Consider the following 56206-nt stretch of genomic DNA (forward strand, 5'->3'; position numbering starts at 1 on the left):
CCCTGGTGCTCGTACGGCCGGTACACGCCCATGCCGTCGCTGAACAGGCCGTGGCCCCGGATGTGCCGGAAGCCGATCTCGCGCTGGAGGAGGGCGAGGGAGTCCTGGTGGTCGCGGCGCAGGGCGAGTTCGGTCCGGCCGGTGCCGACGCAGTGCCGCCAGGCGTCGGAGAGCCGGCCGGTGGCCTCCGCGGGGACGCGGATCACCCGTTCTCCTTCGCGTAGCGTTCGCGCGCCTTGTTGTGCAGGGCGACGAGCTGGTCCATGTTCTTCGCCTTCAGCTCGCCGACGTAGGCGTCCCACTCGGACAGGGGGCGCTTGCCGAGGGCGAACTTGAGCGCGTTCTGGGTGACGTGGTCCCGCAGCGGGGTGTCCCACAGAGTGGCCTGCTCCTGTTCCACCGACTGGAGCGGGTGGGCGGGGCCGATCGGCAGCTGCCGCCGCTGGGCCATGGCGTCCTGGAACGTCTTCTCGTCGGCGCTGAAGGAGGAGGAGACCAGGGCCCAGCTGCCGCCGTAGGTGAAGACGCCGTTGAAGAAGCCGTAGTCCTTCTGGAGGTCCTTCGGGGCGTCGGGGTCGGAGCCCATGAGGCTGATGCCGTCCTCGAGCGTGTACCGGTCGCCGGAGCGGGTGTAGGTGACGCCCTCGACGCCCCACTTGGCGAACCGCTGGCCCTCGTCGGAGTACCACAGCCAGTCCGTGAACTGCATCATCGCGACGAAGCCGTCACTGTCGAGCGCCTTGCGGGAGACCATCACGCCGTTCTCCAGGCGGGCGCCGCCGATCACCACCGGCCCGGCCGGGCCGAGCGGTACCGGGACCATCTCGATGGTCGCGCCCGGGACCTGCTTCTCCAGGTTGTAGCGGTAGTTCTGCACCAGCTCCTGGGGGTTGGCGCTGATCGCGAAGGCCTTCTCGGACAGCAGTTTCTTCACCGCGTCGTCGTCGGTCTGGGTGAAGCTCTCGGGGTCCACGAGCTTCTCGGCGACCAGCTTCCCCAGGTACGCGAGCATCTCGCGCCAGGCGTCCGTCGCGCCGGTGAAGACGAACTCCCCCGCCGCGTCGTCCCAGCTGATGTTGTCGTAGCTCCAGCCCGCCCGGACTCCGTACGCCTGCCCGAGGTAGCTGAAGAGGGCGGCGGCGGGGTAGGGCGTGTTGGTGCTCCAGCGGTCGGTGAAGGGGTAGCGGTCGGGGTACTCCGCCTTGATTGCCCGGAGGGCGGTGTGCACCTCGTCCCAGGTGGTGGGCAGGGCCAGGCCGAGCCGGTCGAGGACGTCGGTGCGCAGGGACAGCGAGTAGCCGGACTTGACCTTCTCGTGCAGGCCGGGCAGGAGGTAGTACTTGCCGTCGGACTGGCGGATGGAGTCGAGCTCGGGCTCCAGGCCCCACTTCTTCACCTTGTCGAGGAAGTTCGGCATCAGGTGCGTGTAGTCGCTGACCGGGAGGATCGCGCCGGACGCCACGAACGCGACCTCCGACGGGTGGTACGTCTTCGGGATCAGGAAGGGGGCGTCGCCGGCGCCGATGAGCAGGCTGCGCTTCTTCTCGTAGTCGCTCAGCGGCACCGACACCGGCTTCAACGTGACGCCGGTGCGCCGGGTGAGCTCCTTCCAGAACAGCCAGTCCTTCTTCATCGGGTAGCCCGGGTTGTCGTTGTGCAGGACCGAGAAGGACAGCGCCCTGGCCGCCTTGAACTGCTGGCCGGCCCGGTATTCCTTCATCGCGCCGTTCCGCTTCTTGGAGAGGTCCTTGGAGCCCCCCGAGTCGTCGCCGCTGCCGCAGCCGGTCAGGCCGGCGAGGCCGATGAATCCTGCGGCGGCCAGGACCTGCCGCCGCGACAGCTGTCCGCGGTTCGCCCGCTCCGCCTTCTTCTGTGCCGCGTTCTTCACGGATACTCCCTTGGGTCCGTACGTCGGGTGCGGGACCGTCAGCCCTTGACCGCGCCGAGCATCACGCCCGAGACGAAGTAGCGCTGGACGAACGGGTACACGCAGAGGATGGGAAGCGAGGTCAGCACGATGGTGACCGCCTGGATGTTCGCCGCGACCTGGGTGCCCTGCTCGGTGGTGGCGCCGGCGCTGGTGGCGCCGGTGGCGCCCGCGATGAGGTTGCGCAGATAGACCGTGACCGGCATCAGGTCGGCGCTGTCCATGTAGAGGAAGGCGGAGAACCAGGAGTTCCAGAAGGACACCGAGTAGAACAGCACCATCGTCGCGATGACCGCCTTGGACAGCGGCAGCACGATCCTGAGCAGGATGCCGTACGTACTCAGGCCGTCGATCTCCGCGGCCTCCTCCAGCTCGGCCGGCAGGCTCTCGAAGAACGCCTTCATCACCAGCAGGTTGAAGACGCTGATCGCGTTGGGCAGGGCGATCGCCCACACGGAGTTCTTCAGTCCGAGGCTGGTGACCAGCACGTAGTGGGGGATCAGGCCGCCGGAGAAGAACATGGTGAACACGGCGACGCCGACGAGGACGCCGCGCCCCTTGAGGTTCTTCTTCGACAGGACGTAGGCGTAACAGGTCGTCAGGGTCATGGCGACGGCGGTGGAGACCACCGTGTAGAGCACCGTGTTGCCGTAGTTGCGCCAGAACATCGTGTCCCTGAGGACGATGTCGTAGGTGGTGAGGTCGAACCCCTTGGGCCACAGCGTCACCTCACCGGCCCGGATCTGCCGTTCGCCGCTGAAGGAGCGGGCGACGATGGTGGCGAAGGGGTAGAGGGTCACCAGCACGACGAGGCCGAGGACCACGCCGTTGACGCCCTGGAAGATCCGGTAGCCGCGGGTCGGCCGGTCGGGGCTCACCACAGGCTCGTCCCCACCGTGCGGCGCGACAGCTGGTTCGCGGAGGTGATCAGCACCAGCCCGATGACGGCCTCGAACAGGCCGATGGCGGCGGCGTAGCTGAAGCTGTTGGACTCCACGCCGGTCCGGTAGAGGTAGGTGGAGACCACGTCGGCCGTGGGATAGGTCAGCGGGTTGTACAGCAGCAGGATCTTCTCGAAGCCGACGGCCATGAAGGTGCCGATGTTCAGGATCAGCAGCGTGATCATGGTGGGGCGGATGCCGGGCAGGGTGACGTGCCAGATCTGCTGCCAGCGGTTGGCGCCGTCGATGCGGGCGGCCTCGTAGAGGTCGTCGTCGATCGTGGTGAGCGCCGCGAGGTAGAGGATCGTGCCCCAGCCCGCGGTCTGCCAGATCTCGGAGCCGACGTAGACCGTGCGGAACCACTCGGGTTCCTGGATGAACCGCACCGGGTCGTGGCCGAACCAGCCGAGGACGTGGTTGACCGGCCCGTCGGTGGCGAGCATCTGCATCGTGATGCCCGCGACGATCACGATCGACAGGAAGTGCGGCAGGTACGACACCGACTGCACGAACCGCTTGAGCGCCGTGCGGCGCACCTCGTTGAGCAGCAGCGCCAGCACGATCGGGACCGGGAAGCAGAACACCAGGGTCAGCGCGCCCAGCCAGAGGGTGTTGCGGAAGACCTGCCAGAAGGTCGGGTCGGACAGGAACATCTCCACGTACCGCAGGCCCACCCACTGCTCGCCGAGGATCGAGCCGCCCGGCTCGAAGCGGCGGAAGGCGATCACGTTGCCGATCATCGGCAGGTAGCGGAAGACGAGGAAGAACAGCAGGGGCAGGACGGCCAGCGAGTACAGCTGCCAGTCGCGGCGCAGCGCCCGCCGCAGGCCGGGGCGCGCGGTGGGGCGTGCGGGGCGGGGGGTCCGGTCGGGGGGTGGTGGGTCCTGGGTGCCGGGGGGTGGTGCCGGCGTGGTGGAGGTGCTCATGCTCGGGCCTCCCGTGGGGGACGCGGTACCGAAACTTTCGAGCTCTTACCGGTAACTTCGCGGCAACTTAGGGGCACCCAGAAAGCGCTGTCAATGGGCGTGCGGGGATCATCCGCGACACGGATGCGGCGTTGGAACGCCCGAACAGCGGGGTAGGACCCGGAAGTCCACGCCCGCCGTCTCCGCAAGTTTCCCCCTTGTCACCGACTCCTGCGAGGTGTCGCCGTGCCCGCGTTCGACCTGCCGCCCAGGGAGCTGGAGCAGTACCGTCCGGCGCTCGAAGAGCCCGTCGACTTCGACGCGTTCTGGGGCGACACGCTCCAGGAGGCGTCCCGGCACGAGCCGTTGGTGTCCGTGGCGCCCGTGGAGACCGGCCTGCGCCTGACCCGCACCTGGGACGTGACCTTCCGCGGCTTCGCCGGCGACCCGGTGCGCGCCTGGTTCAGCCGGCCGGCCGACACGGACGGCCCCCTGCCCGCCGTGGTGGAGTACGTCGGCTACGGCCGGGGCCGCGGCCTCCCCCACGAGCGGCTGACCTGGGTGAACGCCGGGTACGCGCATCTGCTGATGGACAACCGCGGCCAGGGCGACCAGTACGGCAACGGCGGCGCAACCGCCGATCCGCACGCCGTCGCGCCCGGCGGCCCCGGCCCGGCCGTCCGCGGCCTCCTCGCCCCGCACGACTACCACTACCGGCGTCTGATCACGGACGCGGTGCGGGCGGTGGCGGCGGTGCGGTCGCTGCCCGGCGTGGACGGGACGCGGATCGCCGCCGTCGGCAACAGCCAGGGCGGCGGTCTCGCCCTGGCCGTCGCGGGCCTGGTCCCCGGGCTGGCGGCCGCGCTGGTCACCGCCCCGCTGCTGTGCGGCATCCGCCGCGCCCTGGACCTCACCGACGCGGGCCCCTACGGCGAGATCGCCGCGTACCTCTCCGTCCACCGGGGCCGGGAACGGGCCGCGTACCGCACGCTCTCCTACGTCGAGGGCGTCTCCTTCGCCCGCCGCGCCCACGCCCCGGCCCACTTCGGCACCGGCCTGCGCGACACGGTCTGCCCGCCGAGCGGCACGTACGCGGCCTTCAACCGGTACGGGGAGACGGCCGGCGGCGGGGGCGACGGCGCGGGGGACGGCGTGCGCAAGGAGATGCACGCGTATCCGTACAACGGGCACGAGGGGGGCGAGGCCGAGCAGGTGCGGCGGCAACTGGGCTGGCTGGCGGGGGTGCTGGGGCGGGAGCCGGCGAGGTCCGTCTGATCCCTGCCGGGCCGTGTCGCCGTGGACGCGCGCCCCTGCCGACCGCGTCGCCGCCGTGGACGCGCACCCCTGCCGGACCGCGTCGCCGCCGTGGACGCGCACCCCTGCCGGGCCGTGTCCCCGCCGTACGCCGTCACCGGACCCGGTGGGCACGCGGCTCGTGCGCCCACCGGGTCCGTGCCGGCGGCGGTCGCCGGGGCTGTGCCGGGTGCGGCCACCCGATCCGTGCCGGCGGCGGTCGCCGGTCGGCCGTGCGGTCGCCGGTCAGCCGACCCGGCAGGGAAGGGTCGTGGTGCTGTCGCCGCCGGTGCCGGAGACGACGTACCCGAAGGTCGTGCTCTGGCCCGGACTGAGCGAGCCGTTCCAGTCGGCGTTGTGGACCATCACCGCCTGGCCGTCGTAGGTGGCGTTGCCGCTCCACAGGCTGGCGACCGTCTGGCCGTCCGGCAGGGTCCAGTCGACCATCCAGCCGAGCATCGGGATGTCGCCGGAGTTGGTGACGGTCACCTGGGACTGGTAGCCGCCGGTCCAGGTGCCCGTCGTCGTGCGGGTCGCCGTGCAGGTGCCGGGCACGGGGTCGGCCGGGTCGCCCGGCTCGTGGATGCCCGTGACCTCGCCGTCGCCGCCGTCGAAGACGACGTCGGAGCAGGAGTAGAAGGTCTCCTGGCTGTCGGAGCGCTGCCAGACCATGTAGATGATGTGGCGGCCCGACTTGTTCGCCGGGAGCTGCCCGCTCCAGGAGTAGTTGGCCTCGACCGTGCCCGGGGTGCCGTTGAGCGGCGGGTGGTCGACGGTGAGGAACGGCTGGTCCTCCATGTCGTCCCAGGTGAGGGTCTGGGTCGGGTCGAAGCCGTCCTTGGTGACGTAGACGTAGAACCAGCCCGGGTGCGCGGCCCAGGCGTTGTAGGAGAAGTCGACCGTCGCGCCCGAGGTGAGGTGGGTGAGCGGCCAGTCGTCGCGGGGGGCGTCGAAGCCGGTGAAGTTGGTGTTGCCGCCGCTGCACAGCTGCCCGTCGGGCACGAAGCCGCGGGTGCGGCCGGCGCCGTCGGAGCGCAGCACCGAGAACCAGTTGTAGAACGGCGTGGTGCCGCTGACCTGCTGGGCGTTGGCGCAGGCCGGGTTGACCGGTTTGATCTCACCGGTGTCGGTCAGCCCGTCCTGCCAGCACAGGAAGGTGCGGCTGGCGGGCTTCATGGGGGTGCCGTGGGCCTCGGCCTCGCCGCCGGTGGTGACGACGATCAGGCCGAGGGCGGGGACGACGGCGAGGAGGGAGACGAGGACGAGGAGGAGGGCTCTGGTGCGTGATCCCGAGCGGGTGGTACATGTCGTGATCATGACATGGCTCATGACGGAGTCCGTCCTTCCGTGTACGGACCGGCGTGCGGGTACAGGGGGTACGGCGGCGGGGGCACCGGTGTGGCGCGGAGAGGGGGCGCCCCGGACCGGCCGGGAGGATGGGCGGAGGGGGAGCGCTCCCGGGCGGGTTCCGGTCCACCGGGATGGGAGCGCTCCCACTCCACCTGAGGCGGAAGGTAGCGCGGAAAGACGGGCTTGTAAACGGGGTGGGACGCTGCCGTTTCGGCGGTGTCGCCCCGTGCGCCGCCGTTCGACGACGCACGTCCGACGGGCTCCGCCCTCTCCTCGCGCCGCTACGCGCCGCCGGCGTCCTCGGCGAGCGTGTGCGCCACGAGCGCGTCGGCGTGGCCGTGCCCCAGGCCGTGCTCGGCCTTCAGCCAGTTCACCAGCTCCATGTGCCGGGTCAGCGGCGAGGAGCGGATCAGCTCCTTCCACTCCGCCACGGGACGGCCGTACTTCTTCTCTATCGACGGGAAGTAGCTCGCGGGGCCCTTCACGGGTGCGGTCATGGCGGTCGGGTCCTTTTCCTGGGCTGGTCGACATCCTGGGCGTGTCGACGATGTCGTCCGCTACGACCGCCCCGGCGCGGGAAAGTGATCGCCCCATCGATGTGATCTACGACATTCTCTCCGGCCGTCCGAAGTGCGTGGACGTCCTCACGGGACCGACGCCTCCGCCTCCCGCGTCGTCGCCTCCGCCTCCGTCTCCGCCACGGCCGGCAGCTCGACGACGAACTCCGTGCGCCCCGGCTCGCTGCGGACGTCGATCCGCCCGCCGTGCGCCGCGGTGATCGCGGCGGCGATGGCGAGGCCGAGGCCCGCGCCGGTGGCCGCGGTGGTGCGGGCGCGGGAGGTGTCGGCCCGGGTGAAGCGGTCGAAGACGCTCGGCAGGAGGTCCGGCGGGATGCCGGGACCGTCGTCGCGGACCCGGACGGCGCACCGGCCGTCCCGCGCGGTCACCACCGTGGTCACCCTGGTGCCCGCCGGGGTGTGCACCCGCGCGTTGGCCAGCAGGTTGGCCACCACCTGGTGGAGGCGGGCCTCGTCCCCGAGGACCAGGGGCGGGGGGTCCAGGCTCAGCTCCAGCTGCCAGTCGTGGTCGCCGCCCGCGGCCCGCGCGTCCCACACCGCCTCCGCGACCAGCGCGGCCAGGTCCACCTCGGCGGACTCCAGCGGCCGGCCCTCGTCCAGCCGGGCCAGCAGCAGCAGGTCCTCCACCAGACCGGTCATCCGCGCGGACTCGGCGGTCACCCGGCGCCAGGCCACGCCCGGCTCGATGCGGTCCGTGCCGCGGTTCATGAGTTCCGCGTACCCGGCGATGGAGGCGAGCGGGGTGCGCAGTTCATGGCTGGCGTCGGCGAGGAAGCGGCGCATGCGCTCCTCGCTGCGGCGGACCCGCTCCTCGCTGCGCTGGCGGGCGGCGAGCGAGGACTCGACGTGGTCGATCATGCGGTTGAGGGCGGCGCCGACCTGCCCGGCCTCGCTGGTCGGGTCGGTGTCCCGCTCGGGCACCCGGGTGAGGACGGCGACCTCGCCGCGGCACAGCGGCATCCGGGACACCTCGACCGCGGTGGCGGCGACCCGGCCGAGGGGGCGCAGCTGTCGTCGTATGACGAAGGCGCACACGCATCCCGCGACGGCCAGCCCGGCGAGGGCGATGACGGCCTCGACCACCGCCAGCCCGCCGATGAGGCCCTCGACCTGGTCCCTCGGCAGGCCGACGATGACCCGTACGTCGTTGTTCTCGCGGGCGGTGAGACGGTAGGTGCCCAGGCCGGGCAGGGTGCGGTTGTACAGGGCGCCGTCGGCGTGGATGCCCTCCAGGGCGGCGACCTGGGCAGCGCTGAACATCATGGGCGGGGCGTCCTGGCGGACGACGGCCGCGGACAGGATGGTGCCGTCCTCGTCGTAGCGGGCGGCGATCATCCCGAACGGCTGCCCGCTCTCCCTCAGGAAGGTGAGATCGGCCGCCAGCTCGGGGTGGAGGCACGCGCCGCCGAGGGCGCGGGCGGCGGCGTTGTCCACCCTGCCGTCGAGGTTGCCGTAGAGGAAGGCGCGCTGGGTGAAGACGGTGGTGACGGCCATCGCCGCGCACACGCCGACCAGGGTGACGACGATGAGGACCAGCAGCCGGGTGCGCAGGGAGCGGCCCGCCAGCCGCAGGCCGCGACGGCGGGCGCGGGCGGTGCCGGTCCGCGGCGGGGTCACGAGCGGGCCCCCGCCGGTCTGATGGCGTATCCGACGCCGCGCACGGTGTGGATCATCGGCGCGCGGCCCCGGTCGATCTTGCGGCGCAGGCTGGAGATGTACACCTCGACCAGGTTGCCGCCGCCGTCGAAGGAGCTGGCCCAGACGTGGTCGAGGATCTGTGCCTTGCTCAGGACCTGCCGCGGATGGTCCATCAGCAGACCGAGCAGGTCGAACTCCTTGGCGGTGAGGGAGATCCGGTCGCCGTCGCGGTGCACCTCGCGCGACTCGACGGCCACCACGAGGTCGCCGAGGACCCGGACGGAGTTGTCGGTGCGGGTCCGTTCGGCGCCGGCGCGGCGCAGCAGCCCGCGCAGCCGCACCACGACCTCCTCCAGCGAGAAGGGCTTGGTGACGTAGTCGTCGGCGCCGTTCTCCAGCCCGTCGATGCGGTGCTCCAGGGTGTCCCGCGCGGTCAGCATGAGCACCGGCAGCCCCGGGTTCTCGTGGCGCAGCCGGCGCAGGACCTGGATGCCGTCCAGGTCGGGCAGCATGCCGTCGAGGACGACGGCGTGCGGGGCGCAGCCGCGGGCCATCCGCAGCGCGCTCTGCCCGTCGGGGGCGGGGTACGGGCGCCAGCCGGCCTCGGTCACGGCCACGGAGAGGACCTCGGTGAGCGCGGGCTCGTCGTCGACGATGAGCACGCGGACGCGGCCGGTTCGGGACGGGGAGGCGGCAGTCATGTCCCGATCCTGTCCCGGCCCGCTGAGGGAACCCTGTGTTCCACCTGAGGGTAGGTGATGACCGGGGGCGAACGCGGCGAACGCCTGGAACACGGCACAGGCCGAGGGCCGCACCCCCGTCACCGGGGATGCGGCCCTCGGCCGCCTGGGGCGGGCCGCCCCGCGGGGCGGCCCGCCCGACCGCCTAGCCGCGGATCAGGTTGCGCAGCACGTACTGCATGATGCCGCCGTTGCGGTAGTAGTCGGCCTCACCGGGGGTGTCGATCCGGACCACCGCGTCGAACTCGACGCCCGTGTCGGTGGTGACCTTGACCGTGCTCGGCGTGGTGCCGTTGTTGAGTTCCTCGACGCCCGCGATGGAGAAGGTCTCCTCGCCGGTCAGGCCGAGCGAGTCGGCCGACTGGCCGGCCGGGAACTGGAGCGGCAGGACGCCCATGCCGATGAGGTTCGAGCGGTGGATGCGCTCGTACGACTCGGTGATGACGGCCTTGACGCCGAGGAGGGCCGTGCCCTTGGCCGCCCAGTCGCGGGACGAGCCGGAGCCGTACTCCTTGCCGCCCAGGATGACCAGCGGGATGCCGGCGGCCTGGTAGTTCTGCGAGGCGTCGTAGATGAACGACACCGGCGCGCCGTCCTGGGTGAAGTCGCGGGTGTAGCCGCCCTCGGTGCCCGGCGCGATCTGGTTGCGCAGGCGGATGTTGGCGAACGTGCCGCGGATCATGACCTCGTGGTTGCCTCGGCGGGAGCCGTAGGAGTTGAAGTCACGACGCTCCACACCGTGCTCGGTGAGGTACTTGCCGGCCGGGGTGTCGGCCTTGATGGCGCCGGCCGGGGAGATGTGGTCGGTGGTGACCGAGTCGCCCAGCTTGGCGAGGACACGGGCGCCCGTGATGTCGGAGACCGGGGTGGTCTCCATCGTCATGCCCTCGAAGTACGGGGGCTTGCGGACGTAGGTCGACTCCGGGTCCCACTCGAAGGTGTCGCCGGTCGGGATCGACAGGGACTGCCACTGGGCGTCACCCGCGAAGACGTCCTGGTAGGACTTGCTGAACATGTCCTCGCCGATGGCGTTCGCCACGACGTCGTTGACCTCGGCCTCGGAGGGCCAGATGTCCTTCAGGTAGACCGGGTTGCCGTCGGTGTCGGTGCCCAGGGCGTCCTTGGTGATGTCCACCTTCATGGAGCCCGCGATGGCGTACGCGACGACCAGCGGCGGGGACGCCAGGTAGTTCATCTTGACGTCGGGGTTGATGCGGCCCTCGAAGTTCCGGTTGCCGGAGAGGACCGAGGTGACCGCGAGGTCGTGGTCGTTGACGGCCTTGGAGACCTCCTCCGGCAGCGGGCCGGAGTTGCCGATGCAGGTGGTGCAGCCGTAGCCGACGAGGTTGAAGCCGACCTTGTCGAGGTACGGGGTCAGGCCCGCCTTGTCGAAGTAGTCGGTGACGACCTTCGAACCCGGGGCGAGGGTGGTCTTGACCCACGGCTTGCGGGTCAGGCCCTTCTCCACGGCCTTCTTCGCGACGAGCGCGGCGGCGACCATGACGTACGGGTTGGAGGTGTTGGTGCAGGAGGTGATGGCCGCGACCGTGACCGCGCCGTGGTCGATCTCGTACGTCGAGCCGTCGGGGGCGGTGACGGTGACCGGGTTCGACGGGGCGCCGTTGGGCGCGACGGCCGGGGCGTCGGAGGCCGGGAAGGACTCCTGGCCCGCCTCGTCGACGACGTCGACGTAGTTGCGGACGTCCAGCTTGAACTGCTCGGCGGCGTTCGCGAGGACGATGCGGTCCTGCGGGCGCTTCGGGCCGGCGATCGACGGGACGACGGTGGACAGGTCCAGCTCGAGCTTCTCGGAGAAGTCCGGCTCGGCCTTCGGGTCCAGCCAGAGGCCCTGCTCCTTGGCGTACGCCTCGACGAGCGCGACCTGCTGCTCGGAGCGGCCGGTGAGCTTGAGGTAGTTCAGGGTCTCGTCGTCGATCGGGAAGATCGCGGCGGTGGAGCCGAACTCCGGCGACATGTTGCCGATGGTGGCGCGGTTGGCGAGCGAGGTGGCGGCCACGCCCTCGCCGTAGAACTCGACGAACTTGCCGACGACGCCGTGCTTGCGCAGCATCTCGGTGATCGTGAGCACCAGGTCGGTGGCGGTGGTGCCGGTGGGCAGCTCGCCGGTCAGCTTGAAGCCGACGACGCGCGGGATGAGCATGGAGACCGGCTGGCCGAGCATCGCGGCCTCGGCCTCGATGCCGCCGACGCCCCAGCCGAGGACGCCGAGGCCGTTGACCATGGTGGTGTGCGAGTCGGTGCCGACCAGGGTGTCGGGGTAGGCCTGGCCGTTGCGGACCATGACCGTGCGCGCCAGGTGCTCGATGTTCACCTGGTGGACGATGCCGGTGCCGGGCGGTACGACCTTGAAGTCGTCGAAGGCGGTCTGGCCCCAGCGCAGGAACTGGTAGCGCTCCTTGTTGCGGCCGTACTCCAGCTCGACGTTCTGCGCGAAGGCGTCGTGGGTGCCGAACTTGTCGGCGATGACGGAGTGGTCGATGACCATCTCGGCCGGCGAGAGCGGGTTGACCTTCGCCGGGTCGCCGCCGAGCGCCTTGACGGCCTCGCGCATGGTGGCGAGATCGACGACACAGGGCACGCCGGTGAAGTCCTGCATGATCACGCGGGCCGGGGTGAACTGGATCTCCTGGCTGGGCTGGGCCTGCGCGTCCCAGTTGCCGAGGGCGCGGATGTGGTCGGCGGTGATGTTCGCGCCGTCCTCCGTGCGGAGCAGGTTCTCCAGCAGGACCTTGAGGCTGTACGGCAGCCGGGCCGAGCCCTCCACCTTGTCCAGCCGGAAGATCTCGTACGACTCGTCGCCCACCTGCAGCGTGCTGCGGGCGTCGAAGCTGTTCGCCGACACGACAGTCTCCTTCATTGATGTGCGCGTACCACCGCACCCTGCCGCCACGCGGGCTTGGCCAATCCGCTAAGGTCAGGCTAAGTTAGGTAACCCTTACTGCGGTGGCGGCTGCGGTGCGCCTCGGCAGATATCTCGATGTCGAGATAACTCTAGTACATGGGGGCTGGTTGGTCATGCCCGGGTTCCCCGTGGCGCCGACCACAGACCCGTCGCGAGCAGGCGGCGAGGAGGCGGCTCGGGCACCGGCGTCGGGGCCGGTCGACCGCCGGGTGGTCACCGCGCTCGCGGGGCGGGCCGCGGGCGCACAGGCCACGCCCCCTGCGCCGGGCTCGTCGCCGACGACACCGAGGCCGGCCGAGTGATCACCCCGCGCACCCGGCACACCCGCGCACCCCGTGCGCCCCGCGCACCCCGCAGACGCCACCCGGCATCCCGCGACCCCCAGGAGAACGCCACGACCCCCTCCCCCCGGTCGGCGCGCTGCACCACACCCGGACACCCGGACATCCGGGCACCCCGGCATCCGGGCACCCGCTCAAGTGCCGTACCGCAAACGCCAGGTGAGGATCCGCCATGTCCCGCCATGGCCGGGGTAGACGAAGGGCGAGGCACGGTCCCACGGTCCACAGAAGGAGGTTCCGATGCCCCTCACCTTCCGCAAGAGCTTCCGCATCCTGCCGGGCGTGCGGCTGAACATCAACCGGCGGTCGTGGTCCATCACGACCGGTGGCGGCTCGCACGGCCCGCGCCACACCCACAGCAGCACCGGACGCCGTACGACGTCGGTGGATCTGCCCGGCCCCTTCGGGTGGCGTCGCACGCGGACGGCCAAGCGCCACTGACGGTCCGTCACCGTCGCCGCCGCCGTCACCCGAATGGCCCCCCGGAAGAGGCGTGATCTCATATCTGAGATAACCTCAGCCTCATGGCAGACGACTACCTCGTACGCATCGGCAGGCTCATCCGTGACGCCCGGCAACACCGTGGCTGGACACAGGCGCAGCTGGCCGAGGCGCTCGGAACCAGCCAGAGCGCCGTCAACCGCATCGAGCGCGGCAACCAGAACATCAGCCTTGAGATGATCGCGCGGATCGGTGAGGCCCTCGACAGCGAGATCGTCTCGCTCGGGTACGCGGGACCGATGCATCTGCGTGTCGTGGGCCGACGGCGGCTGTCCGGTGCCATCGACGTCAAGACCAGCAAGAACGCGTGCGTGGCCCTGCTGTGCGGCGCCCTGCTCAACCAGGGGCGCACGGTGCTGCGCCGGGTCGCCCGCATCGAGGAGGTCTACCGCCTGCTGGAGGTGCTGAACTCGATCGGCGTCCGGACGCGGTGGATCAACGACGGCGTCGACCTGGAGATCGTGCCGCCGGCCGAGCTGGACATGGGGGCGATCGACGCCGAGGCCGCCGTCCGCACCCGCTCCATCATCATGTTCTTCGGCCCGCTGCTGCACCGCATGGACGCCTTCAAGCTGCCGTACGCCGGCGGCTGCGACCTCGGGACGCGGACCATCGAGCCGCACATGATCGCGCTGCGCCGGTTCGGGCTGGAGATCGCCGCGACGGAGGGGCAGTACCACGCCCAGGTCGACCGTGCCGTCCGCCCGGAGCGCCCGATCGTGCTGACCGAGCGCGGCGACACGGTCACCGAGAACGCCCTGCTGGCCGCCGCCCGCCACGACGGCGTCACGGTCATCCGCAACGCCTCCTCCAACTACATGGTCCAGGACCTGTGCTTCTTCCTGGAGGCGCTCGGCGTCAAGGTCGAGGGCATCGGCACCACCACCCTCACCGTGCACGGCGTGCCGCACATCGACGTCGACGTCGACTACTCCCCCTCCGAGGACCCGGTCGAGGCGATGAGCCTGCTCGCCGCCGCCGTGGTCACCGAGTCCGAGCTGACCGTGCGCCGGGTGCCGATCGAGTTCCTGGAGATCGAGCTGGCCGTGCTGGAGGAGATGGGCCTCGACCACGACCGCACGCCCGAGTACGTCGCCGACAACGGCCGCACCCGCCTGGTGGACCTCACCGTCCGGCCCTCCAAGCTGGAGGCGCCCATCGACAAGATCCACCCGATGCCGTTCCCCGGCCTGAACATCGACAACGTCCCCTTCTTCGCGGCCATCGCCGCCGTCGCCCAGGGCAAGACCCTCATCCACGACTGGGTCTACGACAACCGCGCCATCTACCTGACGGACCTCAACCGCCTCGGCGGCCGCCTCCAGCTCCTCGACCCGCACCGCGTCCTGGTGGAGGGCCCGACCCGCTGGCGCGCCGCCGAGATGATGTGCCCGCCGGCCCTGCGCCCCGCGGTCGTCGTCCTGCTGGCGATGATGGCGGCGGAGGGCACGTCCGTGCTGCGCAACGTGTACGTCATCAACCGGGGCTACGAGGACCTGGCCGAGCGGCTGAACTCGGTGGGGGCGCAGATCGAGATCTTCCGGGACATCTGAAGGTTCTAAGAAAAAGTATCACGAAACCCCTCCTGGCCTGCAGAAATTCAAGTCAGGAGGGAACGTGTGGGCGCCTTCGGCACTTTCTGCGGCCCGGGCCTCGCTACGCGCCCCGGCTCACTCCTGCTGCAACCCGTCGACTTCCGCACGAGGGTGCCCTCGCCGCGCTGTCCGTCCTCATGTCACTCGGTCGCATCCGACTCGACGACGGTTGCGAGGTGTTGGGCTTCCAGCGCGACGCGTACGCCGCGGCCGCGGGAACCGACCTCACTCACCACGGTGACCGGCTTGCCCACTTGGCCATGAGCTGACACAACGAAAGGGCTCCCGCAGGTCACGTCCCTGCGGGAGCCCTTCGTTGTGCCGCCTGCAAGTGAAGGTTGAGAAGACGATCACGAGCAGGACGTCTGTGCCGACGCGGTCACAGCGTCACGGGGCGAGCAGCAGGCTGTCGCCGCGCTCCTTGGCGGCGGCGAAACGCCTGGCCACGTCCTGCCAGTTGACGACCGCCCACATGGCGTCGATGAAGTCGACCTTCTGGTTCTTGTACTGCAGATAGAAGGCGTGCTCCCAGGCGTCGAAGACCAGGATCGGGGTTGAGCCCTGGCCGACATTGCCCTGGTGGTCGTAGACCTGCTCGACGATCAGGCGCCCGCTGAGCGGCTCGTAGGCGAGGACGCCCCAGCCGGAACCCTGAGTGGTGGCGGACGCCTTCGTGAGCTGCGCCTTGAAACCCGCGAAGGAGCCGAAGGACTCGGTGATCGCGTCCGCCAGGTCGCCGACACCATCGGCGGCCAGGGGCTCGCCGCCGCCCTCGCCGGTCATGTTGTGCCAGTAGATCGAGTGCAGGATGTGCCCGGAGAGATGGAACGCCAGGTTCTTCTCCAGACCGTTGATCGAGCCCCACGACTCCTTGTCCCGCGCCTCCGCGAGCTGCTCCAGCGTGTCGTTCGCACCCTTCACGTACGCCGCGTGGTGCTTGTCGTGGTGCAGCTCGATGATCTCCGGGCTGATCACCGGGGCGAGCGCCGAGTAGTCGTACGGGAGCTCCGGGAGCGTGTAAACCGCCATGTCCAACGTCCTCCGACATAATTGCCACTCATGTGCAACTGCACGCTAGCAGCAAGAGATGCGCGCCGCCGATCAGGCGTTGGTCCTAGGACCGTGTGCCGTGTCGTGGCGGGTACGGGATGCGGCATTTCGCGTGGCGTGGGGAGGTGAGCGGGGTGGCGCGGGGGACGCGGGGCGTCATGGCGGCGTTGCCCGAGGCCCGTGCACTGTTGCAGCGGCACGGGCTGCGCTGCACGCCGGGCGGCTGCAGATCGTCGCGTTGTTCGCCGCTTCGGCGGCGCGCAAGCGTGGGAGACGGAGGAGGGGTGCGGCAGGACCTGCACGGCACCGGCGCCGAGGACCTCGGTGAGGGCGCGCCCGATGCCGTAGAACATGGGGTCTCCGCCGGCCAGTACGGCAATCCTGCGGCCGGTGTGCGCGGCGAGGAGGCCGGGAACCGCTGGCCGCAGGGGTGAGGGCCAGCAGATCCGTTCCCCCGTGCACGGCGGCGGGAGCAGGTCCAGTTGACGGGGGCCGCCGATGAGGACCTCGGCATCGAGCAGCGCGGTGCGGGAGGCGTCCGGGATGCCCCTCCAGCCGTCGGCTCCGATCCCGACGACGGTCACGGTGGCGGGAGGGACGGGTCGGACGGGGGCACTGCTCACTACCTCGGAGTTCGGGGGCCAACGGACACGCACTCCACGGGCAGTGACCTGCACACCCCTGAAGGGGTACACACGGCCGCCCAACCTATTGCACACTACTTGCAATAACTTTTTTAGTGCAGGAAGGGTGGGCGATGGGATCTCCGATCGTGCTCGGCATCGAGTCGTCCTGCGACGAGACCGGTGCCGGGCTGGTCCGCGACGGGCGGCTGCTGGGACGACATGCGGTGGCGTCGGGCATGGACGAACACGCACGGTTCGGCGGGGTCGTGCCCGAGATCGCCTCCCGGGCGCACCTGCACGCGCTGCGCCCGGTGATCCGGCAGGCGCTGGACCAGGCCGGTCTGGCACTGTCCGACGTCGGCGCCGTGGCCGTCACCACCGGGCCGGGACTGTCGGGTGCGCTCCAGGTCGGCCTGGCCGGGGCGAAGGGGATCGCCTACGCGCTGGGTGTGCCGCTGCACGGCGTCCACCACCTCGCCGGTCACGTGGCCGCCGACACCCTGGAGCACGGCCCGCTCCCGGATGCGTGCATGGTGCGGATCGTCTCCGGCGGACACACCTCCCTCCTCCTCGTCCGCGACCTGGCCCTCGATCCGATCACCCATCTCGGCGACACCCTCGACGACGCCGCCGGGAAGCGCTTCGACAAGGTCGCCCGGGTCTTCGGGCTGCCGTATCCCGGCGGTCCGGCCATCGACCGGGCAGCGCGCGCGGGGGATCCGCACGCTGTCTCCTTCCCGCGTCCCCTGCCGGGCTCGTACGACTTCTCCTTCTCCGGGCTGAAGACGGCAACCGCCCGCTGGGCCGAGGGCCACGCCGGCCGGGAGCTGCCCGTGGCCGACGGGGCGGCCTCGCTCCAGGAGGCGGTCGCCGACGTGCTGACCCGCAAGGCGGTCGCGGCCTGCGCCGAGTACGGCGTGGGGACCCTGGTCGTGGTGGGCGGGGTCGCCGCGAACTCCCGGGTGCGGTCGCTGGCCGAGGAGCGCTGCCGGGCCGCGGGCATCGAACCGCGGGTTCCGCCGCTCAAGCTGTGCACGGACAACGGCGCGATGATCGCCGCCGTCGGCGACCTCCTCGTACGGGCCGGAGCCGGACCCGCCCCCCTGGACGTGTCGATCGACCCGTCGGCGCCCCTGGAGTACGCGGCCCTGCATCCCGTCGCGGCGGCCGGGGCGGTGGCGGCCTGATGGACATCCAGATCTTCAAGGACGGCGGGATCCGCGCCCACGCCGTCGCCCTGCACGACGTCTACGTCGACGCCTTCTGCGCCCCGCCCTGGAACGAGGACGAGGAGAAGGCCATTGAGTTCCTCGGGCGGCTCCCGACGAACGTACAGCGTCCCGGCTTCACCGCCGCGCTCGCCTTCGATGGCCAGGACCTCCTCGGCTTCGCCACGGCCTGGACCACCCTCGCCCCCTTCCCCACCGACCGCTGCTATCCCCAGGCCGTCGCCGGTCTCGGCATCGACCGCACGATGAAATGGCTGTGCGGGGCCCGCGAGATCGACGAACTCGCCGTCCGGCCGAAGGCCCGAGGCACCGGCCTCGCCGCCGAACTCCTCGAAGCAGTCACCGAGGACGCCCCCGATGGCCGCTCCTGGCTGCTCACCTCCGTCCAGTCGGGCCGGGCGATGTCCTTCTACCGCCGTCAGGGGTGGACACAGGCCACCCACCCCTCCCCCGAAGGCAAGGGCATCGTCGTCTTCCTCGGACCGCGCCACCCCGCCCGCGCCCTGGCCCCCCAACCTCTGTAACCCGGAGCCGCACCTTGAGCACCGCCGAGCTCCGCCGCCACTTCCTCGCCGAGCGTGGCCGCCCCTTCTCCGCCGACGGGGCGCCGCCCGCACCCGCCGCCCTACCGGGAGAAGTCCGATCATGGCTGTTGAGAACGGCCCCGGGACCCGGCATTCCGACGTCGGGGCCCGGCATCCCGACTTCGGCCGTCCGATCCGGGACGAAGCGACCGACACCGTGGTCTGTCATGTGCGCGCGGGCCTTCCGATCGCTCGGGGCCCCTGTCCGTGTCCAGGACATGACGGCGGCGGAGTACCGCCGGGACTTCGGTCCGCTGCGCACCCGGGCGCTCAGCGCGCGCTCCCTCTCCCTGCAACAGTCCCGCACCCGCTCCGCCGGATAGCAGGCGTCGGCAGAGACCCGGACGCGCTTCGCGGCGGGCCGGGTGATGGCCCGCTCCGGCGAGCTGCCCCGCAGACGCTGGAACACCGCAGCACCGCGCCGACCGGACTCGGGGGAGCTACGGCGTGCGCGGCGGGAAAACCTGGACGCGGGCCGCCGCACCCAGACCCGCGCCGCGGGCGAACGCACGGCCGCCGCACTGCGGGCCCAGGGGTTCACCGACCTCGGGCAGGCGCTGCGGACCGTGTACGCCGACCAGCAGCACAGCGCCGAGGACACGGCCCGCATCCTCGCCCTCGGCAAGAACCGGGTGCGGCGGCTGCTGACCGAGTACGGCATCCCCATCCGCCCGAGCGGGCTGAACTCCGCCGCCGGCCGGCGCTCACGCGTGCAGCACAACGACCGTGCCGCCGCCGAACGCGTCGGCGCCCTGGACATCACGGCGTGGCTGCGCGAGCGGACGGCCGAGGGCGCCACGCTCCGGGAGCCGGCGGCGGCAGAAGAGGTCGGGGCGTTCAAGCCCGCGCGATGCCCCCGGAGGATCCCGGGCGAGAACCGGACTGACGCCCGACGACCTTGGGTAGCCCTGTTGTCGCAAACAAGTCGCAACAACTGCTGAATAGCAACAAGGGTGTGAGGCTGATGACGACCCGTCGGATACGAGGTGCCGCCGTCACGGCGGCGATGGTCACCGGGCTCGCCGCCTGCTCGGCGCCCAGCAGCGGCAATGACGACGGTGACAGCAAGGCCGCCGACTCCGTCGTGATCGGGGTCGCTTCCGAACCGGACACCCTCAGCCCGCTGCTCGGCTACGGCAAGGACGGCAACTCCAAGATCTTCGACGGACTCCTCGCCCGCGACGCCGCCCTGAAGCTGAGACCGGCCCTGGCGAAGGCCCTCCCCGAGGTGGCCGCCGACGGGCTCACCTACACCTACACCCTGCGCGACGACGTTCAGTTCAGCGACGGAGAGCCGCTCACCTCAGCCGACGTGGTCTTCACGTACGACACGATCCTCGACGCGAAGACCAACAACACCGCCCGCAGCGAGTTGGACGCCATCAAGGACGTGCGTGCGGACGGCGACGACAAGGTGGTCTTCACCCTCAAGTACCCCTACGCGCCGTTCGCCGGGCGCACGGTCCTGCCCATCGTCCCCGAGCACGTCGCCGGCAAGCAGGACCCCAACACCGGCTCCTTCAACACCAAGCCGGTCGGCACCGGCCCGTACATCCTCTCCGCCTGGAGCAAGGGCGAGAAGCTCACCTTCAAGGCCAACCCGCAGTACTGGGGCGGCGTACCGAAGGTGAAGACGTTCACCATGGCCGTCATCGCGGACGACAACGTACGCGCCACCCGGCTGCGCTCCGGCGACCTCGACGGCGCGATCCTCCCGCCCAACCTCGCCGCCACCTTCAAGAATGACAACGGGCTGAAGACGTACGACGCGAAGTCCTACGACTTCCGCACCGTCACCCTCCCCCAGGAGAACAAGGTCACCGCCGACCGCGCCATCCGGCAGGCGCTCGACGCCGCCGTGGACCGCAAGGCGATGGTCGCCAAGATCCTCGACGGGGCGGGACGGCCCGCGTACGGGCCGCTGCCTGTCGACGACCCGTGGTTCGCCCAGGGCATCGAGCGTGACCAGGACCTCGCCAAGGCCCGACGAATCCTCGACGAAGCGGGCTGGAAGGCCGAAGGGGGCGGCATCCGCGCCAAGGACGGCAGGCGGGCGGCCTTCACGCTCCTCTACCCCTCGGGCGACAAGGTCCGCCAGGACCACGCCCTCGCCTACGCCTCCGACGCCAAGAAGGCCGGCATCGACGTGAAGGTCGAGAGCGCCACCTGGGAGGTCATCGAGCCCCGCATGAAGAACGACGCCGTCCTCGCCGGCTTCGGCAGCACCGGCGACCCCGACTTCGGCCTCTACACACTGCTGCACTCCTCCCTCGCAGGCGACGGCTTCAACAACATGGCCCGCTACGACAACCCGAAGGTCGACCAGGCCCTCGACACCGGCCGCCGCAGCCGTGACCAGTCCGTCCGCAAGACCGCCTACGACACACTGCAGCGCGCCCTGGTCGAGGACCCCGGCTACACGTTCCTCACCCACATCGACCACCTCTACGTCCTCGCCGACCGCTGGGCCGGGCTGACCACCCAGCTCGAACCGCACGAGCACGGCTTCGCCAGCGGCCCCTGGTGGAACATCGAGGACTGGCAGCCCGAGAAGTGACCGCCGTATCCATGCCCTGGGGAGCGATGGCACGTCTGGCGGGGCGGCGGCTGCTGTTCGCCGCCCCCGTCCTCCTCGTCGTCACCTTCGGCGTGTTCGCCATCGCCGCCGCCTCCCCCTTCGACCCCGTCAGGGCGTACGCCGGCACGGCCGCACTCGGCGCCGACCAGCAGACCCTGGACCGGCTGCGCGACAACCTCGGCGTGGACCAGCCCGTCATCACCCGCTGGTGGCACTGGCTGACCTCCGCGCTCGGCGGAGACCTCGGCCAGTCCAGCGTGCTGCGCCAGCCGGTCTCGCAGGTGATCGGCGAGCGCCTGCTGTGGTCCTCGCTGCTGTGCGCGGTCGCGTTCGTGGTCGCCGTGCTGACCGGCACCCTGCTGGGAGTGCTGGCCGCCCGGCGGCCGGGCTCGTGGCTGGACCGGGGCGTCACCTCGCTCGCCTACGCTCTGGAAGCCGCACCGGTCTTCTGGATCGCGCTGCTCGCCGTCTGGCTCTTCGCCCTGCAGTTGGATCTGCTCCCCGCTGGCGGTCTGACGGACACCGCCAGCGAACAGGTCACGCCAGGGCAGGTGGCAAGCCACCTCGTCCTGCCCGCCGGAGTACTGGCCGTCTCCCAACTCCCCTGGTTCACCCTCTACGTACGCCAAGGGGTCACCGACGCACTGGCTGAGGACCCCGTGCGCGGCGCCCGCGCCCGGGGCCTGAGCGAGCGCACCGTCCTGTTCGGCCACGCGCTGCGCTCCGGACTGCTCCCGGTACTGACACTGATCGGCTCCCGCGTCCCCGAACTCATCACCGGCGCCCTGCTGGTGGAGACCGTCTTCAGCTGGCCGGGTATCGCGGCGGCCACGGTCGAGGCGGCCACCGCCGTCGACTTCCCCCTCCTCGCCGCCCTCACCACACTCGCCACCGCCGCCGTCCTGCTCGGCAACCTGCTCGCCGACCTGCTCTACGGCCTGTTCGACCCGAGGGTGAAGTTCAGTGACATGTGACTCCCCGGCGCCCGACCCGGCCGTCTGGCGGTCCTACGGGACGAAACGCCGCTCCACCCGGACCGTACGGGTGCGCACCTCCGCCGCCCTGGTCGCCGCGACCGTCCTCGCCGTACTCCTCGTGCCGCCCCTGGTCCAGCTCGACCAGCAGGCCGTCGATCTCGCCGCCGAACTCCAACCACCGTCCTGGACCCACCCGTTCGGCACCGACGACGTCGGCCGGGACCTGCTCCTGCGCTGCGTCTACGGACTGCGGGTCTCCCTCCTCGTCGGCGCGGCCGCGGCCCTCACCGCGACCGTGATCGGCACGGCCGTCGGAGCCGCCGCCGGAGCCTTGGGCGGCTGGGCCGACCGCGCCCTCATGCGGGTGGTCGACACCGTCTCCTCAGTCCCCCACCTGCTGCTCGGCATCTTCATCGTGGCGATGTTCCGGCCAGGTGTCTGGCCGGTGGTCGTCTCGGTCGCCCTCACCCACTGGCTGTCGACCGCCCGGATCGTCCGCGCCGAGGTCCTCTCCCTGCGATCCCGCCCGTACATCGACGCCGCCGTCTCCGGCGGGGCATCCCGGTGGCGGGTGGCGGTACGGCACCTGCTGCCCGGAGTGCTGCCCCAGGCCGCGCTCGCCGCCGTGCTGATGGTGCCGCACGCCATGTGGCACGAATCAGCGCTGTCCTTCCTCGGACTGGGCCTGCCCACCCACATGGCCAGCCTCGGCAACCTCGTCCAGAGCGCCCGCGGCTCACTGCTCGCCGGACAGTGGTGGCCGACCCTCTTCCCCGGCCTCTTCATCATCGTCCCCACCCTCGCCATCGCCGGCCTCGCCGGAGCCTGGCGGGAACGGATCAACCCCCGCCGCCGATCGGAGCTGATGCTGTGACCCAGCCACCCCCGATCCTCTCGGTACGCGGCATGTCGGTGCGCTTCCTGATGCCCGGCGGACGCCGCATCGCCGCCGTCACCGACGCCCGCTTCGACGTCGCGGCCGGCGAGTGCCTCGCGCTGATCGGCGAGAGCGGCTGCGGCAAGTCCGTCCTCGCCTCCGCCCTCCTCGGCCTGCTCCCCGCCAACGCCCAGACCGCCGGCCAGGCCCGCCTCGGCGACCTCGACCTGCTGTCCGCCGACGAGCGGACGCTGGCCCGAACCGTACGGGGCCGCCGCATCGGCCTCGTGCCACAGAGCCCGGCCGCACACCTCACCCCCGTGCGCACCATCCGCTCCCAACTGGAGGAGACGGTCACCGCGCTGACGGCCGTTCGAGGCCGCACAGCCGTAGGGAAAGCCGCCGAAGCAGCCGCAGCCCGTACCGCATTCCCCGAGGACCACCTCGACCGCCACCCCCACGAACTCTCCGGCGGCCTCGCCCAACGGGCCGCCACCGCCCTCGCCCTCGTCGGCGACGCGCCCCTCCTGCTGGCCGACGAACCGACCACCGGACTCGACCGCGACCTGGTCGAGCACACGGTCGACGAACTCCGCCGCCACATCGACGAAGCCGACCGTGCCCTGCTGATGATCACCCACGACCTGACCGCCGCCGAGCGCATCGCCGACCGAGTCGCGGTCATGTACGCGGGCCGCATCGTCGAACTCACCGACGCCGACGCGTTCTTCGGCACTCCCGGCCCCCGCCACCCCTACAGCCGGGGCCTGCTCGACGCCCTCCCCGACCGTGCCTTCACCCCCATCCCCGGCATGCCCCCGGAACTCGGCGACCTCCCCGACGGCTGCCCCTTCGCCCCACGCTGCGACCACGCCACCGGCACCTGCGCCACCGCACCCGCGATGACGGACTCCGTCGCCTGCCACCACCCACACATCGCGGAGGACGCCCGTGCTTGAACTGCACTCCATCACCGCCGGATACGACCGCCACGCACCCGTCGTCCGAGGCGCCTCCCTCACCGTCGAGCCGGGCGAAGCCGTCGGCCTGCTCGGCCCCAGCGGCTGCGGCAAATCCACCCTCGCTCGCGTCGCCGCCCTGCTGCACCGCCCAGACTCCGGAACCGTCCGCCTCGACGGCACACCGGTACGCCATTGGCGCCATCGCGCCTCGCGCGAACTGCGCACCGCCTTCGGCGTCGTCTTTCAACAACCCAGACTCTCCGCAGACCCCCGGCTGAAGCTCACCGACCTGATCGCCGAACCCCTGCGCGCCACCGGCCGCCGCTGCGAAATCACGGAACGGGTCCCCGAGTTGGCCACCACCGTCGGCCTGACTCCCGACCTGCTGGGCCGACGCCCGCACGAAGTCAGCGACGGCCAACTCCAACGCGCCTGCCTCGCCCGCGCCCTCGTACTTCGCCCACGCTGGCTGGTGTGCGACGAGATGACCGCGATGCTCGACGCCTCGACCACCGCCACGCTGGTCACGGTCGTCGAGAACTACCGGAGCACCACGGGGGCCGGCCTACTCGCCGTCGGCCACGACCGCACACTCCTGCACCGCTGGTGCGACCGTACGGTCCACTGGGGGGCACAGGGCGACGAACGATTCACTGCCCAATAACCGTAGAGCGCGACTCAGCCTTGATCCATGGCGTCGCAGTTACTGGCTCAGCGCAGCGGTTGCGTCCTGGGAAGTGGTGTGCGGGTTCCCACCTGATCCGGGCGTTTGGCCTGGCGTCGAAGTGGGTGTCCGGATATGAGAACGGCCACCGGCTGATTTTTCAAGACGACCAAGTCTTCGAAGGAGATCAGCACGATGACCGCACCCGACAGTCTGCCCCTGCACGCCCTCGCCGAGGCGAACAGGCAGGCGTGCATCTGGCCGTCGGCCGCGAGGCGGGTGCGGTCGCAGGCCGCGCAGAGGGGCGGGTGACGGAGGCGATTTCACGACGCGGTGCGGGCCGCCGTCCACGACCCAGCGCTCGGCGGGGGTCGAGCCTCGCTCGTCCGCGCCCTCCCCGTCAGGTCGAAGCGGGTGCGCTCGACGGCTGGCGCGGGCGCGTGTCATCGGAAGCGGAATCAGGGGCAGGATCGGTGTCGGTGGGCTCGGTGAGTACCTTCTCCGCCTGCTCACGGATCACGGTGGCCGGAACGGCGTCGATGCCGTCCGGGCCCGGCAGCTCGCGCACGATGTCAGTGACGGCGCGGGCGGTGAGCTTGTCTTTCATCCTCAGTCGTGGCTGAGTGCCTGCCGTGGGCAAAATGCGGTGCGTGCAGGCACCACGCTGGTCAGACTTGCGGACATGGCAGAGAAGATCGCCCGCATCAACCCTGAGCAACTGCATGAGACGCCCGGTTACCACCACATCACCGTGGTGGAGGCAGGCCGTACGGCCTATCTGGCGGGGCAGTGCCCGCTTGACCAGAGCGGTGATCTCGTCGGTTCCGGTTCCCTCGAGACACAGGTCGACCAGGTTGTCGCGAACGCGCTCGCCGCCCTGGCTGCGGTGAGTGCCCCACCACAATGCGTGGTGCGGTCAGTGATCTACGTGCGGAGCGACGAGAGGGATGTTCTCGCAGCCGCGTGGCGCCGGCTCGCCGACTCTGCTTTGGGTCCGGCGTTCACCACGGCCAGCACACTCTTGGGCGTCGCCCAGCTGGGCTTTCCCGGACAGCTCGTCGAGGTGGATCTCACTGTGGCGCTGCCTGACTGAGTTTCCTCGCGGACGGGTTTCGAACGGCGTCTCGAACTGGGTAGCCCAGCTGAGCATTCGCCGGACGGTGGGGCGGCCTTCGTCCGAGCATGTGCTCCGACCAAGGACACACGTGACCACGACGATGGCCGTGAAAGGTGAGTTCGCTGCCCGACCATGCTCCGGGGGAAGCGTTCACGACAGCGTCAGTTCCTGACAAAGGCGTTGGACGTGGCGGTGGGTGATGAGGCAGGTGGCGAGGCCGAGGAAGGCCTGGTGGATGTCGTCGCGTCGTTCCCAGCGGATACGCAGGCGGCGGAAGCCGTGCAGCCAGGAGGAGGTGCGCTCCACTACCCACCGGAAGACGCCCAGGCCGGAGCCGTGCGGCTGTCCGCGTTCCGCGATCACTGGACGGATACCGCGCTTCCACCGCAGCCGCCGGTACTTGTCGTGGTCGTAGCCGCGGTCCGCGAACCGGCACTTCCGCATCGAGCTCTGCACGCTTGTGTCTGATGGTCTCTTCGAACTCCAGGGTGGCTATCCACAGGCTCACGTCGTCCACGTCCTCGGGTATCTCGGGTTCCTCGACGAGGAGGGCTGCGGCACTCTTCCAAGACATCTGCGACGGGACCAGCGCCCCGCCCGCCCTCTGTGCACGGGGGGGCAGGAGGGGTACGGCGGCGTCTCTCTCGATACGGCGTCTCTCTCGATACGGCCGCCTCCGGTCGGCGGCACGGCTGTCCGCCGGCCGGAGGCGGCCAGACCTCTGCCGGCGGCCCCCGTCCCGGGCGCCCCCGAAGCCCGCGCTCGGTCATTCGGGGGCACACGGCTCGGCGGACTGCCCCGGACAGGCACCTCCTCCGGCCGCCGGGCCCACCTCGTCGGGCCCCGGAGGGTGCTCGCACGCCGTCGGCCGCGCGGCGTCGAGGAGGCCGTCTCCGTGCCTACTGGCCGAGCAGGGCCATGGTCTCCCGCAGTCGCTCGCACGCCCAGTCGTACTGCTCGGTGTCGGTGTGGGCCCGGAAGTCCGTCTCGATGATCTGGATCAGCGAAAGGTGGAGGTTGTACAGCCGCCGACGGGTCCGCTCGGCGGTGGTGAACGGCCGGTGACCGTAGCCACGGACGAAGGCCGTGGCGTCCCCGAACGAGCCCGACTCACTCCCGGTGAAGCCGAACTCCATCAGGGGATCACCGTAGAACGCCCGCTCGTGGTCGACGACGGCCACGATCCGGCCGTCGCGCACCATGCAGTTGCCCGGCCACAGGTCCCACTCGACGAACCGGGGCTCGGTCACCTCGTCCAGCGGATCGGCGTGGGCGGCCACGACTTCGCGGATCGCGTCGTAGCCGTGGGGGAGGACGACGCCGCGTCGCTCGCCGTCGCCCAGCAGTTCCTCGACCATCCGCAGGAAGGCCGCGCGCCATGTGCTGTCGCCCGGTCCGGCCAGCGGGCCGAAGGCGGGCCCGGGGATGGTGTTGAGCTCGCGGGTGATCACGCCGAGCGCCTCGCGGTACGCGTCGGTCTCCGCTTCGGTCAGGGTGTCCCTGATGACGTGGAGGTTGTCCGCGTCGATGTACGTCATGAAGAAGTAGTCGGCGTCGCACACCTCATGGGTGCGATCGGCGAAGTCGACCTCCGGCACCGGAACCTTCGTGTGCTCCCGGATCAGCCGCAGCGCCTCCAGTTCGGTGGCCATGGCGCCGCGCTCGTAGGTCATGACCTCGACATCCGGCGGCGGTGCGATCTTGAGGACGGTCTGCGCGCCGGATCGCAGCCGGATCCGGTAGGCCACGTTGAACCAGCCGTCGCTCAGTTCGCCGACCCAGTCCTCGCCCGCGTCACACACCTCCTCCGGGCCGTAGGCGCGGGCGACCATGGTGCGAAGCGCCTCAACGGACTGCCGGTTCTTCGTGATGCTCTCCATCGGTCCTCCGCCCCGAGCGTGATCGGACGGTAGCACCGGGATGGAACACCCTGCTCGGGGCGGCGTGCTCCCCAGACGCCCACGGAAGCGCGGGGCACGAGTCCTTCGGCCACGCCGGCTCGGCGCCACGGCCCGCGGGGCCCGGCGTCCGGGCCGTCAGCCGGGCAGGTCCAGCTCGGCGGCAACCGTTTTGCCGACGGGGGCGCGGTCCAGGACCTCCCACCGGTCGGCGAGCGCCTCCACGAGCAGCATGCCCCGGCCTGTCTCCGCGAGCGGCGGTGGCGCGGAGCGGGGCGCGTCGGGAGCCGGGGGCCGGAGCTCGCCCCGGGTGTCGGAGACCTCGATGCGCAGGGTCCGGCCGAGGAGACCGACGGTGACCTCGAAGTCACGGCCGGGGACACGGCCGTGCGTGACGGCGTTGGCGGCGAGTTCCGCGACGAGCAGGGCGGCGGTGTCGGACGCGTCGCTGCCGTGCGGGACGCCCCAGGTGTCGAGCTGGTGCAGCACGAGCCGACGGGCGAGGCGGGCTCCGCGCGGCGTGGAGCTGAACTGCTGGGTGAACACACGTACGGTGACGGGTCCTTGGCGGGTCACTGGGGTGGACGGTGGCGTCATATGCCCAATCTGGCGGCGGTTCAGGGGTGTTCGCCAGCAGTGACCCGCGTACGCAGAGTCAGCGTACGCGCACATTCGGTAGACGGTACGCGGCACTCTGCGTGACGATGGAGCCGAGTCAGAAGCGGTACGGGCGTGGCGGGTGCGCGGGAGGTGGCCGACGGTGGCCTACGAATGCACGGACGGCGGTACGGGGGCGGGCAGCGCGGAACCGGGGGCGTCGGACAGTCTGCGCACGTTCGGCGCGGTCGTCCAGGCCCTGCGGGAGCACGCGGGCCTGAGCCGTGAGGAGTTCGGCGGCCTGGTCCGCTTCTCCAAACACACGGTGGCCTCGGTCGAACAGGGCCGCCGGATGCCGGACCGGGACTTCGTGGAGCGTGCGGAGGAGGCACTCGGCAACACGGGAGCCCTGCGGAAGGCGGCGCCGCATCTGTCCCGGCAGGCGGGGCTGGCGAGTTGGTTCCGGCAGTGGGCTCGGCTGGAGACGCGGGCGGTGACCTTGTGGACCTACGAGTGCCGGGTGATCCCCGGCTTGCTCCAGACCGAGCGGTACGCGCGAGCCGTGACCGAGAGCGTGCCGCCCGTGAAGGACGAGGAGCAGGTGGCCGAGCAGGTCGCGGCTCGGCTGGAGCGCCAGCGGCTGTTCGAGCGCAAGCCGCCGATCGCGTTCAGCTTCATCATCGAGCAGGCACTTGTCGAGCGCGGCACGGGAGGCCCTGATGTGACGCGGGAACTGCTCGACAGCCTCCTGGAACGGTCGTTGCAGTTCAACGTCGAGTTGCAGGTCATGCCGCGATACCAACCGGACCATGCCGGGTTCGACGGAGCGTTGATGCTCCTGGAGTCCCCGGACAACAAGTGGTTCGGCTACGCGGAGGGCCAGCGCGGCGGCTTGCTGATCTCGGACCCGAAGGAGGTCAGCATCATGCTCCAGCGGTATGCGAGACTGCGTTCACAGGCTCTCACCTCCGACGACTCCAGGAGCCTGCTGAAGCAACTTCGAGGAGCGCTATGAGCAGCATCGACGAACGGGCTTGGTTCAAGAGCAGCTACAGCGGTTCCGACGGCGACGCCTGCGTCGAGGTGGCGAACGGCACGCAGGCGGTCCACGTCCGGGACTCCAAGGACCAGCGGAGCCCCGAACTCGCCCTCTCCCCCACCGCGTGGAGCGACTTCGTCTCCTACGCCGCCCAGAGCTGACCCTCACGCCCCGCGCCGGACCCGTCCGACGCGGGGCGTTGCCGTACACGCAAAAAGAGGCAGTGTAGCCCTCGGGGGTAATGAACGATCCACGTCGCTCACAACTCTAGGGACGCACCGTGCTGTGCGCGTACTGTGAGACGGTATGGGGGAACTGCGTGCGGACTGGAGACTCAGGCTGCGGCGCGAGAACGCGCACGGCCCCATCTGTGGCGCCGGCGTGCTCGTCGACCAGTACACGGCGCTGACCTGCGCGCACGTGGTGCGCCATCCGGACGCCGTGATGTGGCTCGAGTTCGCCGAGAACAACGAGCTCGAACCGGTCTCCGCACACGTCCTGCCCGGCGGCTGGCTGCCGGAGGGCGAGAGCGGCGAGGACGTCGCCGTACTGCGCCTGGACAGCCCTCGCCCGCGGGCGCGCCGCGCCCCGCTGGAGCCCAGGCTGTGGGGCGGAATGGAGGTGTACGCGACCGGTTACGCGGAGGGCTTCGACGACGGGATGAGCCTGTGGGGGCGCATCGGCGGGGCCAGCGGTGAGCGGGTGCAGCTCGACGCCGTCACCAGGACGGAGGTGGTGCGCGCCGGCTTCAGCGGCGCCGCCGTGTGCACCCGGCCCCAGGAAGGCCGTCCCGCCCGTGTGGTCGGCCTCGTCGTCAGCTGGCGCGGCGACCTGGGCGAAGCGCTGCCCGAAGACAACCGGCTCTCCTTCTCGTACCTGATCCCCCTCGACCGGATCGCCGAACTCTCGCCGTTAATCAAGGAGTTGAGCAGTCCGCATGCCTGGGACCACGGTTTCGAGGAGCGGTTGACCCGGTGGTTCGACGACCCGGACGAGGACCCGGTGAAGATCACCGTGGTGCCTCCGGGCAGCGGCAAGGACCGCTCGCTGCGCCAGCTGACGCACCGCGCCCACGTCGTCCACCGCGGCGGCGCCGGCCGGCCGGACCTCATCGACCACGCCTTGGACCAGGTCGCCTTCCCCGCCGGCGAATACCTGGCGTACTGGGACTGGCTGCGCGGCGCCAGGCCCCGGCCCGCGCGGGCGGCCGACCGCGCGCCCGGCCGACCGGTCACGGTCCTCGTCGACGGCCTCGACGAGGAGCCCCAGCCGGGTCCGCTGATCGAACTCCTGGCCCGGCTGCGGGAGTTCGGCTTCCGGCTGCTGCTCGTCTTCCGCCACGAGGGCGGCCCCGTCTGGACCGCATCCCGCGACCTGCTCCTGCGGCCCGCGCTCCTGCGCCACGCGGACACGCTGCTCCACCGGCTGCGGCGCGCGGAGCTCAGCCAGGCGATCCGCCGCGACGTCGTCGACAGCGCCTCCCTCGGTTCCGTGACCGAGACGGCCGACCGGCACGCGGCCGCGCGCCGCCTGATCGACGACGTGCGGGACCCGCAGGAGCAACTCACCCGGCTGCGCGCGCTGATCAGGACCGTGCGCGCCGACCTGATCCGCCACGGGGACCGGTGACGCGGTGCTCCGCCCGGCCCGCACGAGGGAGGAGGACCACGAGAGGATGACGACCTGCCCGCACCGGCGCTTCACCGGAGCACCCTGCGGCGGCACCGTGCTGCCCACCGGCCACTGCGCCGTGTGCGGCCGCGCGGAGAACGGCCCCGGACTGCCCGCCCTGCCCGAGGACCCGCGGTTGCTCGGCCCCCGCGAACTCCTCGCGCTCCCCGAGCGGGAGCCACGCCCCGCCGGGGAACGCCTCATCCGTCCCGAGGCGCCGCTGCGCATCCGCATGGGCTGCTCGTCCGCCGACTGCGGCATCACCTTCACCCCGCCCTACACCGAGGGCCCGGTGCCGGTCGAGGGCTTCTGCCCGGCCTGCGGCGCACGCTACTCGTACCGGCCCGAACTCGCCGAGGGCGACCTGCTGCGCGACCAGTACAAGATCATGGGCCCCATCGCGCACGGCGGCCAGGGCTGGGTCTACCTCGCCGAGGACACCCATCTCGGTGACGTCGTCGCCGTCAAGGGACTGCTCAACCGCTACGAGCACGACGGCGCCCGGCTCGCCGACGTCGAACGCCGCAACCTCGTCGCCATCCGCCACCCCCGCATCGTGCAGATCCGCGACTTCGTCGCCCGCAGCGACGACACCGGTCAGGTCACCGGCGGCTACATCGTCATGGACGACGTCGGCGACGGCACCCTCGCGAAAGTCGTCGAGGAGGTCCGGCGCGGTGAGTCCGTCCTCGACATCGAGCACGTCGCGGCGTACGGCTGCCAGATCCTCGAAGCCTTCGTCCACCTGCACGCCGACGGCGAACGGGTCTTCGTGTACGGGGACATGAAGCCCTCCAACGTCGTGCACCACAGTGCCGGCGTCAAGGTCATCGATCTCGGCGGCATGCGCGAACAGGGCCAGAGCCAGCCCCCCGCCCATGTCACGCCCGACTACATGGCGCCCGAGACCGGGGCGTCGGCCCTCCCCACCGTCGCCCACGACCTGCACACCGTCGGCGTCACCCTGCGGGAACTCGCCCGCTGGGCCGTCGCCGAGGTGCCCGGCCTCGGCACCGCCTCCTTCCAGCGGGTCGTCGACCGCGCCGTCCGCACCGATCCGGGCCGGCGCTTCGCCGACGCCCGTGAGATGGTCGGCCAGCTGCGCGGCGCGCTGCGGGAGATCCGTGCGCTGCGCGGCAAGAACGACCCGCCCGAGCCCTCCGACTACTTCCGGCCGTCCGCGCAGTTGCCCGGCGCCCGGCTCGGCACGGTGCCGGGCATCGAGCACTGGCTGGACCGCCCCCGCCGCGACCGGTACGAGCCGCCCGTGGCACCGGCCCTCGACCTCGGCGCCCCCACCCCCACCGAGATCGCCGGCTGTCTGCCGGTGCCGCGCCCCTATCCGGGCGACCCGCAGACCGCGCGCTTCGAGGTGAGCAGCGGCTACGACCCGGGCCAGCTCCTCCCGCAGGAGGGCGAGAAGCCGCGCTCGGTGGAGATCTGCCTGCACAACGTGCGCGTCCTGCTGGCCCGGAACACGCGCAGCGACCTGCGGCGGGCCCAGGAGGAGCTCGACACGGCCGACTCCATCCCCGGACCGTCCGCCGTGCGCCGGTGGCGGCTGGAGTGGCACCGCGCCCTGCTCGCGCTGCACAGCGCCGACCTCGACGACGACCCGCGGCAGGTCGCCGGGGCCAGGGCCCACTTCACGCAGGTCCACCTCGAACTGCCCGGCGAGTACGCGCCCAAACTGGCCCTCGCCCACTGCGCGGAGCGCCTCGGCGACGACACGGCCGAGCCCACCGCCGAGGAACTGTACGCGGCGGTGTTCGCCCGCAACCCCGCGCACGGCGGCGCCGCCCTCGGCCTGGCCCGGATCGCGCTCCGGGCCCACGACCGCCGGGCCGCCATCGACGTGCTGGGCCGGGTCCGGCAGGGCACCCTCGACCACACCGTCGCCCGGATCGCCGCCCTGCGCATCCGCGCGGCCCGGCTGCCCGGAGACGGGGACCCACTGCCCGCGCCCGCCGAGGTCGACGCGGCACTGGAACTCCTGCGCGGCCTCGTGGGCCGACGACCGGGCGCCGGGGAGCCGAGCCTGTCCGAGGACGAGGCGCTGCGCCTGAGCACCGAACTCCACGAATGGAAACTGGACGCGGTGCACCGCCTCAGCGACCGGACCGGTTCTCCGGGAAGGGGTGCCGAACGGCTCAGCGCCCGCCGTCTGAGACGTCTGAGCCCGTCGGAGCGCGCGTTGCGCGAGCAGCTGGAGTCGCACTACCGGCGACTGGCGGCACGCCACCAGGAGTCGGCCGCCGCCCACGAACACCTCGTGGACCTCATGCACGCGGTACGGCCGCAGACCAGGACGTGACCGCAGACCAGGACGTGACCCCACCGCACGACACGGCACAGCACAGCACGGCACAGCACAGCCGACACGGCACGGCACGGCACGGCACTCGGCAGACGGAATCGGCACCCGGCAGCACACCGTGTGCACGGCGCCGCAGGTGAAGGAAGGGTGATGTACGACATGAGCAGCCACACCCGGCCGCCGCAGCCGGGCATCCGACTGCACGTCGACCTCGGCGGCGATCTGCGCCCGCACCGAAGCGCGAAGATCGAGGCCCATCTGCGGGTCGACGTGGCCGCCGACGGCGCTCCCACCGACCTGCCCGCGGTCCAGCTCGCCGTGATCATCGCGGTGGACGTCGCCGAACCCCACCGGGCCGCCGTCCGGCACGCCCTGCCGGCGGCGCTGCGCGCCCTGCCCGACCGCATCTCCTTCGCCCTGCTCGGCAGCGGCCCCGAGCCGGTCCGGTGCTATCCGCGGGGTGACGACGAGTGGGCCGTCGCCGACCGGGACGAGAGGCGCCGGGCCGCCTTCGTCGCGGGATCGCTTCCGCTGCACCGGGACGGGGCACGTCCTGCCGGGTACGCCGCCTGGGTGGCCGGAGCGCGCGCCCTGCTCGCCGGCCGACCGGTGTCCGTACGCCATCTGATGCTGATCACCGATGGCAGCAGCGCCGTCGGCGAGACCCGTCTCGAAGAGGAACTGGACCTCTGTGCGGGGCAGTTCACCTGCGACGTCTTCGCCGTGGGCGCGGATTGGGCCCCCGATCCGCTGCTCACCCTCGCCGAACGGCTGCACGGCACGGCCGAGTTCGTGGACGACGGACTCGGTCACGCGATCACCGCCGCCCTTCAGCGCCTGCGCCGGGTGCACACTCCGCAACTGCCGATCGAAGTCACCGTGCGGCCCTCCGTACGCCAGGTCTCGCTCAGTGAGAAGGCGCCCCGGCCACACCGCCTCGGCGGCCTGCCCCAGCCCGGCCGACCGCACCGCTGGCGCTTTCCGACCTACCAGTGGGAGCAGGGCAGACGCGACTACCTGCTCACCCTGGTCGCCGACTCCGACGCCGACCCGCTGGAGACCGAGTTGCAGTTCGCCATGGTCTCCATCGGTGACGTCCACGTACCGGTCACCGCCCGCTGGCACCTCCCCGAGCAGTCCCCGCCCCATGCCCCGGCGGGTGCCGACAGCGTGCGTGACCTCAACGCCACCGCCCGGATGCGGAGCGCTCTGCGCCGGGGACTCACCGCTCTCCAGGAACACCGGTGGGACACCGCCGAGGACTGCTTGGGGCAGGCCGCCCGGCTGGCGGCGCAGTTCGGCACGGACTGGGTGCTGGACGAGATCCGCACGGTCGCCGACATCGAGGACGCGGCCGCGGGGCGGGTCCGGCCGCGCACCGTCGACGCCGACACCCTCGGCCCGATGATCCTGCGCGCCGGGTCCCGTCCCGGCGGCCCCCCGGCCGACGCCGTCGGTGCGCGGCCGGGCCCGCACTGCGGCGGCTGCGGGACCCCGGCCGGGAGCGAGGCCCGTTACTGCATCGCGTGCGGGGAGAAGCTGCTGTGACGGCCGGCCGCGCCACCTCCTGGCGCCGACACGCCTACGCCCCTCTCCGGCGCCGGCACGCCTTCGCCTCTTTCCTGCGCCGGCACGCCTTCGCCTCTTTCCTGCGCCGGTACTCCCCCGACTCCTTCCTGCGCCGGTACTCCCCCACCGCTGTCCGGAACCGGTACTCCCCCGCCGTCGTCCGGCACCGGTACTCCCCCGCCGCCTTCTGGCGCAGGCGCCTGAGCCCCTGGCGGACCCGCCGGCTGCTGGAGGTGCATCTGCTGGCCCTGTTCCTGCTCGCGACCGTGGCGTCGACCGCGCTGTTCCTCTCCTGCCGTCAGCTCCAGCACAGCGCCGAAACACTCGCGTCCCGCGAGGCGCCGGCCGTGCAGGGGCTCGCCGCCACCCGGCTCGCCGCCCTGCGCGCCGACCAGGAGGCCCACACCCTGGTGCAGATGAACCTCATCGGCGTCGCGGGGTCGGGCGAAACCTACCGGTCCCAGCTCTCGGCCGCCGACCAGGGACTGACCCGGATCGCCGACCGCACCGACCAGGACCTCGGCACGGTCAAGGGCCTGCTCGCCACCTACAGCAACTCGCTCGGCCTCGCCACGTCCCTCTACCGTGACCAGCCCCTCATGCGGGAGCAGAAGCTCGAAGAAGCGGACTCGCTGCTCACCCGCGAGACGGTGGGGCTCGCCCCCCGTCTGGACGCACTGCAACGGGTCCAGCTGCGGCACGCCGAAGCCACGGCCGCCATGGGGCCGTGGCAGCGCAGCGGGTGGTGGCTCGCCGAACTCGCCCTGGCCGCGATGGCGCTGACCCTGCTGTCGGCGCTGTTCGTGCTGCGCGACCGCTGCGGCCGTGACGTCAACCCGTACCTGCTCGCGGCCTTCGTCCTCACCGTGCTGCTCGCGGTGATCCCGCTGATGACGGCGTCCTCCACGGAGGACGACCTGGACGGGGCGGTCAGGGAGCTGCGGCAGATCACCGCGGTGTCCCGGCACAGCGGCCCGGGGCTGGCCGACGCGCAGCAGCGCGTCACGGAGAAGTCGGAGGAGGTCCGGCAGCAGACGGCCGACGGCGCCTGGGCCGACAGGATGTACCGGGGCACGCTCGTCGGCGGCCTGCTGGCCGTCGTCCTGCCCGTGCTGGGGCTCGGTCTCCGGCTCGACGACGACTACTGGAGGCGACGGTGACCCGGCGGTTCAAGGTGCTGGTCTTCGGCGTGGTCATGCTGCTGATCGCCGCCGGCGGCATGGTGGTCGTCTGGGCGCAGCACGACGACGAGGAGCCGGTGACCATCCTCGGGACGTGGACGGCCAAGCAGGCGGAGCAGTTCGAGACCCTGCTGGGAGACTTCGGCATCCCCTTCCGCTACCAGGGCACCGCGGCCCAGCGGGAGGTGCTGCTGTCCAAGGTGCAGTCGGGTGAGCCGCCGGACATCGTGATCATGCCGGGCCTAGGTGAACTCGCCGAGTACGCCGACCAGGACCTCCTCGAACCGCTGGACGACCTCTACGACCCCGAGGAGTACGGCGCGCCCTGGAAGTCGACCGGCTCGCCCTCCGAGCACGTCTACTGGGTCCCGGTCAAGGCGGACCTGAAGAGCATCGTCTGGTACCGCCAGGGTCACCGGCCCGCCGACGCGCCGGTCCCGGTGGGGAGTTGGTGCATCGGCATGGGGGACGACGGCGCCTCCGGCTGGCCCGGCACCGACTGGATCGAGGACCTCGTACTGCAACGGGAGGGCCCGGACGTCTACGAGGACTGGGCGCTGGGCAGCGGCGAGGTGGAGTGGTGGCGGAGTGATGCGGTGCGCGGCGCCTGGGAGGCGTGGGCCGGTCTGCTCCGGCAGGACAGGGACGCGGCCGAGCACGCTCTGCTCACCGACCATCGCGGCGCCCCGGACGGCAACGGGCTGCTGTTCGACGGCTGGGGCGGGTGCGGTCTGGAGCACCAGGGCTCCTTCGCGCTCTCCTTCTACAAGAACGACGCGCGGAACGCGGCCCTGACGGACTCCGCCCCGCTCCTGCCCGGCGGCGGCCGGGTCCGGGCCCACGAGGTGACCGGCGACTTCGCGGCGCTGTTCGGCAACCGCCCCCGGGCCCGGGAACTGATCCGCCGGCTGGCCTCCCAGGAGGGCCAGCAGAAGTGGGCCGATCTGGCGGACGTCTTCTCGGCGAACCGTCAGGTGACACCGCAAGGCGGCGCGGTCGAACAGGAGATCGCACAACGGCTCGGTGCGGGGCCCCGCTGCCTGGACGCCTCGGACGTCATGGCACCCGCCGTGCGGGACGCCTTCTACGAGGCCGTCCTGCTGACCACCGCGAGGGCCGCCGCCGGTCAGGATCCCGACATCCCGGGCCTCCTCCATGATGTGCAGAGGGTGCAGGACGCACAGGCCGCGCAAGGCGCCGGCACCAGAGCGGCTCCGAAGACGGTGTGCAGTACGCGGTGAGCGACGGGGCGGCGCCCGGTCCCGGGCAGGACCGTCCGGGCGGAGTTCGTGTGCCGTCCCACCGGCACACCTGCTCCCGGACGGCAGATGCGGCCCGAGTCACAGGTTCGGCAGCCACAGCCCGACGCGGACGGCCGACCGGACGCTCGGCCCGGCCGGCCTCACCCAGCCGCCCCGCGGCCGGGGCCGAGCGCACACCGGTGCACACCGCACCACGGGAGCGTCCTCGCCCGTTCCCACGGGGAGTTGGGCGGTTGGGTCCCCCTGCTACGGTGACCCGATGGCATCGGTCAAGCAGTTCCAGGTCACCTTCGACTGCGCGGAGCCCGAGCGCGTCGCCCGCTTCTGGTGCGAGGTGCTGGGGTACGTCGTGCCCCCGCCGCCGGAGGGGTTCGCCACGTGGGCCGATGTCGAGCGCTCGCTGCCCGCCGAGGAGCGGGGTTCGTGGTTCGCCTGCGTCGATCCCTCGGGTGTGGGCCCGCGGCTGTTCTTCCAGCGCGTTCCCGAGGGGAAGGCCGTCAAGAACCGGGTGCATCTCGACGTGCGGGCCGGCACCGGGCTGGTGGGGGAAGAGCGCCTGGCCACGCTGGAGGCCGAATGCGCACGGCTGGTCGCGCTCGGCGCGGTCCGCGTGCGGCTCCTGCCCGCCGACGACGACAACGAGTCGTGCATCGTGATGCAGGACGTCGAGGGCAACGAGTTCTGTCTCGACTGAGCGTCTCCCGAGGCGCCGCGTCGAGTCCGCGCGGGGCGGCCCGCAGCGCCTGGCCGGCCGCGTGCTCGGCGAACGCCTGGTGGTGGAAGGCGATGGGGTCGCCCTCGACGGTGCGCAGCACGCCGCGGCGCAGCAGCACGCCCACGGCCTGGTCGGCCCGGCGGCGTTTCACGGCCAGGTGCGCGGCCAGGACGGTCACGGCGTCGGGGCGGTGGAGTTCCGGGGTGCCGGCGCGCAGCACCGCGAGGCCCAGCACCCGTACCGCCTCGGACAGGTCCCAGCGGGCCTGCTCGCCGGCCGGTTCGTCGCCGACGCCGTGCCGGAGGTCCTCGACCACGCGGGCCTCCCAGTACTCCCGGAACAGGTCGGTGACGTCGATGTTCCGGTCGCGGGGGCCGGCGGGCGCGTACAGGTCGAACAGCATGCGCAGGGAAGCCGCCACGGACCGGCTGCGCGGGAGCAGCCGCTCCCGCGCAGCCGGTCCGTCATGCTAGCGGCCGTTGACGCCAGGTCATCACCCCCGCGGCGGCTCGCGCACACGGGAACGGGGCCCGGTGCGCACAGCCGGCCCGACCAGCCCCTCGCACCCCTCCAGGGCCGCCTCACCGCCGCGGGAGGGGGCCGTTCACAGCAGGGACAGGTGCCTGGTCAGCTTCGACACCTTGTTCCTCGGGCCGTGCACGATCACGCCGAGGTACTCCAGTTCCTCGGCGGGGGTGGCCTTCAGGTCGGTGAGGTAGTCCTCGTAGTCCCGCGCCCGGCGCGCGGTCTCGGTGAGCGCGACCAGCCGTACCTCTTCGGCGGCCCGTGCGCGCTCCAGCAGTGTGGTCAGTTCCCTCGCGGAGGCGGTCGGGACGGGGATGGGGTGGGTGTTGAGGCCGGGGTGGAGACCGCCCGAGGCGTCCTCGCCGTCGCGCCCGACCCAGTCCCCGATCCGGCCGCCGAGGGAGAGGGCGAGCACGGCGGAGGTGTTCGCCGCGTGCGCCGGGGGCAGGTCGTCGCGGAGCACGAGGGCGACTTTCGTTTGCATGGTCTTTCACCTCAGTAGCGGCCGTGTGTCCATCACTTCCCGCGAAGAGTAGTCCGATGGACTCCAACTGGGCTGATCTGCCGAACACTTGAGGTACGTGCATGTCACAATGGGCCGCATGGACGAACTTGATTCGGCGATCATCCGGCATCTCCAGCTGAACGCCCGGCAGTCCAACCGTGAACTGGCCCGCCGGATCGGGGTGGCCCCGTCCACCTCGCTCGAACGCGTGCGCTCCCTGGAGGAGCGGGGGGTGATCACCGGCTACCGCGCGGAGCTGAACCTCGCCGCGCTGAACCGGCACTACCAGGCGTTCGTCGCCGCGCAGGTCCGGCCGCTCAGCCGCACGGTCATCACCTCCTTCCAGGAGGCGGTCGCCAAGCTGCCGGAGGTGGTGGGCGTCTTCGTCGTCGCCGGTGGCGACGACTTCCTGATCCACGTCGCCGTGCAGAACAACGAGGCCCTGCACGCCTTCCTCATGGACCGCCTCAGCCAGCGGCGCGAGGTCGTCGGCTTCCGGACCATCGTGATCTTCCAGCACGCCCCCACGTCGCTGCTGTCCGCCCTGCCGGAGGCGCACCCCGCGTCCGCGGCAGCCCCGTCACCGGCCCGCGGAGCGGGGCGCGCGCGGAACACCGGCCGCCCCTCCAGCGGCGCCTGACGGCGTCTCGGCAGCCGGCGACCCAGCCGGGACACCGCCTGCCCTGACCTGGACCTCGCGGTTGCCCAGCCGCCGGCCCCGACGGCCGTCTCGTTGTCGGCGCGGACCGCCCGGCAGAAGGTGACGAACTTCGCGCGGGTCAGGTGCTGGGGTCAGGCGGGTGGCCTGGAACTCGCGAGGCGAGGATGCGGGGAGACCGGTTTCGAGGGAATCGACGCCCAGCGCCTCGATACACAGGGCCGGAGCGCGCTTTTTCCTCCGGGCGCCTGGCGTTCGCGGGAGCCTGCTCGCCGCCCCGGAGACCGGTGTAGAAAACGGAAACGCGACGTACCGAGGATTCCTGTCGCATTGGCGTCCTCCCATCCGATATCCGACTCGCCCACCCCCTTTCCCATACCACTGCGGAACACGAAGAAAGCGGCGCGCCGAGGTGTGGGTCGAACCGGGCGGGAATCGAAATCGACGAAGCCGGCTATGCCCGTTGGGCGATGTGCAGCACACACAGTGAGTGATCTCTCGGGAACCGGTCGCTTCGAGGCGATCCCCGCCCCCCTTGCGGCGGTCCATCGGAATCCCTGGCCGCAAAACCCTGTGCACACTCCGGTGGACGACCCGTCAAGGGAAACGGCCGGCCCGGGATCGACCGAAGGCGATCTCCCGAATGCAAGGTCGGTCGCGTGCGGCAACCCGAAGTCCGGGCACCGGACGGCAGAGTCCTGATCGATCCGGGGACGGAGCGCCGCATACCGGGGCCGGCGACGCCGCCGCCGTCGGGGTGGCGCGCGCCGAGCGCGGCGAACGCCACCGCGACGGGGACGCCGAGCAGCAGGACGGCCCAGGAGACCATCGAGGCGGGCTCCGCCGCGGCGGCCGCCGGCGCCGGTGCCAGCACTCCCGGCCCCAGGACGCCACCGCAGTACAGAGCTGTTCCCTGCCCCGGTCCGAGGCGGCCCCTGTGCATGAACGCTCCCCTTCCGCACCGGACGATCACGCGCTGCCCGCGCCCGCCGGCGTGCGGGACACGGCGGAGCGAGGTCCTTCGCTGATCATCCGTGGGAAGTCTAGGCAGGGGCGTCGGCCGCCCGCACGGATGCCGTACGGATGGCCGGCGCACCCCCGGAATCCGTGCTCGCGCGCGAACAAGATTCGGCGCCATTCATGCACCACCGGTCATATGACCGTCCCGATCGATTAACTCTCCTTCCTCCACCCATTGCCGAAGCCCGGCCACCACCCGTCGACGCCGCCGCTTCCCGTCGTTTACCGGCTGCCGACCGATCGAAATGGGTTGCCTTTTCCGAGCACGGCCGAACAACCCCCATACCGGACGATGTCACGTCGAAACGGCGGCCGGGAATCCATGCTTCCGACCCGTTCCACCGGGAGCGCGGCGGATGAGTATTCCGAATTCTGAGACAGCGAAGTCGATTCATCGGCGTCCGGTTGTCATTGCGGATCGTTCGGCTAAGCTCGCCGAGCCCGGACCGAATCCCTCTTGTCGAAAGGCCGTGTTCCAGCATGTCCACAGCCGGAGCGCTCGATCGGGAGAGCGCAGGGAGCCAGGTCGCGGCGCAGAGGAACAGGCCCGGCTCGCTCGTACTGCTCCGCGGTGTGCAGCTGATGCTGCTGCTGGACTTCTCGATCGTGAATGTGGCACTGCCCAGCGTGGAGTCCTCCGTCGGACTCGGCGCCGTGGGGACCCAGTGGGTGGTCGGCGCCTACGCACTCGGCTTCGGCAGTCTGCTGCCGCGGGCGGCTGTCGGACCCGCTCGGCAGGCGTCTGATGCTCGTCGTGGGCGTGGCGGCCTTCGGCGCGGCCGCACTGGTCGGAAGGCCGGCCACGGCCCCGGAACCGCTCGGTGGCGTACTGACCGAACTCGCCGGCCGGCGTGTGGTGTTCTTCGTCGATGTGCCGCTGACGGCCGTCGCCCTCCTCGCGGCGCTCAAGGTGCTGCCCGGGGCCGGCGGTGCGCGGGGCGAGCGCACCTACGACCTGCCTGGCGTCCTGCTGTTCGCCGCGGGCGGCCACCGCGGGGTGCCGGAGCGGCTCCAGGGTCTCGCCGGCGGACTGCTCAACACCTTCCAGCAGGTCGGTACGGCCGCCTTCGTGGCCGTCCTGGTGAGCCTGACGACCGCCCGCACCGAGTCGCTCGGAGCTCCCGCCCCCGACCACCGGGCCGCCGGATTCCAGACGGCCTTCACCGCGGGCGCCGTCGTCGCCCTGGTCACCACGCTGCTGGTGGCCGTCGCCCTGCCCGGGCACCGGGCCGTGGCCCGTACCGAAGCCACGGCCTGACACCGATCTCGGTCCGACCGCGACCGCCCGCGCCGGGCGGTCGGCGGCCAGGGGCCGACCACCAACCCTGCCTACCGGAGAGCGAGGCCAGTCCCGCCATGTCCGAACTGCCCCAGCACGATGTCAAGGACAAGACACTGAGCGCGCAGGGTGTGCGCCGGATCGAGTGGGCCGAGCGCAACATGCCCGTGTTGCGCCAGGTACGAGAACGGTTCGCCAAGGAGAAGCCCTTCGAAGGCGTCCGGTTCGCCGCGTGTATGCACATGACCACGGAAACGGCCGTCCTGCTGCGCACGCTGAAGGCCGGCGGCGCCGAGATCGCGGCCTGCGCCAGCAACCCGCTGTCCACGCAGGACGACACGGTCGCGGCGCTCGTGGCCGAGTACGGCATCTCCGTCTTCGCCGTCAACGGCATCGACCGTGACGGGTACTACCGGCACATCGACTCCGCGCTGGACATCGAGCCCGACTTCGTCTTCGACGACGGCTGCGACCTGGTCAACACGGTCCACACCGCCCGCACCGAGCTGCTCGGGAACATCAAGGGCGGCTGCGAGGAGACGACCACCGGCGTCGTCCGGCTGCGGCAGATGGCCGATTCCGGCGCCCTCAGGTTCCCGATGGTGGCGGTCAACGACACCGACACCAAGCACATGTTCGACAACCGGTACGGCACCGGCCAGTCGTCGCTCGACGCGATCATGCGGGCCACCAACCTGTTGTTCGCCGGACAGACGGTCGTCGTCGCCGGTTTCGGCTACTGCGGCCAGGGCGTCGCCCAGCGCGCGGCGGGCCTGGGCGCCCACGTCGTGGTGACCGAGGTCGACCCGACCAAGGCGCTGGACGCGCTGATGCAGGGCTACCGGGTGATGCCGATGGCGGAGGCGGCCCGCATCGGCGACGTCTTCGTCACCGTCACCAGCAACCGGGGAGTGCTGCGCCAGGAGCACTTCGAGGTGATGAAGGACGGCGCGATCCTGTCCAACGCCGGCCACTTCGACGTCGAGGTGGACGTCGCGGCGCTGGAGGCCATGGCGGTCGGGAAGCGCTCCCGCATCCGTCACCAGACGGACGAGTACGTCCTCCCCGACGGCCGCAGCCTGCTGCTGGTCGCCGAGGGCCGGCTGGTCAACCTCGGCGCCGCCGAGGGCCACCCCGCCTCGGTGATGGACATGTCCTTCGCGGACCAGGCGCTGACGGCCGAGTGGCTGACGGCGAACCACGCCTCCCTGGCCCCGCAGGTCCACGAGGTGCCCACCGAGATCGACAAGTCCGTCGCCCGGCTGAAGCTGGACAGCATGGGCGTGACGATCGACTCCTTCACCGACGACCAGAACGACTACATGAACTCCTGGGAGTACGGTTCCTGATCGTCTCCCGTCCGGTCGAGGCGGCACGGCCACGGGCCGGCAGGCGGACTCCGCCTGCCGGCCCGTTCGTCGTCCCGGTCACGTGCCTCGGGACCGTTCTGGCGTCTGCGCGCGTTCGGGGGTCCGCAGCCCTGCCTGCTTCGGGGGCGGGGCGCGCCTCGGCCCGTGCCGCGCCGGGAGTGCCCCGCACGCGGGTGGCGGTGGCGGTGCCGCCGGTGCGGCGGCCGGGTCGGCGGGGTGGGGCCGCCGGCCCGGCCGTTCGGTGCTCGGTCCGGGGTGACCGGCTGCTACCGGGCCGTCTTCGCCGGCGCGGCCTCCTGCTGGGTCTCCCCGGTCAGCGTGATGTCCTCCTCCTCGGCCGCGTGGAAGTGGGGCAGGGGCACGAAGCCGTGGGGCCGCAGTTCCATCAGCGTGGCCTGGACGTGGGCCTCGCCGGGCGTGAGGGCGTCCGGTGCGGCCTTGCCGGTGTTCACCCAGCGGTGCTCGGCGCCGTCGCACACCGCCCGGGTGCCGCCGATGCCGTACTGGGTGGGCGAGCTGCTCTGGCCGATGGACGTGCTGAGGACGACGGAGCCGGAGTCGCCGACGCAGCGGTAGGTGCCGGAGAGGGTGACCGTGCCGTCCTCGGCGATCTTGCCGGTCGGGTCGACGGTGACCGACTCGGACGTGTCGGCGGCGGCGGGCGCGGCCGGGGCGGCGAGCAGGAGCAGGGCGGCACCGGCGACCGCGGTCAGGACGGGGCGCAACGACATGGAAGGACCTCCTGTTGTGGGGGCTTCCACTGGTACCGGGCGATCGCCTCCGATCCCGTGACCGTCACCCCTTCGGTGGCGAGTCCGTGCCGCGCGTCGGCGGACGGTCGTGGAGTCGTCCTGGTGCTGTCACGATCGGGGCCCGCCCCTGGCGACGGCGGTCCGGCGGGCGCATGGTCGGTGTACGGGGCCGCCGGAGGGCGGTCCCACCGACGTGGAGGTGCGCCATGTGCGACCACGACTCCCCGAGCGCGTCCGCCGGCGCGGCACACGTCGTCGCCGCCCGCCCCGAGCAGGGGTGGAGCCTGCTGTGCGACGGCACGATCGTCTTCGACGACTCCGGCGAACTGCTGCCCGACGGCCGCGTGGTGGCCCCGCAGCGGGTGACCGCCGCGCGGCCGGCCGTCGCCGTCTGATCAGTCCGCGAGGACGGCGAACCCGTCGAGCTCGACGAGGGCCCGCTCGTCCCACAGCCGGACGATCCCCACGACCGCCATCGCCGGGTAGTCCCGGCCCGCCGACCGCCGCCACACGCGGCCGAGTTCGGCGGCGCAGGCCCGGTAGGCGGCGACGTCCGTGACGTACACGGTGACGCGCGCCAGGTCCGCGGGGGTGCCGCCGGTGGCCCGCAGCGCGGTGAGCAGGTTGCCGAGCGCGCGCTCGAACTGCTCCGGCAGCGTCCGCCCGACGACCTCGCCGTCGGCGTCGAGCGCGGTCTGGCCGGCCAGGAACACCACGCGGGAGCCGGTGGCGACGACCGCGTGCGAGAAGCCGGCCGGCGGGGCCAGCCCGGGCGGGTTCACCCGTTCGGCGGTCACCGCCGCGCCTCCGCGGCCGCGTACAGCTCCTTGGCGATGATGCCGCGCTGGACCTCGCTGGCCCCTTCGTAGATCCGGGGGGCGCGCACCTCGCGGTAGAGGTGCTCCAGCAGGTGTCCCCGGCGCAGCGCCCGGGCGCCGTGCAACTGGACGGCCGTGTCGACGACGTACTGGGCGGTCTCGGTGGCGAGCAGCTTGGCCATGGCGGAGCGGCGCGGGACGTCGGGGGCGCCGGTGTCGTACGCCGTGGCCGCCGCGTAGACCATCAGGCGGGCCGCCTCCGTGCGCAGGGCCATCTCGGCGACCTGGTGGGCGACCGTCTGGAGGTCCCGCAGCTTGCCGCCGAAGGCGTCGCGCCGGGCGGTGTGGGCGAGGGTGGCGTCGAGCGCGGCCTGGGCCATGCCGAGGGCGAGGGCGCCGACGCTGGGGCGGAACAGGTTGAGGGTGTCCATGGCGACCCGGAAGCCGCGGTCGGGGGTGCCGAGCACGTCGTCGGCGGTGACCCGGACGGCGTCGAAGGCGAGGGTGCCGACGGGGTGCGGGGAGAGCAGGTCGAGCGCGGAGCCGGTGAGGCCGGGGCGGCCGGCGGGGACCAGGAAGGCGGTGACGCCCCGGGCGCCGGCGCCCTCGGTGGTGCGGGCGAACACGGTGTGCAGGTCGGCCTCCGGGGCGTTGGAGATCCAGCACTTCTCGCCGGTCAGGCGCCAGCCGTGCGGCCCGTCCGGCTCGGCGGCCAGGGACAGCGCCGCCGCGTCCGAGCCGGCGCCCGGTTCGCTGAGCGCGAAGGCCGCCACCGCGCTGCCGTCGGCGACGCGCGGCAGCCACCGGGCGCGCTGGGCGGGGCTGCCGTGGACGTGCACCGGGTGCGCGCCCAGTCCCTGGAGGGCCAGGGCGGTCTCCGCCTCGGTGCAGGCGTACGCCAGGGACTCGCGCATCAGGCACAGGTCGACCGCGCCGGAGGTGAACAGGCGGGACAGCAGTCCGAGGCGGCCCAGTTCGGCGACGAGCGGGCGGTTGACGCGGCCCGGTACGCCCCGGTCGGCGAGGGGGCGCAGCCGGTCGGCGGCGAGGGCGCGCAGGGCGGCGCACCAGGCGGTCTGTTCCGGTTCGAGTGAGAATGCGGGCATCACCGGACCCCTCTCCGCGGCGGTCTCGCGTCGGCCTCCCGCCGCCCCGTCCGACGGTATCGCGAACCGTTGACTGCCGTCACCAACACGATACGCTCGGGGCGCGAGCCCACCACGACGCCCGTCACGGCGCCCGGAAGGCGCCCTCCAGGCAAGGGGGCGATCCGCCATGAACGACTCGGCCCATGTCGACACCTTCGCGCGCGACCATCTCCCGCCGCCCGGCCAGTGGCCCGAGCTCCGCTTCGACCTGCCGGAGCTGCGCTACCCCGAACGGCTGAACTGCGCCGCCGAGCTCCTCACCGGCCCCGCCCCCGGCCGGCCCGTCTTCCGCACCGCCGCCGGCCCCGCCTGGACGTACGGCGAGCTGCGCGCCCGCGTCGACCGGCTCGCGCACCTGCTGACCGGCCGCCTCGGCGTCGTCCCCGGCAACCGGGTGCTGCTGCGCGGGCCGACCACGCCGTGGCTGGCGGCCTGCTGGCTGGCGGTGCTGAAGGCGGGCGGGATCGCCGTCACCGTGCTGGACCGGCAGCGCCCGCGCGAGCTGCGCACGATGTGCGCGATAGCCCGCGTGGAGCACGCCCTGTGCGACGTCCGGGCCGTCGACGACCTCGCCCGCGCCGGGGTGCCGGGCCTGCGGATCACCACCTACGGCGGGGACGCCCCCGACGACCTGCTGCGCCGGCCCGCGCCGGACACCCCGTACCGGGCCGTGGAGACGGCCGCCGACGACGTGGCGCTGATCGCGTTCACCTCCGGCACCACCGGGCGGCCGAAGGGGTGCGCGCACTTCCACCGGGACGTCCTCGCCGTGGCCGACACCTTCTCGGCGCGGGTGCTCCGGCCGCGGGCGGACGACGTCTTCGCCGGCTCTCCCCCGCTCGGCTTCACCTTCGGCCTCGGCGGGCTGCTCGTCTTCCCGCTGCGGGCCGGGGCGAGCACGCTGCTGCTCGAACAGGCCGGTCCCCGGCAGCTGCTGGACGCCGTCGCCCGGCACCGGGTGTCGGTGCTGTTCACCGCGCCCACCGCCTACCGCGCGATGCTCGCCGGGCTCGACGGGCACGACCTGTCGTCGCTGCGGCGCTGCGTCTCGGCGGGCGAGAACCTGCCCGCGGCCACCTGGCGCGCCTGGCACGAGCGGACCGGGCTGCGGCTGATCAACGGCATCGGCGCCACCGAACTGCTGCACATCTTCATCTCGGCCGCCGACGAGCGGATCCGGCCCGGCACCACGGGCGTCCCCGTCCCCGGCTGGCAGGCGCGCGTGCAGGACGAGCGCGGGGAGCCCGTCCCCGACGGGCAGCCGGGGCTGCTCGCCGTGCGCGGACCGGTCGGCTGCCGCTACCTCGCCGATCCCCGGCAGAGCGCGTACGTGCGCGACGGCTGGAACATCACCGGAGACACCTACGTCCGCGACCGCGACGGCTACTTCCGGTACGTCGCCCGCGCCGACGACCTGATCGTCTCCGCCGGGTACAACATCGCGGGGCCCGAGGTCGAGGAGGCCCTGCTGCGGCATCCGGACGTCGTCGAGGCGGCGGTCGTCGGGCGTCCCGACGAGGAACGCGGACAGGCCGTCGTGGCGTTCGCCGTGCTGCGCGCGGGGGCGCGGCCGGACATCGAGGCACTGCGCGCCTTCGTCCTGGCCGAGCTGGCGCCCTACAAGTGCCCGCGCGAGATCGTCCTCCTGGACGCCCTGCCGCGCACGGCGACGGGCAAACTCCAGCGGTTCCGGTTGCGCACCGCCGCCGCCACCGATGCGGACACCGATGCCGACACCGATGGTGACCAGCAGTGATGCCGACGACCTAAGATGATCAACGTGTCCGACCAGCCTGCACCTCGGTCTCTCATCGTCACGCTCTACGGCGCGTACGGCCGCTTCACGCCGGGCCCGGTGCCCGTCGCCGAGCTGATCCGGCTGCTCGCCGCGGTCGGCGTCGACGCGCCCTCCGTGCGCTCCTCGGTCTCCCGGCTGAAGCGCCGCGGACTGCTTCTGCCGGCCCGCACCGCGCAGAACGCGGCCGGCTACGAACTGTCCGAGGAGGCGCGGCAGTTGCTGGACGACGGCGACCGGCGGATCTACGCCACCGCGCCGCACGGCGACGAGGGCTGGGTACTGGCGGTGTTCTCCGTGCCGGAGTCCGAGCGGCAGAAGCGGCACGTCCTGCGGTCCCGGCTGGCCGGTCTGGGCTTCGGTACGGCCGCCCCCGGCGTGTGGATCGCGCCGGCCCGCCTGTACGAGGAGACCCGCAACACGCTGCGGCGGCTGCGCCTCGACCCGTACGTGGACCTCTTCCGCGGCGAGCACCTGGGCTTCGCGCCGACCGTCGAGGCCGTGGCCCGCTGGTGGGACCTGGCGGCCGTGGCCAAGCAGCACGAGGACTTCCTGGACCGGCACGAACACGTACTGCGCGCTTGGGAGGCGCGCGCGGACACCCCTCCCGAAGAGGCCTACCGCGACTACCTCCTGGCCCTCGACTCCTGGCGCCACCTGCCCTACGCGGACCCCGGCCTGCCCGCCCGCCTGCTTCCCGACGACTGGCCCGGCGCGCGCTCGGCGGCCGTGTTCCGGGGGCTGCACGAGCGGCTGCGGGACGCGGGCGCGGAGTTCGCCGGGGTGCCCGCGACCTCCTGAGAAGTCAGCTCCCCGGCGTCGGACGGGGTCCGGGCGCGTCCGCGCGGCCGGTGCGCGGCGGGCGGCTGCCCGCCCGGTACGGCGCCGGCCAGACGACACCGGGGCCGTCGTAGCCCTGTTCGGCGGCGGCGTGCAGCGTCCAGTGCGGGTCGTACAGGTGCGGGCGGCCCAGGGCGCACAGGTCCGCACGCCCGGCCAGGACCAGCGAGTTGACGTCGTCCCAGGAGGAGATCGCGCCGACCGCGATCACCGGGACGCCGACCGCGTTGCGGATCCGGTCCGCGAACGGCGTCTGGTACGACCGCCCGAACTCCGGCGCCTCCTCGGCGACGACCTGCCCGGTGGAGACGTCGATGGCGTCGGCGCCGTGCGCGGCGAAGGCGCGGGCGATCCCGACGGCGTCCTCGGCCGTCGTGCCGCCCTCGGCCCAGTCGGTGGCGGAGATCCGCACCGTCATGGGCCGCTCCTCGGGCCACTCGGCCCGGACGGCGTCGAACACCTCCAGCGGGAAGCGCAGCCGCCGCGCGAGCGAGCCGCCGTAGGCGTCGTCACGGCGGTTGGCCAGCGGCGAGAGGAAGCCGGACAGCAGGTAGCCGTGCGCGCAGTGCAGTTCGAGCAGGTCGAAGCCGGCCCGCGCGGCCCGCCGGGCGGCGGCCGCGAACTGCTCGCGCAGATCCGTCAGTTCCGCTCGGCCGAGCTCCCGGGGCAGCCGGCCGCCCGGCTTGTACGGCAGCGGGGAGGCGGCCACGAGCGGCCAGTTGCCGTCGGGCAGCGGTTCGTCCATGCCCTCCCACATCGGCCGGGTGGAGCCCTTGCGCCCGCAGTGGCCGAGCTGGACGCCGATCGCGGTGCCCGGCGCCCGCGTGTGCACGAACTCGGTGATCCGCCGCCACGCCTCGGCCTGCCGGCCGGTGTACAGGCCGGTGCAGCCGGGGGTGATGCGCCCCTCGGGGGACACGCACACCATCTCGGTCATCACCAGGCCGGCCCCGCCGAGGGCCCGGGAGCCGAGGTGGACGAGGTGGAAGTCGCCGGGCAGGCCGTCCGTCGCCGAGTACATGTCCATCGGGGAGACGACGACGCGGTTGCGCAGGGTCAGGCCGCGCAGCCGGAACGGCGTGAACATCGGGGGCGTGCCGGGCGCGCAGCCGGCCTCCCGCTCCACCGCGCCGGTGAAGCGGGGGTCGCGCAGCCGCAGGTTGCCGTGGGTGACGCGGCGGCTGCGGGTGAGCAGGTTGAAGGCGAACCGGCGGGGCGGCTGGTCCACGTACAGGGCGAGGTCCTCGAACCACTCCAGGCTGGCCCGGGCGGCCCGCTGGGTGGAGGCGACGACGGGCCGGCGCTCCTCCTCGTAGGCGGCCAGCGCCCGCTCCAGGGACGGCTGTCCGTCCAGGCAGGCGGCCAGGGCGAGGGCGTCCTCGACGGCGAGCTTGGTGCCGGAGCCGATGGAGAAGTGGGCGGTGTGGGCGGCGTCGCCCAGCAGGACGAGGTTGCCGTGCGACCAGCGCTCGTTGACCACCGTGCGGAAGGTGGTCCACGCGGACCGGTGGGACCTCAGCGGCCGGCCGCCGAGCGCGTCCGCGAAGATCCCGGCGCAGCGCTCGGCGGACTCCCGCTCGCCGAGTTCCGCGAAGCCGGCCGCGCGCCAGACCTCCTCGCGCATCTCGACGATCACCGTCGAGGCGTCGGCCCCGTACGGGTAGCCGTGCAGTTGCATCACGCCGTGCTGGGTCTCGGCCGTCTCGAAGCGGAAGGCGTCGAAGGCGACGTCGGCGGCCAGCCAGAGGTAGCGGCACCGGTGGCCGACCCCGTGGGGCCGGAACACCTGGGCGTACGCCTCGCGGGTGGTGCTGTGCACCCCGTCGGCGGCGACGACGAGGTCGTACGCGTCCACGAGCCGCGCCGGATGCGGTGCCTCGGCGCGGAAGCGCAGGTCGACGCCGAGGGAACGGCAGCGGTCGTGCAGGATCCGCAGCAGCCGCTGCCTGCCGAGGGCGGCGAAGCCGTGGCCGCCGGAGGTGTGGCGGACGCCCCGGTGCACGATGTCGACGGCGTCCCAGTGGACGACGTGCTCGCGCAGGGCCTCGTGGACCACCGGGTCGGCGTGTTCGATGCCGCCGAGGGTGTCGTCGGAGAGGACGACGCCGAAGCCGAAGGTGTCGTCGGGGGCGTTGCGTTCCCAGAGGGTGACCTCGCGGCCGGGGTCCCGGCGTTTCAGCAGGGCGGCGGCGTAGAGGCCGGCGGGGCCGCCGCCGATGACCGCGACGCGTCGGGGGCCGTCCGTCTCCTCGCGCGGGTGCGGGCCGGTGGGGGCCGGCCGCGCCCCGTGGCGGAGCCGGGTGTCGAGGCGGCCCCGCGCCCCTGGGGCCGGCGTCCTCGCGTCGGCCGGCTGGTGCCGTCGGTCGGGCCTCACCGCCCCTGCCACTTCGGCGCCCTCTTCTCCGTGAACGCCGCGTGGAACTCCGCGTAGTCCTCCCCGTTCATCAGCAGGGCCTGGGTGGCCGCGTCCAGTTCCACCGCCGCCGCCAGCGGCATGTCCAGTTCGGCCGTCAGCAGGGCCTTCGTCTGCGCGTACGCGAGGGCCGGGCCGGCGGCCAGGCGGCGGGCCAGGCGTTGTGCGGCCGCGTCCGCGCCGCCGTCCTCGGCCAGTTCGCTGATCAGGCCGATCCGCTCGGCCTCGGGGGCGCGCACCGGTTCGCCGAGCATGAGCAGCCGGGTGGCGTGTCCGAGGCCCACCACCCGGGGCAGCAGGTAGGCGGCGCCCATGTCGCCGCCGGAGAGGCCGACGCGGGTGAAGAGGAACGCGAAGCGGGCGGTGGGGTCCGCGACGCGGAAGTCCGCGGCCAGGGCGAGGACGGCGCCGGCGCCCGCGGCCGCGCCGTGGACGGCCGCGATCACCGGGAACGGGCACTCCCGGACGGCCCGCACGACCTGCCCGGTCATCCGGTTGAAGTCGAGGAGCTGGGCGGTGTCCAGGGCCAGGGTGGCGCCGATGATCTCCTCGACGTCGCCGCCGGAGCAGAAGCCGCGTCCCTCGCCGGCCAGCACCAGGGCGCGCACGGAACGCTCGCGGGAGAGTTCGGCGAGCAGGTCGCGCAGGTCGGCGTAGGCGCCGAAGGTGAGCGCGTTGAGTCTCTCCGGGCGGGCGAGGGTGACGGTGGCCACGCCGTCGGCGTGGCGGACGCGGAGGTGGTGCCAGTCGGGGGTGCGGGCGGCGGAGCCGGTGAAGGGACTCATGAGGGCGGCCTCCTCGACGAGCGGTCACCTCGAAATTATCACTCATGCGTGACTGTCGTCAGGAGTACGCGATAGAGGGGGCGGGTAGGCCACCGGGGAGTCACCGTCTGACCTGTTCGCGTCACAGCCGTCACCGGTCCTCGACAGCCCGGCAACAGCGGGATCGGGGGCGCGAGCGGGGCCGTTGAGCCGGGTAGGCCGACCGGTGACGCGGCCGGCGGTCCCGGACGGCGACCGCCGCGCGCCTCGGCGGGAGGCCCGCCGTACCATTCCCCGAGCCGAAAGCAGGACCGCCTGATGTCGAGCACAGGAACCTGCGCCATGAACGGACCCGCCGTGCACGAACACCCCGCCCCGCCCGCCTCCTGGCGCATCGCGCTGCCGCACTCCGCCGCGGCCGTGCCGGTGGCCCGCGCCCTGGTCCGTACGGCCCTGGCCGGGCTGGAGCACGGGGCGGACAGCGACACGGCGGAGCTGCTCACCGCCGAGCTGGTGGCGAACGCCGTGGAGCACACCGCCGGGGACGACCCGATCGAGCTGGTGGTGCAGCTGCTGCCGGCCGGCTGCCAGGTCGAGGTGCACGACCCCGACCCGGTCCCGCCCGGCGACCTCACCCGCCCCCGCGGCGGGGAGCCCGACCCCTGGCAGGAGCACGGGCGCGGTCTGCTGCTGATCCGCGCCCTGAGCTCGTCCTGCGGCCACCGCCCCACCGCACGGGGCAAGGCGGTGTGGTTCAGACTGGCTGCGGTTCCGCCACAGCGGCGTCCGCGTCCCGCGTGACCCGCGACAGCCTGGAGTGGCGGCGCCCGTAGAGGGCGTACAGCACGAGACCCGCCGCAAGGAACAGGGCGAACTGCACCCAGGTCGCCCAGCCCGTCTCGTACATCAGGTACAGGCAGCAGCCGACGCCGAGCAGGGGCAGCAGCGGGAACAGCGGTACGCGGAAGGTGCGGGCCAGGTCGGGCTCCCGGCGGCGCAGGGCGATGACCGCGATGTTGACGACGGCCATGATGGCCAGGGTGCCGATGGTGCACAGGTTCATCACGGCGTCCAGGGAGGCGAAGGCCGCCGGGAGCGCGAAGACGACCGCGACGATCAGCGTGCCGGCGACCGGCGTGGCGGTGCGGGGCGAGACCCTCTCGAAGACGCGCGGCACGAGTCCGTCCCGGGCCATGGCCAGCAGGATGCGGGTCTGGCCGTACATCACCGCGAGGACCACGGACGCGATGGCGACGACCGCGCCGAAGGCGACGATCCCGCCGCCGACGGAGGAGCCGGTGACCTTGTCGACCACGTACGACAGGGCGGCGGGACGGCCGCCGACCTCGTCGCCGCCGACGGCGCCGATCGCGGCGAGCGCGACCGCGCAGTACAGCAGGGTGACCACGCCCATGCAGACGAGGATCGCCACGGGCACGTCCCGGCGGGGGTTCCTGGCCTCCTCGCCGGCCGTGGTGATCGCGTCGAAGCCGATGTAGGAGAAGAAGGCGGCGGTGGTGCCGGCGCCGATGCCGCCGAGGCCGGCCGGGGTGAACGGGGTGAGGTTGCCGTCCCGGAAGGCGCTGAGGCCGATCGCGCAGAAGACGACGAGGATGGCGATCTTGAGGACCGCCATGGCGGCGGTGGCCCGGGCGCTCTCGCGCACTCCGCGCACCAGCAGGACGGCGGCCATGGCGATGACGAGGACGGCGGGCAGGTTCACCGCTCCCCCGTCGCCGGGGCCGGCGGACAGGGCGGCGGGCAGCTGGTGGCCGGTGAGACTGTCGAGCAGCTCGTTGACGTACTGGCTCCAGCCGACGGCGACGGCGGACACCGAGACGCCGTACTCCAGGAGCAGGCACCAGCCGACGACGAAGGCGGTGCTCTCGCCGAGGCTCGCGTAGGCGAAGGAGTACGAGGAGCCGGAGACCGGGATGGCGCCGGCCAGCTCGGCGAACGCGAACGCGGTGAAGACGCAGGTGATCGCGGCCAGGACGAAGGAGACGACGACGGCCGGACCTGCCTGGGCGACCGAGTCGGACAGGCCGACGAAGATGCCGGTGCCGACGATCGCGCCGACGCCGAAGCAGACCAGCTGGAAGAGGCCCATCGTTCGGCGCAGGCCGTGGCCCTCACGGTCGGCGCCGGACGCGGCCACCAGGAGGGCGGGGGACTTGATGCGGGGCATGCGGGTGGTGCTCGTTTCTGGTGGTGCGGGGGTGCGACCGGATCCGGTCGCGCGGCGGCCTCGGAAGGGATGGCTCCGGGCCGCCGGACAGCAGGTGGACAGCATGAGGCCCGGCGACGGGCGTCGTGCGGGGGGGTGCGGTCAGGCCAGGGTCGCCACGAGGACGGCCTTGATGGTGTGCAGCCGGTTCTCCGCCTCGTCGAAGACGACCGAGTGGGCCGACTCGAAGACCTCGTCCGTCACCTCCAGGGAGTCCAGGCCGTGGCTCTCGTGGATCTCGCGGCCGACCTTGGTGCCCAGGTCGTGGAAGGCCGGCAGACAGTGCAGGAACTTCACGTCCGGGTTGCCGGTGGCGCGCAGGACGTCCATCGTCACCGCGTACGGGGCGAGGGCGGCGATCCGCTCGTCCCAGACCTCCTTGGGCTCGCCCATCGACACCCACACGTCGGTGGCCACGAAGTCGGCGCCGCGCACGCCCTCCTCCAGCGACTCGGTGAGGGTGACGCGGGCGCCGGTGGCCGCGGCGAGCTCATGGGCCCGGTCGACGATCTCCTGGGCGGGCCAGTAGGTCTTGGGGGCGACGATCCGCACGTCCATGCCGAGCAGGGCGCCGGTGATCAGGTAGGAGTTGCCCATGTTGAAGCGGGCGTCGCCGAGGTAGGCGAAGGCCGTGTCGGACAGCGGCTTGGCGCAGTGCTCGGTCATCGTCAGCACGTCGGCGAGCATCTGCGTGGGGTGCCAGTCGTCGGTGAGGCCGTTGAAGACGGGCACGCCCGCGTGGGCGGCCAGCTCCTCGACCTTGTGCTGGCTGTCGCCGCGGTACTCGATGCCGTCGAACATCCGGCCGAGGACCCGCGCGGTGTCCTTCACCGACTCCTTGTGGCCGATCTGGGAGCCCACGGGGTCGAGGTAGGTGGTGGAGGCGCCCTGGTCGGCGGCGGCGACCTCGAACGCGCAGCGGGTGCGCGTGGAGGTCTTCTCGAAGACGAGGGCGATGTTCTTGCCGCGCAGGTGCTGGACCTCGGTCCCGGCCTTCTTCGCGGCCTTCAGTTCGGCGGCCAGCTCGATCAGGCCGCGGAACTCCTCCTGGGTGAAGTCCAGCTCCTTGAGGAAGTGGCGGCCGGCGAGGGCGGTCGGGACTGTCGCCATGGGGCGCTCCAGAGGTGCGGTGCATGAGGTGCAGTGACAGGGACCCTTGGAAGTCTATACGACGCTCAGCATTTATATACGGAGCCGTACCGCCTCCACCCGAACACCTATACGGCCTCCCGCTCGACCGGACAGCTCATGCAGCGCGGCCCTCCCCTCCCCCGCCCCAGTTCGCTGCCCGGGATCTCGATCACCTCGATGCCCTGTTTGCGCAGGTGGGTGTTGGTGGTGGCGTTGCGCTCGTAGGCGACGACGACGCCCGGTTCGACGGCCAGGACGTTGCAGCCGTCGTCCCACTGCTCGCGCTCGGCGGCGTGCACGTCCTGGGTCGCGGTCAGCACCCGGATCTCGCTGAGGCCGAGCGCGGCCGCGATCGCGCGGTGCATGTGCTCCGGCGGGTGGTCGGTGACCTTCAGCTCCTTCTCGCCGACGCCCGGCTCGATGGTGTACGAGCGGAGCATGCCGAGGCCCGCGTACTGGGTGAAGGTGTCCCCGTCGACCATCGTCATCACGGTGTCCAGGTGCATGAACGCGCGCCGCTTCGGCATGTCCAGGGCCACGATGGTCTCGGCCGAGCCCGCGGCGAACAGCTTGTGGGCGAGCATCTCGACGGCCTGGGGGGTGGTGCGCTCGCTCATGCCGATCAGGACGGCGCCGTCGCCGATGACGAGCACGTCCCCGCCCTCAATGGTGGAGGGGTAGTCGGCCTGCCCCTCGGACCAGAGGTGGAACGCCTCGTCGCGGAAGAGGGGGTGGTGGCGGTAGATCGCCTCGAAGTGGACCGTCTCGCGCCGCCGGGCGGGCCGGCGCATCGCGTTGATGGAGACGCCGTCGTAGATCCAGGCGGAGGTGTCGCGGGTGAAGAGGTGGTTGGGCAGCGGACCGAGGAGGAAGTCGTCGAGTTCCATGACATGGAAGCGGACCGAGGTCGGTTCGGGGTGCGCCTCCAGGAACTCCCGCTTGGTGATGCCGCCGACCAGGAGTTCCGCGAGGGCGGGCGCGGGGAGGTTCTCGAAGGCGGCGCGGAGGTGGTCGGTGGCGAGCACCCCGTACTCCTTCTCGTCGAAGACCCGGTCCAGTACGAGCTCCCGGGCCGCCGGGATCTCCAGGGCCTCGGTGAGCAGATCGCCGAAGAGGTGGACGGCGACGCCGCGGTCGCGCAGCACGTCCGCGAAGCCGTCGTGCTCGGCGCGCGCCCGGCGCACCCAGAGCACGTCGTCGAAGAGCAGGGCGTCCTTGTTGCTGGGGGTGAGCCTTTTGAGCTCGAGATCCGGCCGGTGCAGGATGACGCGGCGCAGCCGCCCGGCCTCGGAGTCGACATGGAATCCCATGGCTTC

At 72.1% G+C, this 56206-nt stretch carries 49 protein-coding genes and 3 pseudogenes (1 of these 52 running past the window's edge); 27 read left to right on the forward strand and 25 right to left on the reverse strand.

Annotation, left to right across the window (positions count from 1 at the left end):
• The 4 genes in view from ACZ3KJ_RS21650 to ACZ3KJ_RS21665 are tightly spaced (at most 38 nt apart) and all read right to left on the reverse strand, a layout consistent with a single transcriptional unit that may run on beyond the window.
• Positions 1-206, reverse strand: the start of a protein-coding gene (locus tag ACZ3KJ_RS21650; protein WP_467529158.1) for a GH39 family glycosyl hydrolase. The gene continues 1306 nt to the left of window position 1, outside the view; the window shows 206 of its 1512 coding nt (coding positions 1-206); its start codon is at positions 204-206; its stop codon lies off the left edge, out of view.
• Positions 203-1888, reverse strand: a complete 1686-nt coding sequence (locus tag ACZ3KJ_RS21655) for an ABC transporter substrate-binding protein (RefSeq protein ID WP_467529159.1) — start codon at positions 1886-1888, stop codon at positions 203-205. The genes ACZ3KJ_RS21650 and ACZ3KJ_RS21655 overlap by 4 nt, the downstream gene beginning before the upstream one ends.
• A gap of 38 nt (positions 1889-1926) precedes the next feature.
• On the reverse strand, positions 1927-2808 hold the full coding sequence (locus ACZ3KJ_RS21660) for a carbohydrate ABC transporter permease (RefSeq protein WP_467529161.1): 882 nt from the start codon (positions 2806-2808) through the stop codon (positions 1927-1929).
• Positions 2802-3794 (reverse strand): ABC transporter permease, encoded by a 993-nt coding sequence (locus tag ACZ3KJ_RS21665; protein WP_467529163.1) that lies wholly within the window; start codon positions 3792-3794, stop codon positions 2802-2804. The genes ACZ3KJ_RS21660 and ACZ3KJ_RS21665 overlap by 7 nt, the downstream gene beginning before the upstream one ends.
• Before the next feature lie 225 nt (positions 3795-4019).
• Between ACZ3KJ_RS21665 and ACZ3KJ_RS21670 the strand changes: the two genes are divergently transcribed.
• Positions 4020-5048, forward strand: a complete 1029-nt coding sequence (locus ACZ3KJ_RS21670; protein ID WP_467529165.1) for an acetylxylan esterase — start codon at positions 4020-4022, stop codon at positions 5046-5048.
• A gap of 264 nt (positions 5049-5312) precedes the next feature.
• On the opposite strand, the gene ACZ3KJ_RS21675 is transcribed toward ACZ3KJ_RS21670, so the two are convergent.
• From ACZ3KJ_RS21675 to acnA, 5 genes are all read right to left on the reverse strand, one after another.
• Complete coding sequence (locus tag ACZ3KJ_RS21675; RefSeq protein ID WP_467529167.1) at positions 5313-6395, reverse strand: lytic polysaccharide monooxygenase; 1083 nt, start codon at positions 6393-6395, stop codon at positions 5313-5315.
• A gap of 302 nt (positions 6396-6697) precedes the next feature.
• Entirely contained in the window at positions 6698-6913 is a 216-nt protein-coding gene (locus ACZ3KJ_RS21680; protein ID WP_467529169.1) for a DUF4287 domain-containing protein, read from the reverse strand.
• A gap of 147 nt (positions 6914-7060) precedes the next feature.
• Positions 7061-8488, reverse strand: a complete 1428-nt coding sequence (locus ACZ3KJ_RS21685) for a HAMP domain-containing sensor histidine kinase (protein WP_467529457.1) — start codon at positions 8486-8488, stop codon at positions 7061-7063.
• A gap of 119 nt (positions 8489-8607) precedes the next feature.
• Positions 8608-9333, reverse strand: a complete 726-nt coding sequence (locus ACZ3KJ_RS21690; RefSeq protein WP_467529171.1) for a response regulator transcription factor — start codon at positions 9331-9333, stop codon at positions 8608-8610.
• Between the two features lie 184 nt (positions 9334-9517).
• The gene (gene acnA / locus ACZ3KJ_RS21695) at positions 9518-12235 is read right to left on the reverse strand and encodes an aconitate hydratase AcnA (RefSeq protein ID WP_467529172.1); all 2718 of its coding nucleotides are present in this window, start codon (positions 12233-12235) and stop codon (positions 9518-9520) included.
• 641 nt (positions 12236-12876) lie between these two features.
• Here acnA and ACZ3KJ_RS21700 point away from each other — a divergent pair.
• Positions 12877-13077 (forward strand): DUF4236 domain-containing protein, encoded by a 201-nt coding sequence (locus tag ACZ3KJ_RS21700; RefSeq protein ID WP_467529174.1) that lies wholly within the window; start codon positions 12877-12879, stop codon positions 13075-13077.
• A gap of 83 nt (positions 13078-13160) precedes the next feature.
• Positions 13161-14690, forward strand: coding sequence for a helix-turn-helix domain-containing protein (locus ACZ3KJ_RS21705; protein WP_467529176.1), 1530 nt, complete (start codon positions 13161-13163; stop codon positions 14688-14690).
• A 429-nt stretch (positions 14691-15119) separates the two neighbouring features.
• Here ACZ3KJ_RS21705 and ACZ3KJ_RS21710 read toward each other — a convergent pair whose 3' ends face one another.
• Together ACZ3KJ_RS21710 and ACZ3KJ_RS21715 are read right to left on the reverse strand one after the other, a co-directional pair.
• Positions 15120-15761, reverse strand: a complete 642-nt coding sequence (locus tag ACZ3KJ_RS21710) for a superoxide dismutase (RefSeq protein ID WP_467529178.1) — start codon at positions 15759-15761, stop codon at positions 15120-15122.
• A gap of 278 nt (positions 15762-16039) precedes the next feature.
• Positions 16040-16405, reverse strand: a pseudogene (locus tag ACZ3KJ_RS21715) (SAM-dependent methyltransferase); the annotation flags it as partial.
• A gap of 134 nt (positions 16406-16539) precedes the next feature.
• On the opposite strand from ACZ3KJ_RS21715, the gene tsaD reads away from it, so the two are divergent.
• The 8 genes from tsaD (at position 16540) to ACZ3KJ_RS21755 (ending at position 24279) form a co-directional block, all read left to right on the forward strand.
• Positions 16540-17595: a tRNA (adenosine(37)-N6)-threonylcarbamoyltransferase complex transferase subunit TsaD gene (gene tsaD, locus ACZ3KJ_RS21720; RefSeq protein ID WP_467529180.1), complete on the forward strand. Its 1056-nt coding sequence runs from the start codon at positions 16540-16542 to the stop codon at positions 17593-17595.
• The gene (locus ACZ3KJ_RS21725; protein WP_467529182.1) at positions 17595-18161 is read left to right on the forward strand and encodes a GNAT family N-acetyltransferase; all 567 of its coding nucleotides are present in this window, start codon (positions 17595-17597) and stop codon (positions 18159-18161) included. The genes tsaD and ACZ3KJ_RS21725 overlap by 1 nt, the downstream gene beginning before the upstream one ends.
• A 428-nt stretch (positions 18162-18589) precedes the next feature.
• The gene (locus tag ACZ3KJ_RS21730) at positions 18590-19162 is read left to right on the forward strand and encodes a hypothetical protein (protein WP_467529183.1); all 573 of its coding nucleotides are present in this window, start codon (positions 18590-18592) and stop codon (positions 19160-19162) included.
• A 23-nt stretch (positions 19163-19185) separates the two neighbouring features.
• The gene (locus tag ACZ3KJ_RS21735) at positions 19186-20778 is read left to right on the forward strand and encodes an ABC transporter substrate-binding protein (RefSeq protein WP_467529185.1); all 1593 of its coding nucleotides are present in this window, start codon (positions 19186-19188) and stop codon (positions 20776-20778) included.
• Positions 20779-20804: 26 nt separating this feature from the next.
• Positions 20805-21773 (forward strand): ABC transporter permease, encoded by a 969-nt coding sequence (locus ACZ3KJ_RS21740; RefSeq protein WP_467529187.1) that lies wholly within the window; start codon positions 20805-20807, stop codon positions 21771-21773.
• Entirely contained in the window at positions 21763-22650 is an 888-nt protein-coding gene (locus ACZ3KJ_RS21745) for an ABC transporter permease (RefSeq protein WP_467529189.1), read from the forward strand. The genes ACZ3KJ_RS21740 and ACZ3KJ_RS21745 overlap by 11 nt, the downstream gene beginning before the upstream one ends.
• 32 nt (positions 22651-22682) lie before the next feature.
• Entirely contained in the window at positions 22683-23612 is a 930-nt protein-coding gene (locus ACZ3KJ_RS21750) for an ABC transporter ATP-binding protein (RefSeq protein WP_467529459.1), read from the forward strand.
• Positions 23605-24279, forward strand: a complete 675-nt coding sequence (locus ACZ3KJ_RS21755; protein WP_467529191.1) for an ABC transporter ATP-binding protein — start codon at positions 23605-23607, stop codon at positions 24277-24279. Before ACZ3KJ_RS21750 ends, ACZ3KJ_RS21755 begins: the two co-directional genes overlap by 8 nt.
• A 233-nt stretch (positions 24280-24512) precedes the next feature.
• On the opposite strand, the pseudogene ACZ3KJ_RS21760 reads toward ACZ3KJ_RS21755, so the two are convergent.
• Positions 24513-24698: pseudogene (locus ACZ3KJ_RS21760) on the reverse strand (GTP 3',8-cyclase MoaA); the annotation flags it as partial.
• Entirely contained in the window at positions 24680-24886 is a 207-nt protein-coding gene (locus ACZ3KJ_RS21765) for a hypothetical protein (protein WP_467529193.1), read from the reverse strand. The gene ACZ3KJ_RS21765 and the pseudogene ACZ3KJ_RS21760, both read right to left, overlap by 19 nt.
• 75 nt (positions 24887-24961) lie before the next feature.
• On the opposite strand from ACZ3KJ_RS21765, the gene ACZ3KJ_RS21770 reads away from it, so the two are divergent.
• Complete coding sequence (locus ACZ3KJ_RS21770; RefSeq protein ID WP_467529195.1) at positions 24962-25372, forward strand: RidA family protein; 411 nt, start codon at positions 24962-24964, stop codon at positions 25370-25372.
• A gap of 174 nt (positions 25373-25546) precedes the next feature.
• Here the strand turns inward: ACZ3KJ_RS21770 and ACZ3KJ_RS21775 are convergent.
• The 3 genes and pseudogenes from ACZ3KJ_RS21775 to ACZ3KJ_RS21785 all read right to left on the reverse strand — a co-directional run.
• Positions 25547-25825, reverse strand: a pseudogene (locus ACZ3KJ_RS21775) (transposase); the annotation flags it as partial.
• Positions 25826-26295: 470 nt separating this feature from the next.
• Entirely contained in the window at positions 26296-27276 is a 981-nt protein-coding gene (locus tag ACZ3KJ_RS21780) for a phosphotransferase family protein (RefSeq protein WP_467529197.1), read from the reverse strand.
• A gap of 156 nt (positions 27277-27432) precedes the next feature.
• A complete protein-coding gene (locus ACZ3KJ_RS21785; RefSeq protein ID WP_467529199.1) occupies positions 27433-27891 on the reverse strand; it encodes an ATP-binding protein in 459 nt (152 codons plus the stop codon).
• Between the two features lie 163 nt (positions 27892-28054).
• Here ACZ3KJ_RS21785 and ACZ3KJ_RS21790 point away from each other — a divergent pair, with 163 nt between their 5' ends.
• The 8 genes from ACZ3KJ_RS21790 (at position 28055) to ACZ3KJ_RS21825 (ending at position 37624) form a co-directional block, all read left to right on the forward strand.
• Complete coding sequence (locus tag ACZ3KJ_RS21790) at positions 28055-28906, forward strand: helix-turn-helix domain-containing protein (RefSeq protein WP_467529201.1); 852 nt, start codon at positions 28055-28057, stop codon at positions 28904-28906.
• Entirely contained in the window at positions 28903-29091 is a 189-nt protein-coding gene (locus ACZ3KJ_RS21795; protein WP_467529203.1) for a DUF397 domain-containing protein, read from the forward strand. The genes ACZ3KJ_RS21790 and ACZ3KJ_RS21795 overlap by 4 nt, the downstream gene beginning before the upstream one ends.
• Before the next feature lie 145 nt (positions 29092-29236).
• Positions 29237-30559: a S1 family peptidase gene (locus ACZ3KJ_RS21800; protein WP_467529204.1), complete on the forward strand. Its 1323-nt coding sequence runs from the start codon at positions 29237-29239 to the stop codon at positions 30557-30559.
• 46 nt (positions 30560-30605) lie between these two features.
• Complete coding sequence (locus tag ACZ3KJ_RS21805; protein ID WP_467529206.1) at positions 30606-32915, forward strand: tetratricopeptide repeat protein; 2310 nt, start codon at positions 30606-30608, stop codon at positions 32913-32915.
• Between the two features lie 162 nt (positions 32916-33077).
• Positions 33078-34466 carry a vWA domain-containing protein gene (locus ACZ3KJ_RS21810; protein ID WP_467529208.1) on the forward strand — a complete coding sequence of 463 codons (1389 nt, stop codon included), beginning with the start codon at positions 33078-33080 and terminating at the stop codon, positions 34464-34466.
• Positions 34463-35647 carry a hypothetical protein gene (locus ACZ3KJ_RS21815; protein WP_467529210.1) on the forward strand — a complete coding sequence of 395 codons (1185 nt, stop codon included), beginning with the start codon at positions 34463-34465 and terminating at the stop codon, positions 35645-35647. Before ACZ3KJ_RS21810 ends, ACZ3KJ_RS21815 begins: the two co-directional genes overlap by 4 nt.
• A complete protein-coding gene (locus ACZ3KJ_RS21820; protein WP_467529212.1) occupies positions 35644-36909 on the forward strand; it encodes an ABC transporter substrate-binding protein in 1266 nt (421 codons plus the stop codon). The genes ACZ3KJ_RS21815 and ACZ3KJ_RS21820 overlap by 4 nt, the downstream gene beginning before the upstream one ends.
• 280 nt (positions 36910-37189) lie before the next feature.
• Positions 37190-37624: a VOC family protein gene (locus ACZ3KJ_RS21825; RefSeq protein WP_467529214.1), complete on the forward strand. Its 435-nt coding sequence runs from the start codon at positions 37190-37192 to the stop codon at positions 37622-37624.
• Positions 37625-38249: 625 nt separating this feature from the next.
• Here the strand turns inward: ACZ3KJ_RS21825 and ACZ3KJ_RS21830 are convergent.
• Positions 38250-38654 (reverse strand): DUF2000 domain-containing protein, encoded by a 405-nt coding sequence (locus ACZ3KJ_RS21830; RefSeq protein ID WP_467529215.1) that lies wholly within the window; start codon positions 38652-38654, stop codon positions 38250-38252.
• A 118-nt stretch (positions 38655-38772) separates the two neighbouring features.
• Between ACZ3KJ_RS21830 and ACZ3KJ_RS21835 the strand changes: the two genes are divergently transcribed.
• The 3 genes from ACZ3KJ_RS21835 to ACZ3KJ_RS21845 all read left to right on the forward strand — a co-directional run bounded on the left by ACZ3KJ_RS21835 (position 38773) and on the right by ACZ3KJ_RS21845 (position 42981).
• Positions 38773-39315, forward strand: coding sequence for an Lrp/AsnC family transcriptional regulator (locus tag ACZ3KJ_RS21835; protein ID WP_467529217.1), 543 nt, complete (start codon positions 38773-38775; stop codon positions 39313-39315).
• A 1783-nt stretch (positions 39316-41098) separates the two neighbouring features.
• Positions 41099-41611 (forward strand): hypothetical protein, encoded by a 513-nt coding sequence (locus ACZ3KJ_RS21840; RefSeq protein ID WP_467529218.1) that lies wholly within the window; start codon positions 41099-41101, stop codon positions 41609-41611.
• Between the two features lie 98 nt (positions 41612-41709).
• Positions 41710-42981, forward strand: coding sequence for an adenosylhomocysteinase (locus tag ACZ3KJ_RS21845; protein WP_467529220.1), 1272 nt, complete (start codon positions 41710-41712; stop codon positions 42979-42981).
• A 287-nt stretch (positions 42982-43268) separates the two neighbouring features.
• On the opposite strand, the gene ACZ3KJ_RS21850 is transcribed toward ACZ3KJ_RS21845, so the two are convergent.
• Positions 43269-43733, reverse strand: a complete 465-nt coding sequence (locus tag ACZ3KJ_RS21850; protein WP_467529222.1) for a DUF6299 family protein — start codon at positions 43731-43733, stop codon at positions 43269-43271.
• Between the two features lie 227 nt (positions 43734-43960).
• On the opposite strand from ACZ3KJ_RS21850, the gene ACZ3KJ_RS21855 reads away from it, so the two are divergent.
• Complete coding sequence (locus ACZ3KJ_RS21855; RefSeq protein ID WP_467529224.1) at positions 43961-44149, forward strand: DUF5999 family protein; 189 nt, start codon at positions 43961-43963, stop codon at positions 44147-44149.
• Here ACZ3KJ_RS21855 and ACZ3KJ_RS21860 read toward each other — a convergent pair whose 3' ends face one another.
• Both ACZ3KJ_RS21860 and ACZ3KJ_RS21865 read right to left on the reverse strand, forming a co-directional pair.
• Complete coding sequence (locus ACZ3KJ_RS21860; RefSeq protein WP_467529225.1) at positions 44150-44551, reverse strand: RidA family protein; 402 nt, start codon at positions 44549-44551, stop codon at positions 44150-44152.
• Complete coding sequence (locus tag ACZ3KJ_RS21865; protein WP_467529227.1) at positions 44548-45678, reverse strand: acyl-CoA dehydrogenase family protein; 1131 nt, start codon at positions 45676-45678, stop codon at positions 44548-44550. Before ACZ3KJ_RS21865 ends, ACZ3KJ_RS21860 begins: the two co-directional genes overlap by 4 nt.
• Positions 45679-45847: 169 nt before the next feature.
• Here ACZ3KJ_RS21865 and ACZ3KJ_RS21870 point away from each other — a divergent pair, with 169 nt between their 5' ends.
• Positions 45848-47476, forward strand: a complete 1629-nt coding sequence (locus tag ACZ3KJ_RS21870) for an AMP-binding protein (RefSeq protein WP_467529229.1) — start codon at positions 45848-45850, stop codon at positions 47474-47476.
• Between the two features lie 15 nt (positions 47477-47491).
• Positions 47492-48316: a PaaX family transcriptional regulator gene (locus ACZ3KJ_RS21875; RefSeq protein WP_467529230.1), complete on the forward strand. Its 825-nt coding sequence runs from the start codon at positions 47492-47494 to the stop codon at positions 48314-48316.
• A 4-nt stretch (positions 48317-48320) separates the two neighbouring features.
• Here the strand turns inward: ACZ3KJ_RS21875 and ACZ3KJ_RS21880 are convergent, their stop codons facing one another.
• Together ACZ3KJ_RS21880 and ACZ3KJ_RS21885 are read right to left on the reverse strand one after the other, a co-directional pair.
• Positions 48321-50729, reverse strand: coding sequence for a bifunctional salicylyl-CoA 5-hydroxylase/oxidoreductase (locus tag ACZ3KJ_RS21880; protein ID WP_467529232.1), 2409 nt, complete (start codon positions 50727-50729; stop codon positions 48321-48323).
• Entirely contained in the window at positions 50726-51553 is an 828-nt protein-coding gene (locus ACZ3KJ_RS21885) for an enoyl-CoA hydratase family protein (protein ID WP_467529234.1), read from the reverse strand. The genes ACZ3KJ_RS21880 and ACZ3KJ_RS21885 overlap by 4 nt, the downstream gene beginning before the upstream one ends.
• Positions 51554-51874: 321 nt before the next feature.
• Between ACZ3KJ_RS21885 and ACZ3KJ_RS21890 the strand changes: the two genes are divergently transcribed.
• Positions 51875-52333, forward strand: a complete 459-nt coding sequence (locus tag ACZ3KJ_RS21890) for an ATP-binding protein (protein ID WP_467529235.1) — start codon at positions 51875-51877, stop codon at positions 52331-52333.
• On the opposite strand, the gene ACZ3KJ_RS21895 is transcribed toward ACZ3KJ_RS21890, so the two are convergent.
• The 3 genes from ACZ3KJ_RS21895 to ACZ3KJ_RS21905 form a co-directional block, all read right to left on the reverse strand.
• The gene (locus tag ACZ3KJ_RS21895; RefSeq protein WP_467529236.1) at positions 52287-53720 is read right to left on the reverse strand and encodes an amino acid permease; all 1434 of its coding nucleotides are present in this window, start codon (positions 53718-53720) and stop codon (positions 52287-52289) included. The genes ACZ3KJ_RS21890 and ACZ3KJ_RS21895 overlap by 47 nt on opposite strands.
• A gap of 141 nt (positions 53721-53861) precedes the next feature.
• The gene (gene argF / locus ACZ3KJ_RS21900) at positions 53862-54869 is read right to left on the reverse strand and encodes an ornithine carbamoyltransferase (RefSeq protein ID WP_467529238.1); all 1008 of its coding nucleotides are present in this window, start codon (positions 54867-54869) and stop codon (positions 53862-53864) included.
• 107 nt (positions 54870-54976) lie between these two features.
• A complete protein-coding gene (locus tag ACZ3KJ_RS21905; protein WP_467529240.1) occupies positions 54977-56200 on the reverse strand; it encodes an arginine deiminase in 1224 nt (407 codons plus the stop codon).
• Between the last annotated feature and the right edge of the window lie 6 nt (positions 56201-56206).

Source organism: Streptomyces sp. NPDC003248 (genome assembly GCF_055563235.1).

Coding starts and splice junctions, on each gene's coding strand:
- ACZ3KJ_RS21665 (WP_467529163.1), bottom strand. CDS start 3,794: ATGAGCACCTCCACCACGCCGGCACCACCCCCCGGCACCCAGGACCCA.
- ACZ3KJ_RS21675 (WP_467529167.1), bottom strand. CDS start 6,395: ATGAGCCATGTCATGATCACGACATGTACCACCCGCTCGGGATCACGC.
- ACZ3KJ_RS21680 (WP_467529169.1), bottom strand. CDS start 6,913: ATGACCGCACCCGTGAAGGGCCCCGCGAGCTACTTCCCGTCGATAGAG.
- ACZ3KJ_RS21685 (WP_467529457.1), bottom strand. CDS start 8,488: ATGGCCGTCACCACCGTCTTCACCCAGCGCGCCTTCCTCTACGGCAAC.
- ACZ3KJ_RS21690 (WP_467529171.1), bottom strand. CDS start 9,333: ATGACTGCCGCCTCCCCGTCCCGAACCGGCCGCGTCCGCGTGCTCATC.
- ACZ3KJ_RS21700 (WP_467529174.1), top strand. CDS start 12,877: ATGCCCCTCACCTTCCGCAAGAGCTTCCGCATCCTGCCGGGCGTGCGG.
- ACZ3KJ_RS21705 (WP_467529176.1), top strand. CDS start 13,161: ATGGCAGACGACTACCTCGTACGCATCGGCAGGCTCATCCGTGACGCC.
- ACZ3KJ_RS21710 (WP_467529178.1), bottom strand. CDS start 15,761: ATGGCGGTTTACACGCTCCCGGAGCTCCCGTACGACTACTCGGCGCTC.
- tsaD (WP_467529180.1), top strand. CDS start 16,540: ATGGGATCTCCGATCGTGCTCGGCATCGAGTCGTCCTGCGACGAGACC.
- ACZ3KJ_RS21725 (WP_467529182.1), top strand. CDS start 17,595: ATGGACATCCAGATCTTCAAGGACGGCGGGATCCGCGCCCACGCCGTC.
- ACZ3KJ_RS21730 (WP_467529183.1), top strand. CDS start 18,590: ATGGCCCGCTCCGGCGAGCTGCCCCGCAGACGCTGGAACACCGCAGCA.
- ACZ3KJ_RS21735 (WP_467529185.1), top strand. CDS start 19,186: ATGACGACCCGTCGGATACGAGGTGCCGCCGTCACGGCGGCGATGGTC.
- ACZ3KJ_RS21740 (WP_467529187.1), top strand. CDS start 20,805: ATGGCACGTCTGGCGGGGCGGCGGCTGCTGTTCGCCGCCCCCGTCCTC.
- ACZ3KJ_RS21750 (WP_467529459.1), top strand. CDS start 22,683: ATGTCGGTGCGCTTCCTGATGCCCGGCGGACGCCGCATCGCCGCCGTC.
- ACZ3KJ_RS21765 (WP_467529193.1), bottom strand. CDS start 24,886: ATGAAAGACAAGCTCACCGCCCGCGCCGTCACTGACATCGTGCGCGAG.
- ACZ3KJ_RS21770 (WP_467529195.1), top strand. CDS start 24,962: ATGGCAGAGAAGATCGCCCGCATCAACCCTGAGCAACTGCATGAGACG.
- ACZ3KJ_RS21780 (WP_467529197.1), bottom strand. CDS start 27,276: ATGGAGAGCATCACGAAGAACCGGCAGTCCGTTGAGGCGCTTCGCACC.
- ACZ3KJ_RS21785 (WP_467529199.1), bottom strand. CDS start 27,891: ATGACGCCACCGTCCACCCCAGTGACCCGCCAAGGACCCGTCACCGTA.
- ACZ3KJ_RS21795 (WP_467529203.1), top strand. CDS start 28,903: ATGAGCAGCATCGACGAACGGGCTTGGTTCAAGAGCAGCTACAGCGGT.
- ACZ3KJ_RS21800 (WP_467529204.1), top strand. CDS start 29,237: ATGGGGGAACTGCGTGCGGACTGGAGACTCAGGCTGCGGCGCGAGAAC.
- ACZ3KJ_RS21805 (WP_467529206.1), top strand. CDS start 30,606: ATGACGACCTGCCCGCACCGGCGCTTCACCGGAGCACCCTGCGGCGGC.
- ACZ3KJ_RS21810 (WP_467529208.1), top strand. CDS start 33,078: ATGAGCAGCCACACCCGGCCGCCGCAGCCGGGCATCCGACTGCACGTC.
- ACZ3KJ_RS21825 (WP_467529214.1), top strand. CDS start 37,190: ATGGCATCGGTCAAGCAGTTCCAGGTCACCTTCGACTGCGCGGAGCCC.
- ACZ3KJ_RS21830 (WP_467529215.1), bottom strand. CDS start 38,654: ATGCAAACGAAAGTCGCCCTCGTGCTCCGCGACGACCTGCCCCCGGCG.
- ACZ3KJ_RS21835 (WP_467529217.1), top strand. CDS start 38,773: ATGGACGAACTTGATTCGGCGATCATCCGGCATCTCCAGCTGAACGCC.
- ACZ3KJ_RS21840 (WP_467529218.1), top strand. CDS start 41,099: ATGCTCGTCGTGGGCGTGGCGGCCTTCGGCGCGGCCGCACTGGTCGGA.
- ACZ3KJ_RS21845 (WP_467529220.1), top strand. CDS start 41,710: ATGTCCGAACTGCCCCAGCACGATGTCAAGGACAAGACACTGAGCGCG.
- ACZ3KJ_RS21850 (WP_467529222.1), bottom strand. CDS start 43,733: ATGTCGTTGCGCCCCGTCCTGACCGCGGTCGCCGGTGCCGCCCTGCTC.
- ACZ3KJ_RS21855 (WP_467529224.1), top strand. CDS start 43,961: ATGTGCGACCACGACTCCCCGAGCGCGTCCGCCGGCGCGGCACACGTC.
- ACZ3KJ_RS21865 (WP_467529227.1), bottom strand. CDS start 45,678: ATGCCCGCATTCTCACTCGAACCGGAACAGACCGCCTGGTGCGCCGCC.
- ACZ3KJ_RS21870 (WP_467529229.1), top strand. CDS start 45,848: ATGAACGACTCGGCCCATGTCGACACCTTCGCGCGCGACCATCTCCCG.
- ACZ3KJ_RS21875 (WP_467529230.1), top strand. CDS start 47,492: ATGATCAACGTGTCCGACCAGCCTGCACCTCGGTCTCTCATCGTCACG.
- ACZ3KJ_RS21885 (WP_467529234.1), bottom strand. CDS start 51,553: ATGAGTCCCTTCACCGGCTCCGCCGCCCGCACCCCCGACTGGCACCAC.
- ACZ3KJ_RS21890 (WP_467529235.1), top strand. CDS start 51,875: ATGAACGGACCCGCCGTGCACGAACACCCCGCCCCGCCCGCCTCCTGG.
- ACZ3KJ_RS21895 (WP_467529236.1), bottom strand. CDS start 53,720: ATGCCCCGCATCAAGTCCCCCGCCCTCCTGGTGGCCGCGTCCGGCGCC.
- argF (WP_467529238.1), bottom strand. CDS start 54,869: ATGGCGACAGTCCCGACCGCCCTCGCCGGCCGCCACTTCCTCAAGGAG.
- ACZ3KJ_RS21905 (WP_467529240.1), bottom strand. CDS start 56,200: ATGGGATTCCATGTCGACTCCGAGGCCGGGCGGCTGCGCCGCGTCATC.